The organism is Methanolobus sp. ZRKC2, from assembly GCF_045291185.1.
Taxonomy (GTDB): Archaea; Halobacteriota; Methanosarcinia; order Methanosarcinales; family Methanosarcinaceae; genus Methanolobus.
The window spans coordinates 173015-230685 of the sequence record NZ_CP146980.1 but is presented as its reverse complement, the minus strand read 5'-3'; the positions used below and the strand labels follow the sequence as shown (position 1 = coordinate 230685).

At 41.2% G+C, this 57671-nt stretch carries 39 protein-coding genes and 2 tRNA genes (2 of these 41 running past the window's edge); 22 read left to right on the top strand and 19 right to left on the bottom strand.

From position 1 onward, the window contains the following. The 18 genes from V7O62_RS01005 to cobN form a co-directional block, all read left to right on the top strand. A protein-coding gene (locus tag V7O62_RS01005) for a type II/IV secretion system ATPase subunit (protein ID WP_406657155.1) crosses the window boundary here: on the top strand, positions 1 to 721 show its end. 977 nt of this gene lie to the left of the window's left edge; the window shows 721 of its 1698 coding nt (coding positions 978-1698); the start codon falls outside the window, past its left edge; its stop codon occupies positions 719 to 721. A gap of 10 nt (positions 722 to 731) precedes the next feature. Then, positions 732 to 2678: a type II secretion system F family protein gene (locus V7O62_RS01000; RefSeq protein ID WP_406657154.1), complete on the top strand. Its 1947-nt coding sequence runs from the start codon at positions 732 to 734 to the stop codon at positions 2676 to 2678. 10 nt (positions 2679 to 2688) lie between these two features. Then, complete coding sequence (locus tag V7O62_RS00995) at positions 2689 to 3807, top strand: LamG-like jellyroll fold domain-containing protein (RefSeq protein WP_406657153.1); 1119 nt, start codon at positions 2689 to 2691, stop codon at positions 3805 to 3807. 11 nt (positions 3808 to 3818) lie between these two features. After that, the gene (locus tag V7O62_RS00990; RefSeq protein ID WP_406657152.1) at positions 3819 to 4715 is read left to right on the top strand and encodes a hypothetical protein; all 897 of its coding nucleotides are present in this window, start codon (positions 3819 to 3821) and stop codon (positions 4713 to 4715) included. Between the two features lie 81 nt (positions 4716 to 4796). Next, complete coding sequence (amrS, locus tag V7O62_RS00985; RefSeq protein WP_406657151.1) at positions 4797 to 5810, top strand: AmmeMemoRadiSam system radical SAM enzyme; 1014 nt, start codon at positions 4797 to 4799, stop codon at positions 5808 to 5810. A 235-nt stretch (positions 5811 to 6045) separates the two neighbouring features. Beyond that, a tRNA-Asn gene (locus V7O62_RS00980) sits at positions 6046 to 6118 on the top strand. 22 nt (positions 6119 to 6140) lie between these two features. Continuing rightward, positions 6141 to 6215: transfer RNA gene (locus tag V7O62_RS00975), tRNA-Ile, on the top strand. 845 nt (positions 6216 to 7060) lie between these two features. Continuing rightward, on the top strand, positions 7061 to 7474 hold the full coding sequence (locus tag V7O62_RS00970; protein ID WP_406657150.1) for a VOC family protein: 414 nt from the start codon (positions 7061 to 7063) through the stop codon (positions 7472 to 7474). A gap of 626 nt (positions 7475 to 8100) precedes the next feature. Further along, the gene (locus tag V7O62_RS00965; protein ID WP_406657149.1) at positions 8101 to 9291 is read left to right on the top strand and encodes an adenosylcobinamide amidohydrolase; all 1191 of its coding nucleotides are present in this window, start codon (positions 8101 to 8103) and stop codon (positions 9289 to 9291) included. Then, on the top strand, positions 9288 to 10319 hold the full coding sequence (locus tag V7O62_RS00960; protein WP_406657148.1) for an ATP-binding protein: 1032 nt from the start codon (positions 9288 to 9290) through the stop codon (positions 10317 to 10319). Before V7O62_RS00965 ends, V7O62_RS00960 begins: the two co-directional genes overlap by 4 nt. Continuing rightward, positions 10301 to 12265, top strand: coding sequence for a VWA domain-containing protein (locus tag V7O62_RS00955; RefSeq protein WP_406657147.1), 1965 nt, complete (start codon positions 10301 to 10303; stop codon positions 12263 to 12265). The genes V7O62_RS00960 and V7O62_RS00955 overlap by 19 nt, the downstream gene beginning before the upstream one ends. Before the next feature lie 2 nt (positions 12266 to 12267). Next, the gene (locus tag V7O62_RS00950; protein WP_406657146.1) at positions 12268 to 13467 is read left to right on the top strand and encodes an ABC transporter substrate-binding protein; all 1200 of its coding nucleotides are present in this window, start codon (positions 12268 to 12270) and stop codon (positions 13465 to 13467) included. Further along, complete coding sequence (locus V7O62_RS00945) at positions 13464 to 14543, top strand: iron chelate uptake ABC transporter family permease subunit (RefSeq protein ID WP_406657145.1); 1080 nt, start codon at positions 13464 to 13466, stop codon at positions 14541 to 14543. Before V7O62_RS00950 ends, V7O62_RS00945 begins: the two co-directional genes overlap by 4 nt. Beyond that, complete coding sequence (locus V7O62_RS00940; protein ID WP_406657144.1) at positions 14540 to 15646, top strand: ABC transporter ATP-binding protein; 1107 nt, start codon at positions 14540 to 14542, stop codon at positions 15644 to 15646. The genes V7O62_RS00945 and V7O62_RS00940 overlap by 4 nt, the downstream gene beginning before the upstream one ends. 67 nt (positions 15647 to 15713) lie before the next feature. Beyond that, a complete protein-coding gene (locus V7O62_RS00935; protein WP_406657143.1) occupies positions 15714 to 17933 on the top strand; it encodes a nitrogenase component 1 in 2220 nt (739 codons plus the stop codon). Continuing rightward, positions 17930 to 19210 (top strand): nitrogenase component 1, encoded by a 1281-nt coding sequence (locus V7O62_RS00930; RefSeq protein WP_406657142.1) that lies wholly within the window; start codon positions 17930 to 17932, stop codon positions 19208 to 19210. The genes V7O62_RS00935 and V7O62_RS00930 overlap by 4 nt, the downstream gene beginning before the upstream one ends. Before the next feature lie 59 nt (positions 19211 to 19269). Further along, positions 19270 to 20118 carry a sirohydrochlorin cobaltochelatase gene (locus V7O62_RS00925; RefSeq protein ID WP_406657141.1) on the top strand — a complete coding sequence of 283 codons (849 nt, stop codon included), beginning with the start codon at positions 19270 to 19272 and terminating at the stop codon, positions 20116 to 20118. 181 nt (positions 20119 to 20299) lie between these two features. Then, positions 20300 to 24067, top strand: a complete 3768-nt coding sequence (gene cobN / locus V7O62_RS00920) for a cobaltochelatase subunit CobN (RefSeq protein WP_406657140.1) — start codon at positions 20300 to 20302, stop codon at positions 24065 to 24067. 63 nt (positions 24068 to 24130) lie between these two features. Here cobN and V7O62_RS00915 read toward each other — a convergent pair whose 3' ends face one another. Then, the gene (locus V7O62_RS00915) at positions 24131 to 24604 is read right to left on the bottom strand and encodes a DUF4430 domain-containing protein (protein WP_406657139.1); all 474 of its coding nucleotides are present in this window, start codon (positions 24602 to 24604) and stop codon (positions 24131 to 24133) included. 1152 nt (positions 24605 to 25756) lie between these two features. Here V7O62_RS00915 and V7O62_RS00910 point away from each other — a divergent pair. The 4 genes from V7O62_RS00910 (at position 25757) to V7O62_RS00895 (ending at position 36156) form a co-directional block, all read left to right on the top strand. After that, positions 25757 to 30826: a PQQ-binding-like beta-propeller repeat protein gene (locus tag V7O62_RS00910; RefSeq protein WP_406657138.1), complete on the top strand. Its 5070-nt coding sequence runs from the start codon at positions 25757 to 25759 to the stop codon at positions 30824 to 30826. Between the two features lie 231 nt (positions 30827 to 31057). Next, on the top strand, positions 31058 to 32809 hold the full coding sequence (locus tag V7O62_RS00905) for a PQQ-binding-like beta-propeller repeat protein (RefSeq protein ID WP_406657137.1): 1752 nt from the start codon (positions 31058 to 31060) through the stop codon (positions 32807 to 32809). A gap of 433 nt (positions 32810 to 33242) precedes the next feature. Continuing rightward, positions 33243 to 35423 carry a hypothetical protein gene (locus tag V7O62_RS00900; RefSeq protein WP_406657136.1) on the top strand — a complete coding sequence of 727 codons (2181 nt, stop codon included), beginning with the start codon at positions 33243 to 33245 and terminating at the stop codon, positions 35421 to 35423. A gap of 226 nt (positions 35424 to 35649) precedes the next feature. Beyond that, positions 35650 to 36156, top strand: coding sequence for a hypothetical protein (locus V7O62_RS00895; protein ID WP_406657135.1), 507 nt, complete (start codon positions 35650 to 35652; stop codon positions 36154 to 36156). 22 nt (positions 36157 to 36178) lie between these two features. Here the strand turns inward: V7O62_RS00895 and V7O62_RS00890 are convergent, their stop codons facing one another. The 18 genes from V7O62_RS00890 to V7O62_RS00805 form a co-directional block, all read right to left on the bottom strand. After that, complete coding sequence (locus V7O62_RS00890; protein ID WP_406657134.1) at positions 36179 to 36517, bottom strand: winged helix-turn-helix domain-containing protein; 339 nt, start codon at positions 36515 to 36517, stop codon at positions 36179 to 36181. 195 nt (positions 36518 to 36712) lie between these two features. Beyond that, a complete protein-coding gene (locus V7O62_RS00885) occupies positions 36713 to 37858 on the bottom strand; it encodes a hypothetical protein (protein WP_406657133.1) in 1146 nt (381 codons plus the stop codon). Between the two features lie 38 nt (positions 37859 to 37896). Then, positions 37897 to 38301: a type IV pilin N-terminal domain-containing protein gene (locus V7O62_RS00880; protein WP_406657132.1), complete on the bottom strand. Its 405-nt coding sequence runs from the start codon at positions 38299 to 38301 to the stop codon at positions 37897 to 37899. An 8-nt stretch (positions 38302 to 38309) separates the two neighbouring features. Beyond that, a complete protein-coding gene (locus tag V7O62_RS00875; protein WP_406657131.1) occupies positions 38310 to 40142 on the bottom strand; it encodes a type II secretion system F family protein in 1833 nt (610 codons plus the stop codon). Further along, positions 40123 to 41817 (bottom strand): type II/IV secretion system ATPase subunit, encoded by a 1695-nt coding sequence (locus tag V7O62_RS00870; RefSeq protein WP_406657130.1) that lies wholly within the window; start codon positions 41815 to 41817, stop codon positions 40123 to 40125. Before V7O62_RS00870 ends, V7O62_RS00875 begins: the two co-directional genes overlap by 20 nt. A gap of 322 nt (positions 41818 to 42139) precedes the next feature. Continuing rightward, entirely contained in the window at positions 42140 to 42622 is a 483-nt protein-coding gene (locus V7O62_RS00865) for a hypothetical protein (RefSeq protein WP_406657129.1), read from the bottom strand. 196 nt (positions 42623 to 42818) lie between these two features. Beyond that, positions 42819 to 43388 (bottom strand): type IV pilin, encoded by a 570-nt coding sequence (locus V7O62_RS00860; RefSeq protein WP_406657128.1) that lies wholly within the window; start codon positions 43386 to 43388, stop codon positions 42819 to 42821. Then, complete coding sequence (locus V7O62_RS00855) at positions 43388 to 44059, bottom strand: type IV pilin N-terminal domain-containing protein (RefSeq protein WP_406657127.1); 672 nt, start codon at positions 44057 to 44059, stop codon at positions 43388 to 43390. Before V7O62_RS00855 ends, V7O62_RS00860 begins: the two co-directional genes overlap by 1 nt. Positions 44060 to 44072: 13 nt before the next feature. Next, positions 44073 to 44570 (bottom strand): type IV pilin, encoded by a 498-nt coding sequence (locus V7O62_RS00850; protein ID WP_406657126.1) that lies wholly within the window; start codon positions 44568 to 44570, stop codon positions 44073 to 44075. Next, positions 44571 to 45200 carry a type IV pilin N-terminal domain-containing protein gene (locus V7O62_RS00845; RefSeq protein WP_406657125.1) on the bottom strand — a complete coding sequence of 210 codons (630 nt, stop codon included), beginning with the start codon at positions 45198 to 45200 and terminating at the stop codon, positions 44571 to 44573. Between the two features lie 184 nt (positions 45201 to 45384). After that, complete coding sequence (locus V7O62_RS00840) at positions 45385 to 46485, bottom strand: PKD domain-containing protein (RefSeq protein ID WP_406657124.1); 1101 nt, start codon at positions 46483 to 46485, stop codon at positions 45385 to 45387. A 45-nt stretch (positions 46486 to 46530) separates the two neighbouring features. Then, positions 46531 to 46740, bottom strand: coding sequence for a hypothetical protein (locus V7O62_RS00835; RefSeq protein WP_406657123.1), 210 nt, complete (start codon positions 46738 to 46740; stop codon positions 46531 to 46533). 4 nt (positions 46741 to 46744) lie between these two features. Beyond that, positions 46745 to 49522 (bottom strand): PQQ-binding-like beta-propeller repeat protein, encoded by a 2778-nt coding sequence (locus V7O62_RS00830; RefSeq protein ID WP_406657122.1) that lies wholly within the window; start codon positions 49520 to 49522, stop codon positions 46745 to 46747. A gap of 14 nt (positions 49523 to 49536) precedes the next feature. Beyond that, complete coding sequence (locus V7O62_RS00825) at positions 49537 to 51021, bottom strand: PQQ-binding-like beta-propeller repeat protein (protein ID WP_406657121.1); 1485 nt, start codon at positions 51019 to 51021, stop codon at positions 49537 to 49539. Positions 51022 to 51148: 127 nt separating this feature from the next. Beyond that, positions 51149 to 52915 (bottom strand): hypothetical protein, encoded by a 1767-nt coding sequence (locus tag V7O62_RS00820; RefSeq protein WP_406657120.1) that lies wholly within the window; start codon positions 52913 to 52915, stop codon positions 51149 to 51151. A 469-nt stretch (positions 52916 to 53384) separates the two neighbouring features. After that, positions 53385 to 55076 (bottom strand): PQQ-binding-like beta-propeller repeat protein, encoded by a 1692-nt coding sequence (locus V7O62_RS00815; protein WP_406657119.1) that lies wholly within the window; start codon positions 55074 to 55076, stop codon positions 53385 to 53387. 90 nt (positions 55077 to 55166) lie between these two features. Then, on the bottom strand, positions 55167 to 56600 hold the full coding sequence (locus tag V7O62_RS00810; RefSeq protein ID WP_406657118.1) for a PQQ-binding-like beta-propeller repeat protein: 1434 nt from the start codon (positions 56598 to 56600) through the stop codon (positions 55167 to 55169). A 512-nt stretch (positions 56601 to 57112) separates the two neighbouring features. Continuing rightward, on the bottom strand, positions 57113 to 57671 hold the final stretch of the coding sequence (locus V7O62_RS00805; RefSeq protein WP_406657117.1) for a PQQ-binding-like beta-propeller repeat protein. Its footprint extends 1160 nt past the window's final position; only the last 559 of its 1719 coding nucleotides appear in the window; the start codon falls outside the window, past its right edge; it ends in the stop codon at positions 57113 to 57115.

Genomic DNA, 57671 nt, shown 5'->3' with positions numbered 1-57671 from the left:
TCCACCATTATCAAAAGTCGTGTCAATAGAGGACACGCGTGAACTTACCCTGCATCATGATAACTGGATAGCAGGCGTAACCAGGAAATCTCTTAGTTCAGGTGGTACCGGTGAGGTCACTATGTACGACCTGCTGCGTTCGGCACTCAGGCAACGTCCTGAATACATCCTGGTAGGAGAAATCCGTGGTGAGGAAGCCCTGACACTTTTCCAGGCGATCTCAACCGGCCATGCTACATATTCTACTATGCACGCAGGAGATGTACAGACCGTAGTGAACAGGCTGGATAGTCCACCGCTGAATGTGCCCCATGTGATGCTTCAGTCACTGGACATATTGAGTATACAGACACAGACATTTGTCGGGGACAAGCGGGTAAGGCGTACACAAAGCATCGTGGAATTTACAGGAATAGATGCGAAAACAGGATACATTCGTATCAATGAACTGTACTGCTGGAACCCTCTTACTGATAGTTTCAAATGCAATGGAGATTCCTTTGCCATAAACAAAATCATGCAGGCACGCGGTTGGGACCGGGAAAAACTTAACCTGGAACTAAAAACCAGGGAACGTATTCTTGAATACATGCGTGAGAATGGAATGAGAGATTATGTCAGCATATCCCTTGTAGTTCAGGCATATGCAGCTAATCCCGAACTGGTACTGAAGGCAATCGATAACGATACCCTTGAAGAGATGATAGCACAGGAATTCTGAGGGTGTATACGTGAATAGCATTGATTCTGTCGCTCATCTGGTATTCGGGAAATATATCCGGGAACATATCGATGAATACCAGAGCACGAGAAATATCCTGCGAAAAGCAAACATAGGTATGCTCGTGGATCAATACGTCTCACAGGCATGTTTGCTGTCCTTGCTGACTGGTTTTCTTGCAGCACTCATCGGTGCATTCATGGGTCTGTATTTTTTCAGTGAAATAGCGCTACACGGCATAGGTTCATGGACCGCACCTGCATGGATGAGTTCTAATTTCGCAAATCTTTTCGCATTGTTGTTATCCACTACATTTTTTACAGTTGCAGCATCGCTTACCTACTATGTTTTCATGTCAATACCTGAATTGCAGGCAAATGTCAGGAGTTCACTTATAAACCAGTCTCTCCCCCATACCACGGCCTATCTTTACGCCCTGAGTAGGGGAGGAGGACTGAACCTGCTGGACATAATGAGATCGATCACTGAAAACCACCACATATACGGTGTCGCTGCAGAAGAGATCGGCTATATTGTTAAGGATATGGACTGTTACGGAACAGACCTACTGACAGCTCTTGAAAAAGCCAGTCAGAGAACACCATCCCAGAAATTCAAGGATTTTATAGAAGGACTAAATTCGATAGTCGCCAGCGGGGGAGATATAACAGCTTACCTCAAAGCGAAAAACGACCAATATAGGCTTACTGCTACAAAAGAACAGAAGATATTCTTTGAAACTCTTGGAGTACTGGCCGAAGTTTACATCTCTGCTTTTGTTGCCGGCCCTTTGTTCCTTATCACTATACTTGTTGTGCTGGGGCTCGTGAATTCCGGATCAGTAGCCATACTCAATTTTATCATATATCTTGTAATACCTATCAGCACCGTTGTTTTTGTACTGCTGCTAGGTTCAATAACGGGAGAGAATGTAAGCCCCCAAAAAATCTATATCAGTGAGAAGAAACTTGACGTATTCTCACATGTAAAAATCAGGGCCGGACCTGCAAATGAAGACGAATTGAGAAGAAAGATGAGATTTCACGAAAAACTCGTCAAAATACGCAGTACGATTTTCCATCCTTTCCGTTTCTTAAAGAGCAGTCCTTCATATGTATTTGTGATTAGCCTGCCACTAGCCATACTATACCTGGTAATTATGGTCAAGGATTACCTGAGTAGTATAAATATTACAGCTTTCAGGAACATAAATGCAAGTACACTTTCAATCGTCGACGACCATATTTTTATGGCATTGCTGATACTGTTTGTCCCCTTTGTCATTTTTGACGAGATTAAAAATCACAGGGTAAAGCAGATTGAGTCACATATCCCTGAATTCCTGAAAAACCTTGCAAGCATAAATGAAGCCGGGATCATGCTTGTAGATGCCATTGAAATGAGCACTAAATTGAAGATAGGAGTGCTGCATGCCGAAGTCAGGAGACTTGTGAACGACCTGTCATGGGGAGCAAAGATAGATGATGCTCTGAAGAAATTCGAGTATCGTATAAGAACAGAAATGACAAGGCGCATAATTACCCTGATCATAAAGGCTAACGAGGCTACCAGTGATATTAAAAGTGTCCTGACGATTGCAGCCCATGATGCTGAAGTCCAGAAGCAGCTCAAGAAAGAACGTAATGCAGAGATGTTTGTGTATGTGTTTATAATTTACATCGCATTCATGGTATTCCTCTTCATAGTGTACATACTTGCAGCCTATTTCCTGCCGGCAATGCCTTCTGGAACCGATAATATACAGGCAGGTATGCCGCTTATTTCGGAGTTTGATCTCCAGGCTTACACGATGCTTTTCTTCCATGCTGCAATGATACAGGGATTCTGCTCAGGTATCGTTGCAGGAAAAATGGGAAGTGGAAACATCCATTCCGGACTTAAGCATTCTTTGTTGATGATGTCCCTGGCTTATCTTGTATTTACACTACTAATCTGAGAGGTCCCATATGAACAAACAAAAAGAAATATTCATAAGTGACACAAGGGCCGTTTCTGAAGTAATAGGAGAAGTCCTTATGACAGCAATCGCAGTACTTGCTTTTTCAGTTATTGCTGTTGCTGTGTTTTCATATGCAGGACCACAGGAAAAAATACACGCAGACATACAGGGCTGGGTCGATGCAGATTCCAACACGATCAATTTTAGGCATATAGGCGGCGAGACTATCCGAATAGCCGATACAGGCATTATAGTTGATATCAACGGCACCAGAAGGGAGATATCTCCTGAGCAGCTACAGTCAATCAAAGGCAGCGACACTTGGCGTCTGGGAGAACAAATCAGCATCAACACTTCAAGCATCTGGGGAGATAGTCTCAACGAAACTGCTTCTGTCGCTACAACCCTGTTGCACACAAAATCCCAGTTAGTAATCAAAAGCGGGACTTTGTTTGTAGTCGATAGTAGCGCATCTGAAGACAGTGGTAATGGTACACCTCCACAACCGTCTGCTCCAACAGACTATATTGCCTGGTGGAGCCTGAATGAGAATACCGGGAATGTTGCATCCGACCCCGTAGGTAACCACGACGGAAGTATAAGCGGAGCAAGCTGGACTACTGGCATTAACAGCAGCGCCCTTGATTTTAACAGAAACGATGAAGATTATGTACAGATCAATGAGAGAATAGTTTCGGATTATCCATTTACCATTAGTGTCTGGCTAAAGAGCACTAGTTCCTCAGATCAAGCTGTTGTGAATCTTGCAGACTCTAGTGTGCGGAATTCCTACTATGGACTATACCTCCGTAATGGAAGGGCCAGAATCATGGCCAGTAACACGGATAGGAGATCTAGAACAGGAATACGGATCGATGACGGCCAATGGCATCATGTTGTAGGTGTGTTCGCTGCACGTGACAACAGGACACTTTATGTTGACGGCGTTTTTAATATTAACGATAGCAGAAGTGTTACTTTCAACACCAACGCGGACAGGTGGACCTTCGGTAGATGGGGAGACAGTAGAGAAAGAAATTATTTTGACGGCACTATTGACGAAGTCAAACTCTGGAACAGGTCATTGAACAGCACGGAAGTTGAACTGCTTTACCTTAATCCTTGAGGAGAAATGATATGCCAGAAAAAGAATTCATCAAGTCTGAATCCGCAGTTTCATCAGTAGTAGCTGCAGTGCTGCTTCTTGGCATTATTGTCTCGGTTATCACAGTTATAAACGTAAGTTACATACCTGAATGGAAAACGAGTGCAGAACAGTCACATATGGATAATGTTTTCTATGATATATCAAACCTGAAATCTCATATTGATATTCTCTCTGCTACTGTTGATAATCAGTCTTCCGGTTCGATATCCGTTAATGTTCCGATTAGAGCAGGAGGAGCAAGTATTCCTGTCATAAGTCCGGCCAAATCAAGCGGAGTCCTGAGCATCAACATTAACGAATTTTCCATGAGAACAACTGCCAATAATTCTACCCGAACTTACGACAGCAGGACATTTCTGGAAAATCTCGGGTCGATCAGCTATCACTCAGATAACAGCAATTTTGTCGACCAGACATATGAATATGAGAACGGGGCGCTGATACTTGCTCAGGATGAACTGGCCCTGATGAGACAGTCACCATCCTTTGCGATCAGAAAAACAGATGATAATACCAATATTACCCTTGATATTACATCGATCCAGATACTGGGGCCAGTAAGGAGCATAAGCAGCAATTCAATCGAGGAAGTGTATATCAGGCACAATTCTTCATCCGTACTTTATGAAAGTGAGAATCTTTTCACGGAATTTACCCTTACAATCGAAACAAAGTACCCATCTGCATGGGAGGGATTCCTTGAGTCGGTAGCCTCTGATGCGGGACTTGGAATTACGGAATATTCAGTTACCTCATCAAACTCCTCAGCTGTTGTCCTGACACTTACAGGAGCTCCCGGAGAAGATATAAAGGCAAACATACGAAAGGATGTCTTCGACGCACGAATTAATGTTTTTGAATACTGAGCTTTTGTGTGCCTGGTACTTGTAACTGTCTTCCAATATCCCCATATATGATATGGTCAGTATTCTGTATGGGGAAACATTGTGATAAAAGAAGTAATGCTCTATGACAAGCTTGAGGACAAAAAAGTCCGATGTGGGATATGCAGCCATAGATGTACGATCTCACCGGGAAAAAGAGGATTCTGCATGGTGAGGGAGAACAGGGATGGCACACTCTATGCCCTAAATTACAGTGTAGTCTCAAGCGAGGCACTTGACCCTATCGAGAAAAAACCTCTCTATCATTTCTATCCCGGTTCTTCCGTGTATTCCCTGGGAAGCATTGGTTGCAATTTCAAGTGCAAACATTGTCAGAACTGGACCATATCCCAGGTAGATATAGACACGGAAAACGCTCTTGAGCTCAGCCCGGAAATGGCCGTATCAAGGGCTACACAGATGAAGGCACGGTCCATCGCCTGGACCTACAATGAACCCGGCATCTGGTTCGAATATACATATGACTGCGCAAAGCTTGCAAAAGAAGCCGGACTTGCAACCATATATGTCACAAACGGATACCTGACACCTGAGGCACTGAAGAAGATATCACCTTACCTGGATGCTTACAGGATTGATATCAAGGCATTCAGTGATGAGTTCTACAGAAAGATAGCAAGTGCAAAGCTCCAGCCCGTACTCGAGTCCACTGCGCTGGCCAAGGAACTGGGTATGCATGTTGAAGTAGTAACTCTTATTATACCTACTTTGAATGACGATCCCCAAGAAATAAGAGATATGGTCAAATGGATACATGAGAAACTCGGCATAGATACGCCTATCCATTTCACGCGTTTCCACCCGTACTACCAGTTAACAAATATACCACCAACACCCCTCCAGACCCTTGAAAAAGCATACGATATCGCCAGGGAAGAGGGTATGCGGTACGTGTACATAGGAAATGTCATGGGAACTGAAAAAGAGAATACATTCTGCCCCACTTGCGGAGAATTGATAATAAAAAGAGGAGCTTTTGACACACTCTCATGCAATATTGAGGACAATATGAAGTGTCCTGGCTGTGGGGAATATATTCATGTGATCAATGACTGATATGTCAAACAATATAATTAAATACTGAGTGTAACATGTGTTAATTACACATAACAATTTAAATTTAAATTTACCCCCATATTTCCACTGGAACATATATTTTTAAAGATATATGATGCTCATCATTATGATGGATTCCAGTCAAAGTTAAAGACAGGACAAAGAAGAAAGACAATCAAAAGGTTTAAAAGCAATAAGTGCATTAAGAGGATTCGCGCGTTGGCGCCATGATAGAGCCGCAATAACTCAGTTGGTAGAGTGTCTGGCTGTTAACCAGAATGTCACAGGTTCGAGCCCTGTTTGCGGCGCTCAAAATTTCCTTTTCTTAATGGGCCTGTAGCTTAGCCAGGTTAGAGCGCTCGGCTCATAACCGAGCGGCCACCGGTTCGAATCCGGTTAGGCCCATTTAATAACTTTAGATAGTCTTTATAATTTAGATTTTGAAACTATATTAATATTTAATAACTCCTTCTAGAGAATTATGCAAAATGCAATTGAGGATTTCACATGAATGCACAGTTAGCTAAGAAAATATATCGCTTTTTTGGATTAGTAGCTATAATAATTGCATTCTATAATGCTTATCTAGCATGGTTCGAAGACAATTTCAGTTCGACACTATTAATTCTGACATTAGTATTCATCTTTCTTTCAGTTATTGTACAGACATCCGCAAAAGCACATGAATAAGGATAGGAGAAATGTCCACATCCCAAAAAATGACCCCTGATGGGAATGTGAACACTGGTTCGTCTGACTATTTGTATACCCTCTAAATTATTCACCCAAACGACATACATTTTTATGTTGTTGCTGAAAGTATTTAGACATATTGATCATATCTACTACTTGAGAGCTTACTCTATCTCTTTTTTCTTCTCAACCTCAACTAATATCTCAAGGATGCATTAAATGACCTCTCCTCATCACATACTTGAATCCAACAGTATGACCAAGTTCATGCTACCTCCAGAGTTACCAATTGTCAAGACAACAAATAACAATCTCCTTTTTCGGTTTCGGACATAAAACAAGAGCCAGACAGACAAGACGATTGAGACATAGACAAAATGAAATATGAAATAAAAAAAGTTGGCTCATTGTCACCTCACAACTACCTAGTCACAATATCGGAAAGGCTGTTGATATGCAACATCTGATGGATGAGACGATTGAGACAAAGTTGTTAAAAATCTATAACGGTACTATTAAATGATTGCAAATCAAAACATGGTTGGAGAGTAATTAAAATGCCAACAGTTGTTTATTTCAATATTTCAGCAGATGATATGGAGCGTGCAAAGGATTTCTATACCGAGCTTTTTGATTGGAAGATTGAAAAGGTTTCAGAGCCTTTACAACAAAAGCAAGCTGAAGAATGGGGTGTGGATAGTTTAGAATACTACTCTATTGAAACAACAACTCTAAGCGGTAAAGAAAGTCTCAGTGGCGGGATAACATCAAGGGAACATCCTGATCAGAAAATTCTCACCTTTATTGGAGTTCCATCAGTGGATGAATGTATTGGTAAAGTTAAAAAACTCGGAGGTAAAGTGCTGGAGCTTAACACAGACGCAGACGGGGTGGGATACCTTGCAATTTTTACGGATACTGAAAATAATGCCTTTGGCCTTTATAAGGAAGAAGATGAAAATGAAAAATAGAGGATAAGTGACCAATTTTCTACTACCTTTGTTCTGAAATTGAATTTGCTGCCACATTGGATCCTATCTTTCATTCGCTTTAGAATGCTTCTATGCTTGATTTCAAATTCTTTTATTTCTTTTGGAGTTAGGGCCAGCATATTATCTAAAAAGATAATAAACATTGCCATATAAGTTAAATATAAATACTAAAAGAGAGTAAATAAGATTAACTTGTCTTAACAAAAACGTTTTACCTCCAATCCAACCTCAGCAATACATTTTTTTAATTTTTTTCCAACTACTAGACAATGAAATTTGTTTTAGTTCATTTGTTTATTCAATAAATTATTTATTGCTCAACTGGAATATTTTAATCTTCATATAGATAATATAAAAGCATTATCCTTACCATAAAAGATAATACCTGTTAGGGAAAAAAGCCTCTATAAATACACCTTTTTTCAGATGCTATGCGGTAATAGTTAACGATAATTTACAAGTCTGGATTTTCAGTTGACAAAACAAAAACCCCTACTCAAGCAATTGCTGGACTTGCATTCCTGAAATCACGCTTTAAACCAGGGTACCTTAGCACATGAATAATCACGGAATTGGAACGGAAACACGGGGAAGAGTGATCAAAAATGAGCCAAAAAACTGAAATAAGCACTTCTTTGCAGTCCGATGAAACCGGATTTCAGCTAATTAATGAAAACGATAAAAACTTTTTGTGGGAAACTTCTGCAGGTGAGCGTGTTTTTCGCTATGATAATTCCATAATAGTTGAATTGCCACCGGGAAGAAGTACGCTTACAACTTCATGGTTAAATGGTGGCTACAGGGAGGATCTCCGATACATTTACAATCATCAGGCAATCCATGAATGTGACGATTCCCATGAAGCCACGTCTCTGGAAGGAGGATGTATAGAAGCATATACTTCCATAATCGCCGAAAAACTGGGATTGGAACCTTCATGTTCTACAGGACTGTTGACCGCAGCCAATATGCGGAATGTAGCAATATCCACGCACAGTTTCCGGGATGTAGAAATAACAGCTGTCATCACAGGAGGAATCGAGGTTAATGGAGGAAGGGCCGGGGATCCTGCTTCTTACTATCAGGAAGAAGGACAGTTCAAGATGATACCCGGTACGATAAATACTATTTTGCTCATCGGTGCCAATGTTCCGCACTACGCCATGGTAAATGCATCCGTTACCGCAACCGAGGCCAAGACCGTTGCAATCCAACAACTTATGGCACCAAGCCAGTATTCAGAAGGCATTGCAACAGGATCAGGAACCGACATGATAGCTGTTGTAGCTGATACAACAAGTCCGATACATCTCAATGATGCCGGAAAGCACTCAAAACTCGGGGAACTAATTGGAAAATGTGTGATCGAAGCCACACAAAAAGCCCTTGCACAACAATCGGAACTCACCCCTCATTCCCAGTGTAATATGCTTGTTCGTCTTGAGAGATTCGGTGTTGATGAAGGCAGATACTGGAAAGTTGCCTCAGCGATAGAGGGAGAGAACCGCAAGGCACGCTTTTACAGCCATCTAAGAAACCTGGCAAAGAATCCTACCCTGGTTGGTGCTACTTCATCAGTATTGCATATTGTTGACGAAATTTCATGGGGATTGATACCGGAAAAAGCAGGGAAAAGAGCTGCATTTTCAATAATAAAGGGACTGCCAGAATCATTATTGGCAGAGGAGTATCCACCATTTGACAGGCTTCTGGATGAAAAGGACACTATAATTGAAAACTGGGTACGTGTAACCGCATGGATTGCCAAAAACGGTATGAGTGGTGCATCTGAATGAAAGAAGGAAAGACAATTTACCCTTTCACGTCCATCGTCGGACAGGAAGCCATGAAGGAAGCCCTAATACTTAACGTGATATCACCTGGAATCGGTGGTGTGCTGGTACGTGGAGAAAAGGGAACTGCCAAATCAACTGCCGTAAGAGCACTGGCAGATCTGCTTCCTGCAAGAGAAGTTGTTCATGGATGTCCTTTTGGATGCAACTTTGGCGATGAAGATAAACTCTGTACGCTCTGCAGGGAAGAACTGAAAAAAGGAGAAAAGCTCATAGAAGTTTCCGTTCCAATGCGGGTTGTCGAACTTCCCTTAAGTGCCACTGAAGACAGGGTGGCAGGAACACTTGATCTGGAACATGCTATTTCAAAAGGAAAAAAGAGGTTCGAACCCGGTGTTCTTGCAAGAGCGAACGGTAATATTCTTTATGTGGATGAAGTGAACCTGCTGGATGACCACCTCGTGGACCTATTACTGGATGCTGCTGCAATGGGTGTCAATTTCGTAGAAAGGGAAGGCGTCTCTTTTTCACACCCATCCCGTTTTGTACTGGTCGGGACGATGAATCCTGAAGAAGGGGACCTCAGGCCTCAGCTTCTGGACAGGTTCGGGCTGGCAGTGGATGTAGTAGGAGAACAGGACCTTAAGCAGAGAAAAGAGATCATCAAAAGAAGACTTGCTTTTGAAAGCGATCCGGACGTATTTATTGCAGATTCACTGGACGAGCAGGCAAAGCTGACAAACAGGATACTTGAAGCACGACAGAAACTTCCCGGGATTGTCCCTGACGAGGAAACACTGGGAATGGCAGTGGATATTGCCCTTCACCTGGGAGTTGACGGACACAGGGCTGATCTTACTCTTGTAAAGACTGCCGTAGCTGTTGCTGCCTTTGATGGAAAAGAACAGGTTGGCAAAGAACACATTATCCGGGCAGCTCGCCTCGCCCTTCCGCATCGAATGCGTCGCCGTCCGTTTGAAGAAGGATACCTTGATATGAAGGAGCTGGAGAGTTGGATTCAGGAGATGTGAAATCCTTACGTTCTGGCATGTTACCGTTTACGGCGATCGCAGGCCAGGAAACTGCAAAAAAAGCATTGATGTGTGCCCTTGTCTGTCCTGATATTAACGGAGTACTGCTCTCCGGAAAAACAGCCTGTGCCAAATCGACGCTGGCACGTTCACTAGAGGGGCTGTCAGGCAGTAAAAGGATTATCAATCTGCCACTAAATGCCACCTATGAGCGTATTGTAGGAACACTGGATATTGAAAAAGCGGTTATGCACGGACAAAGGAAGCATCATCCGGGAGTCCTGCACGAGGCTCACAGCAATATTCTGTTTTTGGATAATATCAATCTTTTTGATGACAGCATAGTAGAAACCGTGCTTAATGCTTCTGAAAAGCGTTCCTATATGCTGGAGAGGGAGGGACTCTCATTGGAACAGGATTCTGATTTCATACTGGTCTCAACAATGAATCCATCTGAAGGAGAAATTTCTTCCCATCTGATAGATCGTTTCGACATCTTTGTAATGATGGAGGATACGAGAGATCGGGAAACACGTATTCAGATTACCCGGAAATGCCTGGAGTATGAAAGGAATCCAGCTGCTGTCAGAAAACAGTTCCTGAAAGAAATGCAGGAGCTGGAAAAAAAGATCAGTGCTGCAAGAGAGCGACTGCAATATGTGATCCTTCCGGAAGGTCATCTCGATTTAATATCCAGTTTGGTGCTTGAAGTTGGCGGAGAGGGTCACAGGGGTGATATTGCACTTTCCAGGGTATCAAGGGCCTTGGCAGCACTTGATGGCAGGGATCAGGTTAATCTGGAAGACATACAGGAAGCTGCTCTGCTAACACTTGAGCACCGCAGAAAAGACCAGATACAGCCGGAAAATCAGAATCAAGCCGATCAGAAATCTTCCGAGGAGAACAGTCAGGCTGATTCTCCTGAGAACAATCAGGACATGGATTTGCCCGGTGAAATGTCCCATATGCCACCTTCTGTGCAAAACAATGCAGAAGATAAGAAAGATACTGAAATGCCACATAACCGGATGCCTGATAATTCGGCTGCGGAGCAGGTCTTTGCAATCGGAGATACATTCAAGGTTGTAGATTATCTCACTTCGGAAAAGAGAATGAAGTTCAAACGCCAGGCTGGCAGGGGCAAAAGAAGCCATATGCTATCTTCCGAAAATTCAGGAAGATACGTCTCATTCAGGAATCCGAGAGGAAAAGTACGTGACATTGCCCTTGACGCCACATTAAGAGTTGCTGCACCCTACCAGCTATCAAGGGATAAGAAGGGGCTTGCGGTTGCTGTTGAAAAAAGCGATCTGCGTGAGAAGGTCAGACTCAGGAAAAAAGGGACTACAATTCTTTTTCTGGTAGATGCGAGCGGGTCCATGAATGCCCGTAAAAGAATGATAGCTGTAAAAGGAGCCATTCTCTCCCTGCTGAAAGACGCTTACCAGAAGCGTGATGATGTGGGAATGATGGCTTTTTATTCGGATTCTGCAGAACTCCTGCTGCCACCCACAAGAAGTGTGTATCTGGCTTATCGTAAACTCGAGGAATTGCCTACCGGCGGGAAAACTCCCCTGGCTCTCGGATTATCCCGTTCCCTTGAACTCATGATGAACATGGATCTTCGATCACATGGAAATGATCTTGTTATTGTACTGATATCGGACTGCAGAGCCAATGTTCCACTTGAAGGGAATAATGCTCTGGATGATGCTTTAAAAATTGCAGAACGCTCCCTGGACCTGCCAATTCGTTTTGTTGTTGTTGATACGGAAACCGGTTTTCCCAGGTTCGGGCTTGCTGAAAAAATGTCTGTCGCCCTTGCAGGGAGCTATTTCAGACTCGAAGAACTTGATGCCGAAAAACTGGCCACATCCGTACATGCAACGGTACATGCTGACATAAGCAGCAACCCCTGCAGGGGAGCTCTTATTGGAGGATATTAAAAATGAAAAGAAATCTTATTCTGGTTTTCCTGCTTGTAACATCATGCATCCTTATGTCAGGATGCACGGAAAGTACAGGCCCTGAAGTCACACTAATAGACGAGAATTATGATGCCCAAAAGGACTATTTTACCCATAAGGTCGATGTTGAATACGCAAAGGGGTTCACTGTAGAATATTTTAACAACTACAAACTGGTCACAGTTGCAGAACCCCAGTCAGATGTTGAATATTCCTATATCCTGGTACAGAAAGGTACCCCGGTTCCTGAACACGATAGTGATTCTATTGTAATTGAAGTTCCTGTCGACAGTGTTGCTGCACTTTCCACAACACAGCTCCCGGCTCTTGAGATCATAGAAGAGCTTGATAAACTCAAAGCCGTCAGCGCATTTACCTACATCAACTCAGCCCCGGTAAGAGAAATGATAGATGAGGGAAGCGTAGAGGAAGTAGGCACTGGCAGCTATATGAACACGGAGTCAATGGTCAGAATAAATCCTGAGCTTGTACTGACTCTCACCACAGGCATACCCTATGATGATGAACATATAAACACCCTTATAGACCTGGGCTTAAAGCCTGTCGTGATCAACGAATACAAGGAAGAAACACCTCTCGGTCAGGCAGAATGGCTAAAATTCATATCTCTTTTCTTCAACGGAGAGGAGCAGGCAAACGACTACTTCACCCAGGTCTCAGAAGATTACATGGAACTTGCTGAAAAGACCAGCTCCATTGAAGAAAGGCCAACCGTCATGAGTGGTATGGCATGGCAGGGAATGTGGTACGTCCCTGGTGGAAAAAGCTTCATAGCCCAATACATAGATGATGCCGGTGCATCCTATTTCTGGCAGGAGGATGATCACACAGCCAGTGTTCCTCTTGATTTTGAAGCCGTGTTTGACAAGGGCAAGGAAGCAGACTACTGGGTCACTTCATCAATGTGGAACAGCATTGATGATGCCGAAAGTGAAGACGCTCTCTATCTTGAATTTAAATCCCTGACCAATGAAAATGTATTTACCAGCTATGCGAAGGTCAATGAAAATGGCGGGAACGACTACTATGAATCAGGTACAGTCAGGCCAGACCTGGTACTTGCTGATTTTGTAAAAATGTTCCATCCGGAAATGGTCCCGGATCATGAATTTGTTTACCACAAGCAGGTAGAAGCAAGTTCCGGAGGCAGTGAAGAGTGATTAGCGAGGTGCGATCAGGGAATGATTCCGGCAGGACATTTCTGCTGATGGTATGTTTCCTGATTGCATTCTGTATCTTTTTCCTGCTTGACCTGGTATTGGGATCGGTGAGCATACCCCTGCAAGATACCTTTGCAGTACTGACGGGCAATGTTCATGCAGATGAATCTTGGCGGACCATAATCATGGAGCTAAGGCTTCCAAGGGTTTTTGCAGCAACCTTTGGCGGTGCTGCACTGGCTGTTGCTGGCCTGCTCATGCAGACCCTTTTCAGGAACCCCCTTGCAGGGCCTTTTATCCTGGGAATCAGTTCCGGTGCAAGCCTGGGTGTTGCCCTGATAATCCTCCTTATAGGAGGAGTGACAGCAGCAACGCTTCCCCAGCTCTTAAGAAGCCTGGGCCTATTTGGAAGTGCTGCGATTGCTGTGGCAGCATTTCTGGGATCTTCAGCCGTACTCATGATAGTCCTTTTTGTTTCACGCAAGATTGAAAGCAGTGTGACTATACTCATACTTGGCCTGATGTTCGGTTACATCACCAGTTCTCTGGTCACGGTCCTGGTGCACTTCAGTGATCCCGAAAAAGTAAAAGCATTTTCAGAATGGACCTTCGGGACATTTGATATCAGGTGGGCAGAGGTTGGCATACTTGTTCCCACCATAGTAATTGCCCTGATCCTGTCGTTTTTGCTCACAAAACCCCTTAATGCATTGCTGCTTGGTGAAAACTACGCTGCAAGCATGGGCATGAACTTCAAAGCCACAAGGACATATCTTATAATAATCACAGCACTGCTCGCAGGAGTTGTCACTGCCTTCTGCGGCCCTATCGCTTTTCTGGGTGTCGCAGTTCCTCACCTTTGCAGGGGAATATTCGTAACTGCAGATCACAGGATACTCGTACCCGGATGCATCATTCTTGGTGCAGGGCTGGCATTGTTTGCAGATATGGTCGCACATCTTCCGGGGAGTAACCTGACACTACCCCTGAGTGCTGTAACATCCATGCTTGGTGCGCCTGTAATCATATGGGTAATCCTTCGCGGAAGTAAAACAGGAAGAGGGGTCACGGTATGACATTAGTCCCACTGCTTTCTGCAAACGATCTTTCTATTGGCTATACCCACCGGAAAAAATCCTCCACAGTTGTCTCGGAGAAACTCAATATTGACCTGATGCCGGGAGAGATGGTTTGTCTTATAGGTCCCAACGGAGCTGGTAAGTCCACTTTGATAAGGACAATCATAGGTATGCAGCCATCCCTTACAGGAGATATTATACTGGGTGGCAGATCCCTCAAGGAATTCACAGCTATCGAAAAAGCAAGATTCCTGAGTGTCGTGCTGACATCCCAGACAAACATCTCACATTTCAGGGCATTTGATGTTGTAGCCTTGGGACGCTATCCTTATACAGGCTGGTCAGGTGGATTATCAGATGAGGACAGGAAGATAGTATCATCCTCACTGGATGCAGTAGGTGCTGCCAAACTTTCCTCCCGCTATATGTCCGAGCTAAGTGACGGTGAAAAACAAAAGATAATGATTGCAAGGGGGCTTGCCCAGGACCCTTCGGTACTCGTGCTCGACGAGCCCACTGCATACCTTGACCTCCCCCATAAGATAGAGATCATGCGAATACTGAAATTACTCTCAAGGCATCCCGGAAGAGCAGTACTGTTATCGATACATGATCTTGATATCGCCATGCGTACAGCCGACAGAATATGGTTATTCAATAAGGACGGAGAGTTCTTTTCCGGTGCTCCTGAAGACCTGGTGCTGCAAGGTGCTTTTGGTTCTGCTTTTGAAATGGGCGGGGTTCATTTTGACAGGGAAAAAGGAATGTTCATCATTCCTCCTGAAAAAAGAGGAGAGATCGCTCTAACGGGAAATAGTGGAGTAGAGCGAATCTGGACAACGCATGCACTTGAGCGTGCAGGATACAGCGTATCCAAAAATGGCAATGCTGGGATGACAATAGAAATTGGGAATTATACGGACATTGCCTGCTGGAAATTTGCAAACAACGGGGATAGGCATGAATTCTCTACCATTGCAGAGATGATCAAGTTTCTCAAATGTCTCCACAACAATGGGGAACAGAAGAAACATTCACCTGTCGAAAGCATGGATCAGGAATTTGATAAAGCCGTACTTAACGAGGTCTGCTTCTCATGAAAATCACTTTTGACATAATCATACTGATAAATCTCTTTTCAAAAACAAAAGGAGGAATCGGATACCGATGATCCAGATTGCACTTTACGGAAAAGGTGGTATAGGGAAATCCACAGTTTCGGCTAACCTTTCGGCTGCACTGGGGGAGCGTGGAAATCGCGTCCTGCAGGTTGGCTGTGATCCAAAACACGATTCCACCAGGCTTCTTCTGGGCGGTGCATCGATACCTACCGTACTGGATTACATACGCGAAAAACTTCCCGAAGAGAGAATTCTGGAAGACATTCTGTTCGAAGGGTATGCAGGTGTTGCCTGCGTTGAAGCAGGTGGACCGGAACCCGGGGTTGGCTGTGCGGGACGTGGTATACTGACTACCTTCGAAGTTCTTGAGAATCTCGGGATACAGGAGATACCTTTCGATATAACGATCTATGATGTGCTGGGTGATGTGGTATGCGGCGGCTTTGCAGTTCCCATCAGGAGGGAATATGCCAACGCTGTTTTTCTTGTAACTTCAGGCGAGTATATGGCACTATATGCCGCTAACAATATTCTTCGGGGAATCAAGAATTTTGATGAGGCATCTCCCCGTGTGGCAGGTATAATCCATAATAGCAGGGGACTTGAACATGAAGATGAAAAAGTAAAGGCTTTTGCAAAAGCAGTCAAGTTGCCGATAGTTGTCTCAATTCCCAGAAGTGAATACTTTGCTGAAGCTGAAAAACAGGGAAAAACGGTTGTCAGTATGTATCCCGAGTCAAGCCCGTCTGTACTGCTCAAACAGCTTGCTGACCATGTGAAAAAAATATCAAAAGGAAGCGCGCAACTATTTTCTGCCAGCCCTCTTACAAACAGTGAAATGGAAGCACTGGTGCTTGGCAGAACCCGGGAAACCGGACAAAAACACTATCATTTAAAACCGGATGTTTCTGCCAAAAAAGCAGATGGTAATTCTCTTTCCTCTGGCAAAAGAATGAATTTCTTCACGAAAAGTGTGAAGAATAAGCAGCCACTGCAAGGCTGCTCATTTGCAGGTGCGGTAAGCGCCACCTCCCAGATAAAGGATGCACTGACTATTGCTCACGGTCCGGGAAGCTGCTCCCATATCGTTTCCCACTTTCTCAGTACCACATTGCTGAACGCAAATACAAGATACGGAACAGCCATATCCGAACACGGGGAAAAGTCCCTCGTTTCAACAGACATGGATGAAAAAGCATTCATTTTCGGAGGGGGTGAAGAGCTCAATTCCTGTCTTGAAAATGCAGCTTCAAACGGATGGGACAATATTTTTGTGGTAACTACCTGTCCTTCAGGCCTGATAGGTGATGATATTGAACATACTATTTTAGCTGTTAAACGAAAGTTCCCCGATAAAAAAATAATTCCCGTGCCTGTTGATGGAAACCTTGCAGGCGACTTTGCACAGGGCCTTGTAGAAGGTAGCCGGGTAGTCGCTGACATGATCGATCCTGACGTTGAGAAGGAAAAGGGATTGGTCAACATTATCGGAGAAAAAACACTTTCAGATAATCTTAATTCGAATTTTGAAACCATTAAAGAACTTCTGGGAAAACTGGATGTAAAAGTGAATTGTCGTTTTCTTGCAAACACAGGCATTGAAAACATAAAGAACTTCAAAAAAGCGGAACTGAACATTCTGGCACACCGGGAATTGGCATATAACGGTGAATCGGGTGGAGTCATGGCAGAAATGCTCACTTCAAAGCTTGGAATCAATTTCTTTGACCTTCCTTTCCCGATAGGTTTCAGGGAAAGCTCGCAGTGGGTTGAATTGCTTGGTGAGACATTCAACAGGGAATCCAAAGCAAGAAGCCTGATACTGAAGGAAAAAATGCTTTATGACGGGGAAATCTCAGGACTTCGCCAGTTTTTGAAAGGAAAACGTGTCCTGATCAGTGCTTACAATCCCAATCTGGACTGGATAATCGATACTATACTGGACCTTGGTATGATAATAGTAAGGGTCGGCCTTGTGACAGCAGTAAGTCCCATAGATTTCAGGAGCCAGCATATAGGCATTTTACCTGTGGAATATGAGTATAATGCCGAAAAAAGGGAAAAGGATATCGAGACATTGAGTCCTGACCTTGTACTGTCGAATTATCCGCCTTTGATCTCCAGAGAAGGCGTTCACCACGATGCCATTCCATTTTCACCGGATGTAGGATTCAGGAGCGGCCTCAACCTGGCCCGGCGATGGAGCAGGCTTATGAGACTGCCTGTCGTGGAAGGATGGAAGCTTGACGGAGGAGATGCATCATGACGCTGACAGCAGATGCTTTTACGGGTTCCCTGCTGGCAGTGGAAGGTATAAAAGATGCTATCGTCGTGCTCAATGGTCCCACAGGATGTAAATTCTACCATTCCCACATATCCGACTGCCAGTATCCAAGGGCTTCTTCCTTTGATCCCCTCGGGTATATAGAAGAATTCTATTTCGGACAACCACGTGTTCCATGTACCTATCTGGAAGGTGATGATTACGTTGCAGGTTCAACCGACAAACTCCAGAGGATTCTTCCTGCAATTGCTTCGAAAAATGCCGATCTGATAGTTGTTGTTAATTCCCCTGGTGCTTCATTGATAGGAGATGACCTTAAACGCTTCATGGAAGATGCAGGGCTTTCCCGGAGATGTCTTGCAATTGAAAATGCTGGATATTCTTCCGCAATTTGTGAAGGATTCGAACATACTGTAATTGAAATTCTTAAATGGATGAAACTAGGCAGGTCTCAAAATTGTTCCGGGAAAGTGAATCTTATCGGGATGTCACTTTACCACAGTAACTGGGATAGTTCGGTAGATGAATTGAAAAGACTGCTTTCTTACCTGGATGTTGAAGTTGAAACCGTCATATGTGCCGGAACAAGCACGTATGAAATTCGCAGGTCTGCATCAGCTGCATATAACCTGGTAGTTTTTCCGGAATATGGCCTGAAGATCGCACAATGGTATGAGAAAAAACTCGGTATCCCTTACGTAGTATCTCCTAAAGGAGCACCTGTCGGTTATGATGCAACCGGACAGTGGCTCAAATCCGTAGCATCAGCGATGTCTCTTGATCCCTCGCCAGGGATTGAGAAGCTTACAAAAGAGCGCAAAAAGCATTACCATAAGATTGCCCGCTTCCATTCCCTCACAGGACTGCCCAAAGGTGCCACGTTTGCGATTAATGCGGACAGCTCTGTCGTTCTACCAGTAATGAAGTGGTTGTACGAGTACCTGGGAATGGTACCTGCCGGAGTGAAAACCCTTCCGGGAGGAGATCCGGAAATTGAAGCCCGGATTAAGGATTTTCTTGATGAGAAAGGCTTCGGTGATAACTGGAATGTTTTCAGTGAATGCCTTCCGGTAGATGTAGTACTTGCAGACGGTCACAGTGTCAAAATGATGCGGGAAGAGAGGCTTTGCAGGACCGGCGTGGAGATAGCACTTCCCTCATCAGGATACCTGAATTTCCTTCCAAGGACTTACATGGGAATCCACGGCTCACTGTTCCTGCTGGAAGAGATATTCAACGGACTCAGGGTGATGCCCTGAGGCATTTTTACTTTTTATGACTCTTCAAGGGTTGTAACAAAATCAGGAGGAAAGAACAAATGGAGAATTTAAGTACAGGACATGAAATAAAAAAAAACCCAAAGACAGCTATCCTGCTGGTAACCACCGGCACTACCGGGGATGGAGCAAAACAGATACTCGATAATTGCGTTGGTGCGTTTAAAAACGCATATCCCGGTGCAGTGATGCGCTATGCCATTGCATCAGAACTTGTCAGGCAGATAATGGCTGAGGATGGGATAATAGAGAGAAGTCCGCTTGGAGCATTAGCAGACCTTCTGGATGAAGGTTTCTCAAAAATAATAGTACAGCCTCTGTATATTACACCAGGAGACGGATTGCACTCACTATATACCGTAGTCAGCAGCCTTAACAATTTCTCAGGTAAACATGGCTCACTTGGTATCGACGGCATACTGATAGGCAAGCCACTCCTGATGGATACAAAGGATTACGTTTCAGCAGCAGAAGCTTTGTCTTCATATTTCGGAAATCCGGGGGACAATGAAGCATTAGTTCTGGTTTCATCCATGGATGAAGGCGGCGCTGATCCTTCCCTTTGTCAGCTTCAGCTTGTCATGGACGACATTACAGGTGGCAAAATCATTGTCGGCAGCTCTTACGGGTATCCGGGAGCTGACTGGGTAATGAAACGCCTTGAACACATTAATGCCAAAAAGGTCACACTTGCCCCCCTCGCATTGATACCTGGAAAGCATGCCCATTATGAGCTGAGCGGTGAAAATGCGAACTCATGGAAAAATAAGCTAGAAGCTGCCGGATATTCAGTTTCCATAAGTGAGAAGGTTCTTGCCGAATCTGCCGAAATAGCAGGTTTGCTTATTGAATCTCTTGCCGAAACCGGAAAAAGTCACGGTTTTCTTTAAAATGTAAATGCTAAAAGGATTTGTCTGCGATTGCCACACAAAGTTTGACAGATCCGGCATTTGGGAAAACAAAGAGAAGACAACGACTAAAATTAATCAGACACAAAGTCAATGTCTTCTCATTTTTATTTTTGTTATTTGATTTAGTCTGCCCCACAAAAATCAACAGAAAAGGGATAATATGAGAATAGTGGATATTGGAGCCGGTACGGGAGCAAACCAGTCATTTCTGAAAGCGGAAAAAGCACTGCAATCATCAGGATACGATGTAGAAGTATTTTCTTTCAGTTCTGAAAACCTTGACTCTGATGAAAGGATGTTTCAGGAATGCCTGGGCCTGATTAAATCGGCAGACTTTATTGTTTTGAGGTTGCATGGAGGAACGGCTTACTTTAAGAAATTCCCGCGGATGAAAGAAATCCTGCTAAGTCTGGATGCACCCATATTCATTCAGAGTGAAATTCAGGAAGAAATGCACGAACTTAAATACCTGTTCAAATTAGCTGACAGTAACTTCAATATCGTAAATACCTATATCCAGCTCGCCGGAGAAGAGAACTCAAAAGCTCTTTTCCTGTGGGCTCTCAAGTATCTTGCCAATCTTGATATTTCCGTACCCGAACCAATATATCCTAAAATAGATGGTGTTTACCACCCGGATTTTGAAAAGGACATTTCACTTGAAGATTATATAGGGAAACTGGATTCATGCAGACCTACTGTCGGAATCATGTTCTGGCAGGGTCAGTGGCTTACAGGTGACCTGAAAGCTGTTGATGCGTTGATCCGTTCACTGGAAATCGAAGGCATGAGCGTACTACCTGTTTTCTGCCAGTCAGCTCCGAATACTGTCACCGGTTCCCTTGGTGTGCGGAAAGTTGTGGAACAATATTTTATAAAAGACAATCAGACAATAATAGATGTACTGATATTGAATATGGGATTCTCTCAGCTCTCCCTTTCATCTCCGGGTGACGGAAAGACAAAGGAGGCGATCTTTAATTTCTTTAATCTGCTTGATGTGCCTGTTTTGCAGGCAATGACAACTTATTATTCTTATGATGAATGGAATGAAAGCATCCAAGGTCTCGGAGCCATGGAGATTTCTTCAAATATTGTATGGCCTGAGTATGACGGGCAGATCATAACAGTTCCGATAGCCTCCATAGAAAGTGGTGAAGGGCACGGTACAAGGGAAGCTGTCCCCATAATGCCAAGGATATCCAAAGTTGCAAGACTTGCAAAGAAATGGGCACAGCTACGGAAAACTCCTGTAAGTGAAAGAAAACTTGCAATTATTTTGCACCAGAATCCTCCCCGCAGTGATGGCATCGGAGGTGCCTTCGGACTTGATGCACCCCAGAGCGTTGTGGAAATGCTTGGCAGTCTCAGGAAAGCAGGTTACAATGTGGAAAACATTCCTGAGAACGGAAATGAAGTCGTAGAAGAAATTCTTGCCGGAGTGAGCAATGATTGTGAATGGCTCTCTCCCGAAGACATGAAAACAAGAGCTTCTGCTTTGATTCCTGAATCACAATACAGGGAATGGTTTGAGACTATCCCACAACTTCCTGCCAGTCAGATCTGCAGGGACTGGGGAGAGCCACCAGGTGACTTTTTTGTATGTGATAAATCCCTTGTAATACCGGGTGTGAAGAACGGCAATATTTTCATTGGACTGCAACCTCCAAGAGGTTTTCTGGAACAGGTTGAGACCATGTATCATAATACAGATCTAGTCATGCCACACCATTATCTGGCATACTACAGATGGCTGAAGGAAGAGTTCGGAGTCCATGCAATAATTCATCTGGGTACGCACGGAACTCTTGAATGGCTTCCTGGAAAGGCAGTGGGAATGTCTGACAATTGTTTCCCTGATATCGTACTGGACGATATACCCAATCTGTATCCATATATAATGGACAACCCCGGAGAGGGAATACAGGCCAAAAGACGTAGCTGGGCCGTTATACTGGATCACCTTATACCTGCAATGGCAAGAGCGGACGGCTACGATGCGATACTTGATCTTGAAATTAAACTTCAGGACTACTTCAGGGCCAAAAGCGGTATTGAGAATGTCAAGACCGAACAGCTTCTAGAGGACATATATCATGATATCATTGAACTTGAGCTGCTGAACGACCTCCATCTCAAAAATGATATCACTCCCGAAGAGATCGAAACTGAGCTTGAAAGACTCTATGATTACCTCTGTGATGTCAAAGACAATATCATAAAGGACGGGCTTCACATCTTTGGCAGGGCTCCTTCCGGGAAACGCTTCGAGGAAATGGTTTACAGTCTTACAAGGATTAAGAACGGACAGGTACCTTCCCTGCGTGAAAGTATTGCGAGAAATATGGGACTTGAACTCAGGGATCTGCAGGATAATCCTGCAGAGCTGCATCTCGGAAAAGGGAATCTGAAAGGAATTTTACTTGAAGAGGTTGACGAGCTTGCCAAGGAACTCATCGATAAGATGGGTGAGAGGAATTATGATTCCAAACAGTGTTTCACAATTTGCGATGCACATTTCCCGAATCATAATGAGAAAATCAGGCAGGTTGTTTCCCACATTTGTGCTTCTATCGCTCCGAATTTAAGAAAAAGTACAGAGGAAATGCTGAACTGTATGAGAGGACTTGACGGAGCTTATGTGCCCCCTGGCCTCTCGGGATCTCCTACACGTGGAAATTCCCACCTTATTCCGACCGGAAAGAATTTCTATTCCATTGATCCTGCGGTAATCCCGACCCCGGCATCCTGGGAAGTCGGAAAAGGACTTGCAGAACAGATGATTGAGAAGCATATCAATGAAGAGGGAACCTATCCTGAGAGTGTGGGTATTGTGGTCTTCGCAACCGATACCATGAAAACCGGTGGTGATGACATTGCCTATATACTCTGGCTCATGGGTTTGCGTCCCTTGTGGTCTGCAAGGGGTGGTGTCATAACAGGTCTTGAGGTTATACCCCTGGAAGAGCTGGGACGACCCAGGGTAGATGTCACACTGCGCATCAGTGGGCTTTTCCGTGACGCTTTCCCAAACCTTGTGGATTTGATCGATGAAGGTGTTGAAACAATTGCCATGCTGGACGAGTCTGATGATGAAAACTATCTCCGGAAGCACCTTCAACAGGACCTGATAGATTCGATAAAGGAGGGGTTGAGTAAGCAGGAAGCTCAGGAGAGGGCTCTGGTCAGGATATTTGGCTGTCCTCCGGGAACATACGGTGTTGGTGTCGGTGAACTTGTCGAATCATCCAAATGGTCAGAGAAAAAAGACCTTGCTGATACGTATGTTACATGGGGAGCACACGCTTACACGCGTAAGCTTAAAGGTGAAAAAATGCCGGATCTCTTCAAGCAGCGTCTTGCCCGCCTGGATGTAACCGTAAAGAACCATAATTCCAGAGAAATGGACATACTCGATAATGACGATGATTTCATGTATCATGGAGGAATGGTAGCAAGCGTTAATACTTATGGTAATAAAAACCCGGTTTCAGTTGTCGGTGATAGTTCAGACCCGGACCGCCTGAAGACAAGAACCATTGACGAGGAAGGACGCTTCGTATTCAGAAGCAGGATACTGAATCCTAAATGGCTTGAAGGCCTCAAACCACACGGTTATCGTGGAGCACAGGAACTGTCAGCAATGGTGGATTATGCATTCGGATGGGATGCCACTGCCGACATGATGGACGATTGGATGTATCAGGCTGTAAGTGAAAAGTTCCTTTTTGATGAAGAAACAAAACAGTGGATAGAGGAAAATAACCCTTATGCACTTCGTCAGATGGCAGGAAGATTGCTGGAAGCAGTACAAAGGGGGATGTGGGATGCCGATGATGAGACAGTTCAAAAGCTAACTGAAATATATCTGGAAACCGAGGATATACTTGAAGGAATGAACTTAATCTATAGGCCGCTGCTACGTTAAGCAAAAAAGTAAAAGAAATCCGGAACTCCGGATTTCACAAGATGTGAATTATTTCACACTGTATTAAATTATATTAAGGTCCATTTCGTGGTATTTGGTAGTAGTAATGGGTTCCCAAGTAGTTGTATTGTACTCATAGTACCTAAACTGTATAGTCTGATCTTCTTCGACATCATTAAGTCCAAGGCCATATGAGGTCTTTACATTGTCTATGTAAATGAACCATGCCTTATTGTTTGCATAGTCATCAGAAACCCCATTAATATCTACAAGATAGAAAGATCCATAGTCATCATACCAGTAATCAGTTGCATTAAAGGTCAGTATATTATCGTCCTCAGCTGCTTGAAGGGCGCCAAGATCTGTCATTCGATCAACTGTGTAACTGGCACTTGCATTGTTTGAAGGGATGAATGAAAATGTACCTACTTCTAGATCTATATCTTCTTCAATTTCCCATGCAAATGCTGGCACAGTGAGCAATGCTACTGCAAGAAGTGCGACAATTGCTATTTTTCCAATTAATTCGGTTTTCATCAATTATTTCTCCTTTAATTTAAGGATGAAGGTAATTGAAAAGTAAATCATAGCTGAATTATTTGATCAGTATTTTCACATTCCAATTACTTTACATCCATGATTAAAATATATTAGATATCTAGTATAAAAAAGTTATCGATACACTAATAAATATATGTTTTAATGATAATGTTTATAAGTCTTTGAAGCAACATGACGCTTGATGACGGCGATTTCAACTTCTATTCCAGCACAGTTGCACTTGTGAAGAACTATGTATAACAAGAATACACTCTTTGTTGTAGATGACAGTTCTAACCCTGAAACCCTCAAAACAAAAACTGTGGATTCGGGAAAATAATCCTTATTCACTTTTCCTGATGCTAAGAAACTTAAAGGAAGTATTATAGGGATCTATACAGGATGTTGATTATGAAAAGGGGCAAATCTTAATGAAGATATGTCTGGTGACATACTTTGAAGGAATAACAGCTCAATAAGCACAAATCACACGTTCTGAATGGAATAATACGGTGGAACCATGGGAAACCAGTATATTGGACGCATTTATTCATATTATAATTATACTTAACTAATTTTCTAAATTAAATTTCTGAAATTGATAATAAGCATTGTTTAACTTAATCATGTAATTTTCTTGATTAAAAGATTATATCGGTTTTTAGCTGCACATATTAGTTTAAATGCTAACAAATATTAACTTATTATTACTTCAAAAGATAATGTATCTTAGCTAAAAAATTATGCTTAAATCAAATAATGAGTTTCGAAATTATTGATAAGAAATGAAATATTCGTATGTAAATTTGCATGCGCATTTCATGCTTATTAAAAATTGATGTGGTAGAAATACAACAACAAATTCCAAAAAGTAATTAACTAAATGGAAAGCTCAAAGCAATAGCACTTCCATCGATGTTGTATAGAGCCTCATTATGTTAAGTAATCTATATCAGTTGGCATATATATCTCTAAGAGAAGTGTGGAAACAATGTCCTTAAGAAAGTACATGATTGGAGGGGCTAATATTAAAGTGTTGAGAATTTCAACATTTGTCTTTTTTATAGAAAGCTAATCACCTGCTCAACTATCGAAACACTGATTCTTCAAGTTTTCCCAACTGGTAACAAATAGATAAAGGAGATAAAAATGATAACAAAGGGAAAAAAAGGAAGTCTCACTTTTATTATGGGGATCTTGCTGATATTACTACTATTGCCATCAGCAGCATCTGCATCTGATTGGGAAACATTCCAGAAAGATAATTACAACAATGGAATAACATCTGACAAAGCACCGATTACCAACCCTGTTGGAAACGGCATCTCATGGGAAAATTCCTATACACTTGGTGGTTCTTGGTCGGGTTTCGATAACGTACCTTTAGTCATAGGCGATATTGTATACATGGTCGGTGACGACAATAAGCTGAGGGCAATCTACAAGGTTAACGGCACTGAAAAGTGGGCAACTTCCACAAGTGGTGGTCGCGTACTTGGAAACATGGCTGCAGGAAATGGCAGTATATTTGTTCCCACCAGTGATGGGAATATGTTCGCTATCGATATGTACACGGGTACTGTTCAGTGGTCTGCAACCGAAACAGGGCAGATCATAACACCTGTGATCTATGAAGACCACAGGATATATTTCGGTGACATGAATGCCCAAAAATACTTCTGCTACAACGATAACGGAACAAAAGTATGGGAACGTGCTACAACAACAGGTGGCACTTACTACTGGGCAGGTGCTGCACCTATAGGTGACTGTCTTATCTATGGAGATGATGCAGGTTACCTTGTTTCCGTGTACAAAGCTAATGGTACTCTTGTTGATTCTCTCGATGTATCCACCGAATTTGGTGTCACTGCAAATGAGATCAGGTCAGCAGTCAACTATGTTGAAGATCTGGATCGGATCTACTTCACTTCCAAAAGCGGATATGTATATGCTCTGGGTATGAATCCAGATGGAACTTTTGATACTACAGATAAGGCTCATGAAAACATAGGCTACAGTACTTCCACACCTGTGGTCTACAAAGGTAAGGTGTATGTGGGATGTAGCGGTGGATTACACTGTCTTTATGCAAACAACCTCACAAAGGACTGGCACTTCCCGGTAAGTGGACAGGTTCAGTCATCCCCTGTCATAAGTACGGCATACGATGACGGTGACGGTGAGATCTACATCTACTTTACCGAAAACTGGGGAGCAGATGGTGTATTCTGCATCAACGAGTCTGGAGTTGAGCAGTGGTCTTATGGAGATATAGCAAAGACAGAATACACACTTTGCGGTGTAGCGATCTCAGACGGCTGGATATTCTTCGGCACAGATGCTGATTATGCTTTCGGTTTTGCAACAGCCGATTCAATAGCTGAAGAACCTAATACAATCTATATTGACGACAACATGAATCTGCAGGATGTGATCTACGCTGCAGAGAATGGTGACACAATCATGATGGCACCAGGTACCTATTATTTCTCACTGCCTTGGTATAACGCAGGAGAGACGGCACTGTACATCAATAAAAGCGACCTGACTTTCATGGCTGATGGCGGAGAAGTTATCATTACTGATGATGCAAGCAGTACCTATTCCCTCATCATCAGTGGTAGGGAGAATGCCAGTGATACTTTAGGTTGTGATGCTTCAGGAACAGCTTTCTATGGAATCACTTTTGATGGAGTAGATAAAATAGGCAGATCTATTGAAGACTGGCTAGTAAATCAAGATGGAACCAGTCTAAGGTTTGAAGACTGTACAATCAACGGTAACTATGTGACCTTGACTCACAATTCAGTAATAAAGAGTTGTAGTTTAGATCTTGGTACTAAATATGTATATATTGAAGGTGATAATGTACTGTTTGAGGATAATGTAGGCAGCAATACAAAATTAAAAGGTGGATCCTACGCAAATAAACTTTCTATTTCAGCTGACTGCGTTAATGTAACTATCAGAAACAATAAACTGACGAATTCCTATATAAGCTACAAATATGGAGATTGCCTGTTTGAAAATAATGTCATTGATGGAAGTGGCTTTTATATCTATGGGAATGCATCCAATGTCATCAGGGACAATGAACTCAGTGGCGGCTCTATGAAATTGGAAGGCCAGGTTTACAATAATGATATGAGCTATACCGGAACTTCCACCAGTAAGTATGTTCAGTTCTATGAAGGTGGAACTTATTATCTTAACAATATTGAGGGCAATTTCGCAGCCCCTAGATTATATCCTGCAACATACAGTACACCTGCACCTGTAGTATACAACTATGCTGGTGCAAGCCATACAGGCCATCTCGGTAACTACTACTCAAATTATGCTGGCAATGATAACAATGGTAATGGTATTGGTGACGACAGCATGACAAGCAGCTATGGTGGTATCGAGGAATACCCACTTGTGGGTGCATGGGATGAAGCAACTGACACAATCGCAACTCCTGGCGGACTGATCTTCATCGACGAAAGCATGAACCTGCAGGATGTGATCTATGCTGCAGAGAATGGCGATACAATCATGATGGCACCCGGTACTTACAATAATTCAGGAGATCTGTATATAAACAAGAGCAGCCTGAGCTTCATAGCTAATGGAGGTGAAGTGATCATTACTCCTGATGCAGGCACTACTCCTGCCTACATTAAGCCAGGCAGGGAGAATTCAAGTGAGACCACAGGTTGTGATGGTTCAGGAATAACTTTCAATGGAATTACTATTGGTGATTTTGGACTTCGACCTGACGGTTCTGAGTACGAGCCAGACAACTTAATCCCAAATCAGATTATTAACAATTTGACATTTGAAGGTTGCACTTTCTTAGAAGGATACAATATATACGAGACGTATATCTGTCTTTATGATGATTCATCTGTACTTGATTGTACCTTCTCCGGTCTTCGTAGATTGAATGTTGAGGGTCACAACGTAAGAATTGAAGGCAACAGCGGTACAGGTCTTAATCTCTATGAAGGAGATTGGGATGTAGATGGCGTGGATATTGTAGGCCAGAATATGATTTTCCGAAATAATATATTGACTGCTGCTGATGATCTTTCTTGTTCTGCAACTTCTCTTGTCGAAAACAATGTTATTGATGGAGTGGACAAAGTCAAATTCAGAGATGGACTTGAAACCACTAACATCATTCGGAACAACACATTCCTGAATGTTACCGGTGATATGTTCTTCGACGGCACGATTTACCAGAATGAAGCAACTCTTATTGATTCAGGTGAGTATGTGTACTTTTACTACAACTCAACTGCATACCTAAACGACTTCACTTATGTTGGAGGTGTTGGAAGGGTGCAGATGCGTGAGGGCACAACTGCCTACCTGAATAATTTTAATGGAGCTTATGCATATAAACTCTATACAGGAATTAATTGTAGCACTCCTTATCCTGTAACCTACACCTACGGCGGTGTGAGTCATACCGGCTATCTCGGTAACTATTACTCAGAGTATGCAGGAATTGATACCAATGTCGATGGCGTTGGCGATGATAACATTACAAGCAGCTATGGCGGTGCTGAGGAATATCCACTCATGGGTGCATGGGACGCAGCAAGTCACAAGATAGCGATACCTCCGGAACCACCAGAAGCACCAGTTGTTTCGATTGGATCAGAAGGTGACAGGTATGTATATCTCGACTGGGATGAACCTGCAAGTGATGAGTCAATAAGCTCTTATAACATTTACAAAGGTACAAGTTCAGGAGCAGGATCACTATATGAGACCATTGCTGCAGATATCACCGGATTCATAGACCATGATGTAACCAACGGTCAAACCTACTACTATCAGGTCAGTGCGGTCAGCAGTCTTGGAGAAGGAGATCTTTCAACAGAAGTCACCGGTTCCCCGATTGCGGAAGTTGTTGATGATAGCTGGGAACACTTCATGGGTGATCTTCAGCATACCGGATACTCAAGTACACCCGGACCAAAGACCAACGCAACTCTCTGGGAATCAGCTGATATTGACGCAGAGGACGGAGCATCTATTACCATAGCTGAGGACCTTGGTCTTATGTTTGTGATCAGTGACTATAAGGAAAATTCATGGGCTACTGACGGCTATAACAACCTTTCTGCACTCGATATCAACGATGGTTCAGTTGTATGGAGTGTCACCTTTGGAAATGGCAGTAACTACAACTCCTATGATTCATGGGCCACACCGGCTTATCATAATGGTGTCGTATTTACAGCTGGAGACGGTGCAAGGTATGCTAACAACGGTACCCTCATATGGGGATCAATGCCAATGAACACCAACGGTGGTCCATTGGTTGCTGAAGGAAAGGTTATTGTTGGTAACTGGGATGGAGCGCAGTACTTCTGTCTTGATGAAGAGACCGGAGCTGAACTCTGGAACATCTCCGTAAATGGAAATGCACAGGGAACACCTGCTTACAACAACAGCTACCTGTTCCTGACATCATACGATGAGGTCAACTGTGTTGACATGGATGGAAATGTAGTATGGACAAGGGCAATTGACAATGTCATGGGCTCTGCAGCCGTAAAATACGGTCTTGTGTACATTACAACATATGATATGTCATGGGGTACCCAGTACGTCTATGCACTGGATGAGATCACTGGTGATGTTGTCTGGCAGTCAAGCATGGCTGGCCAGATGATAGGCACTGACTGTACACCAGCAGTGGCTTATGGCTATGTCTATGTCACTGCCGGTATGGCTATGATTGATCAACACACTTTCTGTTTCGATGCCTTCACAGGTGACGTTGTATGGACAAGTGACGAAGCTGGTTCATGGTTCACATCACCTGTAGTTTCTGACGGTGTTGTCTATGCAGGAGCTGAGTCTTACTTCACAGACAGTGGTGGAATGGGATCATTCACACGCACAGTTGCCTTGGATGCATTTGATGGAAGCTTGATCTGGGAATCAGATCTCGGTGGTTCAACACCTGCACTGCATAATGGTGTCCTTTACACAGTAGGATTCCAGAAGGTCTATGCCTTTGGTGAAGAAACAGGTGACTGGAACCCATGGAATGATCCGGGCTCTGACGACGGGGAACTCATTTCCTTTGCCGAGGTTATGGAAGCTTATAACTGTTTCGTGGATCAGACCGGCGCTCCGGGAACAGGCGCTGACATTGACTTTGCCACAGTGATGGTAATGTACAATGCATTCATCGATCAGGTACCAATGTGATATGAATGAAGGTGGGTGCTATCCCGCCTTTACTTTTCTTTTTAACAAAAAATTATAGAAATCTATACCTGTTTTACAGGGACAAAAGATAGTTGGCTTACCTGTTAGAGGTTAGAAGGCTTTTTCAAAGTCAAATTTTCATGAATGTTATAACAATCAATTCATACTGATTTTAACAATACGATCTTTAGTTAACACAATCTTGATGAAAATGAGTAAGGGGAAGAAACGATGAGAAATGACATAGCAGGAATGATAACCCTCACCATAATTATATCGCTGATACTATTGCTGGTGACATCAGCAGCATCGGCATCTGACTGGAAACAGTTCCAGAAAGACAAATACAATAATGGCGTTACAGTTGACAAAGCACCAAGAACCTATCCTGTTGAAAACGGAATCTCGTGGGCCGCACAACCAACAAGTCCCGGCCTAGGAGCTGGTTTTGATTCAGCTTTCATTGTAGTAGACAATATTCTTTATGTGGTGGGCCATGACCATGTTTTACGGGCACTATATATAGAAAACGGAACCCAAATATGGGAAACTTCCTCGTTTGGAGGAGGATTCCAGATAGGAAGTATTGCAGCAGGCAATGGTAGCATATTTGTTCCCACGACATCTGGTAAGTTTTTCTGTGTCAATATGAGTACAGGTGATGTGGAATGGATTGCAGATGAACGAATACCAAATCCAAGCAATCCCACAGCCTATGTAAACTATCAACTGAACACTCCCGTAGTCTATGAAGACCACAGGGTCTATTTTGGTGGTTGGGTGCCGGAGAGTTCAGGTATCGCAGATCTGTGCAAATATCACTGCTATTACGATAATGGAACAATGTGTTGGGAACGCAATACCACTACTGGAAGTGGTTACTACTGGGCAGGTGCCGCGCCTATAGGTGATTATCTGATTTATGGAGATGAAGCAGGTAAACTCGTATCAGTATACAAGTCCAATGGAACCCTCAGGGAAGAATTGGACGTATCCACAGAATTCAGTGTTTCTTCAGATCGCATCAGGTCTTCCATCTCCTATGCTGAAGAACTGAAACGCATCTACTTCACCTCAGAGGGGGGGTACATATACTCCCTTGGTCTAAATTCCAATGGAACTTTCAATACCACGGATAAGCAGCATGCATATATTTCTAAAAGTAAATCTACACCTGCCGTTTATAATGGTAGAGTATATGTAGGTTCAGGTTCTGTATGGGGTGATTCGGGAGCCGGGCTTTTCTGTCTCAATGCAACTAACCTTTCTGAGATATTCTGGGTCTATGATAATGCCACTGCTATCCAGTCATCACCAGTAGTCAGCACAGCTTATGATGACGGCGATGGTGAGGTATACATATACTTCACAACCAATGTTGAAAGCGGAACAGTATATTGTCTCAATGAATCTGGAATCGAGCAATGGACCTATACGGCACCTCCGGAAATGAACCAGTATACATTACAGGGAGTGACAATATCTGATGGCTGGCTTTTCTACGGTAATGACAGGTCATATGTTTTTGGTCTTGCGACACCTGAATCATTAGGTATCGATATTGTTGCTGACTTCTCAGCAAATGTTACCTATGGCTATGCGCCGATGACTGTGCAATTCACAGACCATTCCACAGGTGCTGAAAACTGGTTGTGGGACTTCGACAATGATGGTATTGTGGATTCCACTGAGCACAATCCACAATTTGATTATACAGTTGCAGGTACGTATAATGTGAGCTTAACTGTGACCAAAGGTCCATACAGTGATAGTGAGACAAAAAATCATTATATAACAATAAATGACTGGAACCCCTGGAATGATCCTGATTCAGATGACGGTGAAATGATCACCTTTGCCGAGGTCATGGAAGCGTATAATTGCTTTGTAGGCCAGACCGGTGCACCAAAGACAGGTGCTGACATTGACTTTGCCACTGTGATGGAAATGTACAATGCATTTGTGAGCCAGACACAAATGTAATCTTAGAGAGGGAACTACCCTTTCTTTTTCATTTATTGTGTCAGTTCTTTTATCGTTAGTTTGACATTCTAGTTGCAACAGTGTCAGCACTATTTCTAAACAGTCCTCCTTATATACACTATTAAAAAGCATTTATAAATCCTGCTTTGAACATTTGTTTAATTGCGATAATTAGTATCATTTTTCTTGAATCATTGTAGTTATGGAAACAGAATAGATATTGTCTCAAACTATCATCTATTGTTCCGTAGATCAAATACGGATATTTCAGAGGACGATGACGGGCTATTTGTATATCATTTTTTAAGATAACATGTCTTACCTATTATTATGCATTTAAATAGTAATTGTGCATAGCACGTCATTACACAAATATTAAGCGAATACATAATTATTATTTATAAATGCCAAAAGGATAGTTTGGGCGATAAAAATGAGTTCTTTATGCCGCTGGAATATTAATCTGATTGCATTACTGCTGATTCTAATCAGCTTTTGCAGTATACCTGCATCATGCACATCCTATGAGGAAATCAAAGCATCATGCTCTTACAAAGCAGTTGAAACTGAAAGAATGCAGGAGATAGTTCATTTTTGGATTAACAATATTCCACTCACATCGGAAGAATATGAAGTAGAACTCATAAAAGATTGTCATACATATTTTGGTAATGGAAGCTACATCACCTTCACCAAGACCCGTGGGGAGCCTATTGATACTAAAAACCTCATGATAGTCACGTTCAATCCTAATGCCCGTGGCAACCAGACAATGATTCTCATGCCAAATTGTAACAATACAAATTCCCTTTCATTTAAAGGCACTTCCCCTTTTTGGAATCGGGGTAATATCTTCCCGATAACGGGTCAGTTTTTTGGCGAGTACATCTGGCAACCCGGTATGACAGTTATTGCTGATGAATATTCAAATTATCAGGGTGCAATCTGGGTTCCTGAAAAGGGAGAATATCATATTGGGCCAAGTGGAAGAATGACCGGTATGCAGGCAATGTTTGCTGACTGGGGAGATGATCCAGCAGACCCTGCAGATGATTCACTACACGCCGGTGACGTGGTTTCAGTAATGCTTGTTGATTCTTCAAAGAATGAGATTCTTTTTGAAAAGGAAGTCATGGTTTCTGATTATCCAACATACCCAATTCGTTTAGCTAACGGTACTGCCAATTTTAAAATGGGATCCTCTGTCGTGGATGGGGAGATTACACTGGAATACTTTGGTGGGAACACAGTATATCCAGAAAACGTTGCAATCGAAATATCTCACGGTTTACCTACTATGAATGGTTATCTTCCTGGGGATGTAATCTCATATCCTCCAAATTCACCACTTTTGCCTAGGGATTTTATCAATATTTCATTTGAAAACAATTGCTTTTCTTATACTGACCCTTTTGATGGCACAACAAAAACCACCTGTAATCCACTACTTGCTGAACAGATAATTTGTGAAGGCGAAGTATTCAGGCTATCTTTAATAGATACACGTTTTAACGACGTTCTGGATTCTGGACTTCTTATAATGGGAGGAGAAGAAATCCCACAGCTAGTCGAAAAAGAACCTATTACCTTCACAGAATTACAAAAATGGATTCATTGCTGGGTCAATGGTTTGCCTGAGCCTCTCAGAGGACCATCTGCTGATTTCCATGTTGAGCTGCATAAGGATATCTCAACAGCATATGGAAACATGAGTTATCTGAGTATTCAACAAACAGCAGGCGATACGATCCATACAAAGGATTTGAAGATCATAACTACCAATCCAAATGCTAGAGGAGACTTTAAGACAAGGGAAATTTTACCCGGCATTAATAATACAAAAACTTTTTCATTTGAAGGAACATCACCTTTCTGGAATCAGGGTAATTTCCCGACAACGGGTCAATCCTTCGGAGATTTTGTGTTAGTTCCGGGAATTATAATGATAGCTTATGATTCTTCTAATAATCAGGACGTAATCTGGGATCCTGATGTAGGCGATTATGTACTAAGTCCAAGTGGAAGTATAACCGGAATGCAGGCTATGTTTGCTGATTGGGGAGATAATCCTGCGGACCCTGCAGATGATACACTACACACAGGAGACAACGTATCATTAAAGATCATCCATATACCATCTAATGAAGTTCTCTTCGACGAAGCAGTAACAATTAATGAAGACAGTGAAACAGATTATCCTTTTGATATTGCGACTTTCACTGGCAATGCTTCTATTTCAGGAGAAAATATTACTCTGAACTACTCCGGAGGATCGTCCTTGTACAGAGAACATTTTAAGGTAATATTATCTACAACAGGTATACTCCCACAAACAGTATTCCTGTCTGAAGAGAGTTTTGCATTCTATCCATCCAATGAGATTACCAGAAATGTTGCAATGGATTTGCAGCCTTTGACCGCATCTGAGCAGATCAAGATAAGCTTTGAAACTGAATCTCACACTTACAATCATTTTACAGAAGAAACAGGACCAATAGAGTGTGCAATAATTGGAGATTCAATAGTTTACGAAGGAACTGAATTTAGTTTATTTATCGTCGATACAGGCAGTGGTCAGATAATCAATGTTCAGGAACTGACCATGGGACCATAGTACTATAGCCATTATTATTCTGGCACAAGTATCACATATTTCAAGAAAAGCTGCCCATTTTGATCCTCTCAGCTTTTGATTATGAATATTGTTCTGATATAGTATCAGATCTTAGTCAAAACACTTAACAAATTAAGTTTTAAGTAACATGTTTAATTCATGGGAATAACTTTAATATTGGTTAACACTTACATATTCCTTACACAACAAAATCTGGTTTAGAAGAATGATGAAAAAGTGTTTTTTATTTCTGATCATCTGTATTAGCTTTATATCAACCGTAGAAGCTATCGGTGTAGGCGTATCTCCGGCAAACCTGACTTTTGATGCTCATGTTGGAATTGGGAATGAACAGACTCTTTTTGTAAAAAATGATGGTTCAGGAACTTCAAATTACCGCGTTTATGTCGATGATGAGTACATAAATTGGTTTGATATATCGCCAAACAACTTCAGCCTAGTATCAGGAGAACATAAAGAAGTGACAATCGCAGTGAAACCCCCTATTACTGCAAACGGTGAATATGACATGAAAACTTATGTAATTGCTACTTCTTCAACATCAGATTTTGAAGTCGGAAGTGGAATCAAAATTCCAGTACATATTGAAGTCTCAAACAAAGGGTTGTTTGCAGGATTGGCAATTTTATTATTGTTTGGATTTACAATTACTGTCCGGTCAAAAAGAAATAAGCCAGGAGTATTAGATCATACAGAAAGAGAACAATTCTAGAATAAGTTATAACAATCAAATTTTAAGCTTTTTTGGGGTCTGATTGTGTAATGCTTTTGAGGGATTCGATTGTTTCGAGAATTTTGTGATAATCACTGTTTAAAGGTACATTCTTTTTTTCTTCAGTTTTACATATCTTTTTGTTTTTAATGGAAAGAACATGTGTTTTTCCAAATACTTTTCTTTTTATAAGGTTCGCATCTTCAAGTACACATGCATGCTTTGAAGCAACAGGAATAGAAATCTTCAATTCCCTGGCAACATTTGATATATGCATATCTTTGTCGTTGAGGTGCATAAACATTTTTAAACGTGTTTCGTTGCTAAGTGCATTTATCATTTTGAAGTCATCAGTACCCATGCCATATTGGATGATTAACACTCATATAAATATTTCCATTAATTATTATCTAATAGTCATTATGATGATAATTGTTTCTATTTTATTTATTAGCTTAATTTAATAAAAAATAAATATTAGCTTTTTTGCCAATATATTAATGCATTTTACAATATGCAAATAAGACCAATTCATAACAAACATTCAATTTCATTCCTATGGAATGATAAATTTTATGTCAGAAGTGCTGATCTTCACGCTTTTATTGTAGAAAGATGCCGTAACCATTTCACCATTTGAAATCGTTGAATTCTCAATACCTGCTAGATATCTTTCCCACGCCTCGCAATATTCAGACCTGATTTCTACAGTGGTATTCTCGACATAAGGGTATATTTGTTCTTCATATTTCTCAACCTGAACATTTATTGTGGTAATTCCATTTCCACTCATACTGTCTTCAACTCCAACCACATTGAATATATGCATGTTTAAAAGTTTACCATTTTCATCCAATGTGATGAAAGGTTTTGACCTGACCAGTGATTCTTCACTGGTGGATTGTTGTAATATCACAGCCCCGTTCTCAAAAATGAACTCCTGATCTATCCAGAAATTATTCGATGACCTGTATTTGAAGCAGCCTGTACTTATGTTGAGATACTTATCGGAAGTGTAGAGTCTTTCATCGTATTCATAAGGTGGTAGTTTTTCGTATTCTACATAGAATAAACCACTCTGAAAGTTAAGATTAAATGGTTTTTGAACATTCGTTAAGACCTCAGAAAAGCCATAAACAGGATTTAAGAGATCAAATGCATAATATTCATCGGTACCTTCCAATGGTGTTGCAACACTGCGATGGAATACTGTTTCATTATTTCTGCGAGTTTTTACTCTTAAAGTGCTCGATGTATCCCATTCAGCAGATATCCAATTGTCAGAATCAATATTGATTTCATATTTATTTGTAGATGTATCTGGCAACTTCACAGCATATAAGCTAGAAACAGATAATAGATTGACTACAAAAGGAGGATTATTAGTTTCATCATAAAATTCCTTGCGTGGTTCAGTCACATCTTCCATGGAAATATTAATCCAGCTGCTATCCTCCTCCACAGTTAGCGTTCCGCTTGAGGAAACCGAAGGTCCAAAAAGCATTTGTTCACTTCCTAGTGGAATTTGAACTTTTTCATTTGAACTTCCTGAAGCAGCCAACGAGGCAAGTTCTACAAAGCCATTTCTCACGTTCTGCATGTGATCAATCTCATTCTCAGCAGCAAGTGACGGTATATAGTAAGCGTTGATAGCAGTGATGAATGTTGTGAGAACTGCAAGTATGAGTATGGCAGCAACCACGGTGGATACTGCTTCACGGTCTGCAAAAATGCATTTGATCATACTTTTTTGACCTCTCCAATAGCTAGTATTGCCCGTTGATGAATTACCGAAATCTTAACTTCACTCGTGTTGTTACTCAAGAATGTACTGGTATCAAGGTGCAGGGTCTGGGGGAATATCCAGAAGTTCTCACTTGTAAGATCGGTTAGTTCAAAGTATTGTTTGTCAAAAATGTCGGTTGTATTGGATAACTCGATCTTTACATCCTTGGTTCTGATGGGGTCTCCTCCAACATGAGTGATTTCAATGATTTGTGGATTACTCTGGTTGAAACTCATCTCAATCTCGAGATGGGGAGCTCTTTCTTCTGGCAGAAGAGTATAAATGCCTATAGATAATACAGCTACCAGACTCACTGTTATTGCAAGTTTCAGTACCTCTCCAACCATTTCAGAAGCCATTTTTTCACCTAGTAATTCATAAGCGTTGTAAAGGAAGCAAACGTCAACACAAGGAATATAACAGAATGCTTGAATCCTGAAAAAATATTACCATGTGCCATCTCACCGAGTATAAGACCCGAAAAGAAACCCAGTATGCCACATGCATTAAACATTGTGGAGGTTATCTGCTCAATATTGAGAAGACCATCTCCCCCAAGATTTGACATGGATGGTATAAATTGGGTTGAGAAAGAATAACAAACGTACATAAATGTTCCAAAAGCTATGTAAACAGTCGCCAGGTAGACAAAACCTGTCTGAAATCTGTCGTCTCTTAGCTTTATCATATTCTCTGAATCCTCAGCAGCTATCAAAAGTACATCTCTCGTATCATCACTGACTTCAGTGGCCTTTACGAGAAGTGTAACCGCTCTTCTTATTGCAGGTGTACCGATCCTATTCTCAAAACGTGATAGTGCATCTTTCATTTCACCACCCCATTCCATATCAAGCCATACTCTTTTTATCTCACCTGATAGTAAACCTACATCAGATCTTAAGAGAAGGCTGATAGCATGGTTTATAGGAATTCCCATTTCATTAACCTCGGCAAGCCTTCTTAGAAAATCAGGTACTGCTTTATCCAGTTTTGCTAGTCTTCTTACTTTATATTCATGAGCAAGTGAGACAGGCAGGATGCCAATAATTACAGACAGGACAATTTGTTTATTCAAATCATCTGCCATCAGTAAAAATGGCATGGCCATTAAAGGTACACTGAAAGCAAATGCATATATGGGCTTTTGAAGGACCGGTGCAAGTGGGTTCTTTAATTTACCTATAATTTTTCTCTTCAATTTTTTATTGTTATACTTTTTAAGGTTTGATTCATAATTCTCTTCATCGATCTCTTCCTCTTCAGTTGAATGAGACTTTCTCAGAACATCTCTGTTTACGTAATGAATCCCAAGTTCCTCTTTCGGAGATATAGAATCAATCAATACAATCAATGCTATGGAACCTAATGGAAGCCCCAGATACAGAGCATGGAAAAGGTAAGATGTCTGACTTAGATTGAGAAGCCCAATGGTCACAAGAGTAATTAGTAAAAAGATAGGGACAGCCACAAAAGCAACAACATAGACTTCAGAGATTATTTCCAGCGTTTTGATAAACATTTCCTGAGTCTTTTTTGCATGCAGGAAGTATTGTTCTGTTTTAACTGCAAAATACTGGTGTATATCACTTCCTCCCTGTATCATGGGAACAAGGTTCTCGAGGAAATCATGAAAGGTTTTAGATGGTGTGGTATGTGCAGTATTCTTTACAGCTTTAACAAGATCATCACCCAGTAATTCAACATCTCGCACAATGCAAAGCGCCTCGGTTGCAATCTCACCGTAAATGTGCGGATTTTCCGCAAGCTCTTTGATTGTTTCATATATAGGTGTGCCTCCTTTTGTCATTCCATAGCAAAAAGAGGAGGCATGAGGAAGCAACACATCTATTTTAGTGGCACGTGAGTAGGCAATAAAGCGTGGATATTGTAGGTAGGACCAGTAAACAATATAAGCTGAAATTATCGGTAGGATAAAATATGTAATGCTTGAAAAAAATATGTGCTCATATGTCCTGAGTATTTCGAAAATAGGCATATCCTTTAAAAAATTCATCAGGAACAAAGACATCAGTACAAGTGCATATGTCTGGACGGAATATATGAATCCCTGCTCAATATATGTGGAATAGTGGACATCCATTCTTGCAGCTCTGAGGTTGTTTATCAGATAATCATACCTATCTGAGCGCTTTTTGGCATATTGCCTGACAAAACCGAAGCTAATTACTGGATTTTGCATTTTCAACTATTTCTCCGTTGTATTGCTCACCTGAAATCAGAAGCTCAATTATTTTTTCAGGGTCCTTGTTGTAGGCATTTATTGATTCAATAAATTGATAGTAATCTCTTATCCCATTTTCAAGCATCAGATCAAGAAACACGGCTCTTCGCTTGAGTTCTTCATATATTTTATCCTCTGAAATACCAATTTTATTCACAATGTCCTGAAGTACTTTTGAATCTAAAAACTCAAATGTATCCGTAAGAGAATCCCATAGAAATGTGTCTTGCAACTCAATTGTATTTGTTACTCCAATAACTTCAGCGATATGTGAAGCTTTTCTTTTTTCGATTCCTCCTTCATATATATTGGATTGCATCGAAATAATATCCAGAGCACTGAACATAGCAGGAGGAACATTTATTGGGGGATTAGTAAATCTGTTTATAACTTCTCTGGGAGATCCCGCATGGAACGTAGAGCATGTTGCATGCCCTGCATTCATTGCCTGGAAAAGTGTCTGTGACTCACGGCCCCTGACCTCACCTACAAGTAAGTATTCAGGCCTTTGCCTTAAGGATGCACGCAGCAGAGCTTCAAGGTCTATGGTGCCCATTTTGTTCATTGATATTCCATCCCTTGTTACTGTTGATATCCAGTTTTTGTGAGGAAGGTTAATCTCCGGAGTATCTTCTAAAGTAACAATTCTTATTTTCATAGGAATGAAGAGACAAATAGCATTCAATGATGAAGTTTTGCCGCTAGCAGTGCCACCGCAGAACAATATGCTTTTTCCATGCTCCATACAGAACCAGAAATAAGCCATCATCTGTGACGAAAAAGTACCCCACGCAATAAGATCAAGTGGTGTCAGTGGTGCCTCCTTTTGTCTGCGTATACTGAAAGAACTGCCTTTTGGACTTATATCGTGTCCATATGTAATATTTATACGAGATCCATCACGCATGACAGTATCAATTATAGGAGTCGATCTCGAAAGATGGCGGCCATTTTGCTGTGCAATAAGAGTAACAAAGTGATCAAGATCTTCATCATTTGAAAATACTATATTTGTCTTGATATTACCATAAGCTTTGTGATATACAAATAGAGAAACATTTACCCCATTACACCATATATCTTCGATTTTTGGATCTTTCATTATTGAGCTTATAGGACCAAAATCAATGAAATCACGCTTCAGATAATAGTAAATTTTCTCAAATGTCCGATTCTGTAGATCAAAGTATTTCGTCAAGGTCTGTTTGGTATTTTCCTTTAGCAACTTGTACCTGTCAATTGAATCGAAGTCTTCTTCATCCTGAGGATTAGAAATAGTAAGCTGATCACCCAGTACATTATTAAAATCTTCTAATAGTGTTTTTTCAAATTTGTTTAGTTTCGGTTCAACAACATAATAATTGGTTGTTTTTTTCTGTGTATCATATAAGATGGAGATAAAACAATATGGTTCATCAACCCAATATCTCTCTACTTCCTCCATATGTGCCGGTGGATGGAATGAGACAAGATCATCAGTTGGCTCAGGTATTTCAAGCAGTTGTGAGTCACCATTCCCAGAAAAATGACTAAAGATGTTTTTCAATAAACCTGGTTTTTCAGGCATGCTTACTGATGACACTACCTGCAGCACTGAACTGTTAAACTTGTTAATGATTGTTCTTATGCTCAAAACCCCCATGTTTCTTCGTTTTTAGTTCAGTAGTGTAAATAGTATTTTCAGCAACGTGAAATGCGAAGCTATTTACTGTGCTATCTGTGTATACGTCGTTGAGTTCCGAAAACATTTCATCCGTTTTTGCAGTTTGTTACACAAAAACCAATTGTAGTTGTTGTATAAACAGAATTCAAACAGTAATTTATTGTCGGTTGAGTTATGTAAAAAAAGAAGTATATAAAGACTTGATTTTGGATTAGATATGTTACCTTTTTAGCTAAACCAAGGATTAATAATTCCCTGCATGCATATCAACCCTAAATAAAACATTATATTTTCAAAGATAATTCACGAAATATCGGGAAAATGATGTGATGAATGAAGCATCAGAGATCTTTTCATTTGCACCAGCAAGAACAGTTACAGGTATCCTTATACCTGCACCAATTCCAAGTTTATCAGCTGTTGGTTTTGTAACGATGTTCAGTTTGAACGTAGTATTGCCTATCAAATCTTCTGTTGGAGTATAGCACACAGTAACATCTTGAGTTATACCAGGAGAAAGCACAAATTCCGAAGGAGAAATGCTAACCCACTCAGAATAGTCGCTGCCTGCATATACTTTATAATTCATCACATCATTTCCATTGTTGATGATAGTGATGTTCTTCTGAATCAATCCTCTTTCCATGTCGAATTGAAGACTATGAGGAGAAACACCAAGTGATACTGCTGAAGTAGTTTGTACTAATATGAAGATAGTAAAGACTGTTAATGCTAATCTTGAAGTAAAAATACTTAAATTGACTTTAACGCGCACACAGATAATATATTTTTAGTAAATATAAATCTTGTGTGATGTAGTAGTAACTATATGAATAAGAAATGTTCACATGAAACTCTGCAGAATTTCTATCCTTAAAATCAATAAAGATGTACAATAAAAAAATGATTTTTGATAGCTTCAACTAATCAGAATATCTATAAAATAAAAAGAAGAAGAGAAGAAGGAACCTTTAAGGTTTCATTACCACATCAGTGGAAAAAATAGTATTCTCTGAAGCCACATCAATAATGGAAACATGGAAAGTTTCACCTATCACAACTACCTGATCATCTAACACAGGATGATACATTGTTTCATTTTTGCCATTAAAAGGATCAGTATAGGTAACATATTGTTGACTGAAAGAATATGTTGCCATTTGTCCGGGTTGCAATGCAATCTTGTCCATTCCAGCATCCCTTTTCACAGTCCCATTTTCATCTGGTTGCTCTGCGGGATAGAACGTGAGGTTCTCATTTGAAAGATAACCGGTCATCTTAGGCAGCCCATGAGATATCTCAATCTTGGTATCTTCTTTATAGATACTATCTCCCCCAAGGTGTTTAATAATAATCAGGCCATCGGAAGCAGAACATTCAACCTCAAAAATCGCCTGTGTGGGATCATCTTTTTTTCCCATACCGTTTGCAAAAGAACTGACCGCCGCTGCGAGAATAACAGTCACAACTATCATCAACATCACACCGATAACAGGGCTCACAGCATTTTCAGAAAGCATTATTTTCTGATTCGCCTTCATTATGACATCACCACATCTTTTTTGAAAATTACCTTATTAGTTGGCGTATGAACGATCTTTATCGTAACAACATCACCCCGATTGATGGTATCATCCATGGAGTCTGCAGGATTGTCTCCCCAATCTGCAAACATAGCCTGCATGCCAGTCATTTTTCCATTCGGCCCACGGATATATTTACCTGTGTCAGAATGCCAAGATGCGCCATCATAATTGGCATATTCATCTGCAACCATGGTCATCCCCGGTTCCAAAAGGAATTCTCCAAAGAACTGGCCTGTTGTAGGGAAATTACCCAGATTCCAGAAAGGAGAAGTGCCTTCGAATGACCTAGAGTTTGTGTTATTTGCATTCGGCAGGATTTCCATTGTTTTGTAGTCTCCTCTTGCATTAGGATTTACAGTTATGATCTTCAGATCCCTCGTATGTATTTTATCGCCAGTTACCATTGTAATGGCAATATAACTCATGTTGCCATGAAAAGTATTGATATCCTTCCTCATCTCAACATCAAATGCCGCACTGGGAACAGATTGTGATCCCGGAAGTACATTCGTACTGTATGAACTGACAGCAGCTGCCAGAATAACAGTCACAACTACCATTAGCATTACACCTATTACAGGCGACGCAGCAGATGAACTCTTAATGAATAAATTTTGTTGCTTCATTTTTTAACCTCGTTCAGGGTGACAACGTAATTCTGGCGGAGTAAATAGTCTGCCCGGAGTTTGAGTCAATTATCATTAATCTAAAAGGTTCACCAAGTTCTACCTGCTGTTTAATTTCTGATCCATCAAATGTTATGAAGATGTCAGAGCCAGAATGTGTGAAATTGACCCTTGCTTCATCACCGGGGTTTAGGTAGTTATCGTTTGGGACAAATGACACTTTGTCATTATCTACGAAACCTGTCTGTGAAGGATAACCTGATTCAATACCTACCTGTACATCCCTCTTGGCAATAGTATCACCACCCATATGCTCAATATGGACGTAGCCATCCTGAATTGATGCCTTTGCCTGTAAAATAAGCTGAGGTGCCGTATCCTGAGTTTTCATGCTGTTAGCATATGAGCTGACTGCACCTGCCAGGATAACTGTGACGACGATCATCAGCATCACTCCGATTACAGGGGAGACCGCCTCTTTTTCAGAAAAGAAACTACATCGTTTTTTCAATTACATAACCTCCACTTCGGAATTAAATATGGGTTTGCCACTGGGTATATGCACAAATGTAACCGTTATGAAATCGCCGGATGTGACATTTTTCCAGTCAGATATCATTGCCTCCATGCCGGTCCTATCTGACTTTGGCACATCATTTTCGTTTGATTCGGCAACCATCACAACTCCGGGCTTGAGAACATAGTTTCCGAAGTTAACAGCTTCATGGGTTCCGAATACACCTTTGGCAGGATTGTTCCAGTAAGGGGAAACACTATTTATAGTTGGAGATCCACCATTAATCCTATCAGTGTTTTCCTGATTAGGATACACTTCTGTAACGGAAAAATTATTGTCAGAGTTGATACATGTAGTTATAATCTTGAGATCCTTAGTATCAATAGAATCTCCGGTGACCTCTTTTATTTTCATAAAAGACATATTGTCACCTCCTATATCCACACCTTTTTTGATCTGGACCTCAAAGACTGCAGATGGTGCAGTTTTTGTACTTCCACCAATACTTCCACTGTAAGAGCTAACAGCCGCCGCCAGGATCACTGTCACCACCACCATCAACATTACACCAATGACAGGCGATGCGGCTTTATTATTATTTAGAAACATGTTTTGTAGCTTCATATGTAACTCCACCTTCAAATATCTATGAAAAAGCGAAAAGCTATTCGTTGTTAAAGAAAATTCATTACTACAGGTATATAATATAGAGATTTTAGATTAGAGGTATTATCTTAAAAGATTATATTAGATTATTTTTGCAATTAAAATGTAAAAAGAGGAATAAACCTCCCTTTTAAACATATTATCAGCCGATCTCTGCCCAAAAAACAAGTTTGCCTTCCATGGAACCTATTCCAATGTAATCGGAAGGTACATGCAAACATAACTGTGTGGTTTCTGTGGTTCCGGAATCGACCATTTTATAGTAGTCACCCCAGACATCAGAATCAAGCCTCAACCCTTCCTCATACAATCCTCTTGCAACATCGGTTACTTCTGCCGTTACAGTAGCATCAACAGCACCCTTGTTTTTGATATTCAAATTATGCTCATCACTTTTTCCTCCGGCTGAAAGTGCGCCAAAATTTATTGCACCGGGGGTTACTTCAATTGAAATCGCAGGGATGATTGTTGCACTGAGAGAAACACTTGAGGCCTCAAGTGAATTATAGTTTCCTTCTTCAGTAACTTTAATGTAGCTGTTTTTCGTTTTTGTATCAGCTCCACCTTCACCGGAAACCGTCAGTTTTACTGTGTAGGCACCTGTTTCATTGTAAGTGTGAACCGGATTCTGTTTCGTAGAATCTACTACACCGTCGTTGTCAAAATCCCATTCCCATGAAGTTGCAGCAGTAGACATGTCAGTGAATTGAACAGTTAAAGGTGCATAACCGGATGTATCATTTGCACTGAAGTCTGCAGTTATCGTTGTTGGATTTCCACCTCCAGAATTTACTGTCACCTGGCTATCTCCTCCGGTGACAACACTAATGTTATGGCCAGTCAGATTACGACCAGTCAGTTCTCCGTTGATCGCATATGTTCCATCACCAGTCCATGTGGGAACCGTTATGTCATAAACAATAGTCTTTGAATCTCCATCTGAAAGCTTATTAATCACTACCCATGAACTCGTTAATGGATTAAATGTCATATCATCATTATCTTTTTCAATAATTTCCCATCCATTTGGTAGATTTTCTGTGATCATTGGTCCCCATATCTGTTGATGTACATTCATCTCAATGGTAACTGTTATAGTATCACCAGGCATGACAGAGGAATCTGAAATTGATCTGGTACCAGACATCTCACCTGAAGCCAATGCAGGAGATATCAAAAACACAAATGAAAAAATAACAATCATGCCTAATTTGGCAGATTTTTTAATCATTTTCGACAGCATATATTTAAAACTCCTTTTTTCTTAAAATTTTTAATGATAATTGAATTACAACTTTTCTGTTTCTATTTCAGTATTGATGCAACCAGTAGTGTACAAGAGCCGGCATCTCTGGGGTTGTGATCTCTGCATTGGCATGCGGAGCGTGTCCACCAGCCTGTCAGCAGTAGATGGCATACTGGAATGCAGAGCTAGTGATGATTGCACCAGAATCGAAATTCGAATCACCTGGGCCTTCTTTCTAAATTGTTCAACCATCTGCTTACTCCACACCATTCGGCATGTCTGCCTGCTCGAGCCAGTAATACACAAGAGCCTGCATCCTTGCATTTATGATTATTTCATCAGTATACGGGGCATGTTCACCAGTCTGCCAGCAATAGATAGCATGCTGAAGTTCAGAGTTAGTGATGATTGCACCAGAATCAGAGTCTGGATCATTCCAAGGGTTCCATTCACCTACAGTGATATATTCAACCTTTGTCTCGATATCACTACCTATAGCATTGCTGACATTCAGGGTAACTGCATAGACACCAGGAACTGTATAGGTATACTGTGGATTCTGATCTGTGGAATCAAGCACTCCATCACTTTCAAAGTCCCATTTCCATGATGTTGCGTTTATAGAAGTATCAACAAAAGCCACAGTAAGAGGAGCTTGTCCATATGTTACATTTGATTCAAAATTTGCAACCGGGAGAATAACATCTGTTAAATTGCCGAAAGCATAGACCTTCCCATCAATTCCTATGGTATAAAGAATTCCATCCGAAATTGCTGGTGCAGAGCCCCCTCCCTGATATTTCCAGATCGTTTTGCCCGTGAATGCATCCAGACAGAATGTTCCTTTGTATCCATATGCATCATCCGGGTAACCGATGTACACTTTTCCATCGGCAACTACCGGAGAATTTGTCCAGCCACCTATACCTGCCCAACCATCTGGTGTTTCCCAGACAAGTTCTCCTGTGATTGCGTTGAAACAATATGTCTGAATCTTGCTCCATCCGAAACACCCACCACTTACATACACATTTCCATAAGCTACAGCAGGACATGAATTTGTCCTCATAATATCATTTTGCCAGATGATAGTTCCATCATTCTTATCAATAGCATATATTTCCCCATCTCCATCCCAGTTATAGGTAGTAGCATAAATTATATCATTGTAGATGCTTGGCGTTCCAGTTGCATCGTCCCTTGTAGAGATCCTCCAGATTTCTTCGCTTGTCTCAGCATCAATACAATATACGTACCCACCTGAATTATAGCCTGAACTTGTCAGACTTGTTAGGTAAACCCTTCCATCGGAGTAAGCAGGTGTTGACATGGCTTTCCCTTCAACAGGGAAAGACCAGATTTCAGTTCCATTTGATTCATAGTAGCAGTGATAATGATATCCATCAAAATCACCAACATACACTTTCCCGTTAACTATCATGTTTCCGCCGATGACAGAATCAGGTCGTGCACATGAAACATTTCCTTCATAAAAACATGGTGATGCCCATGAACCATAAAAGGTACTACCCGGGCCGTAAGAGCCAGCAAATTCGCCTGTATACATATCAAGGGCTACTATCTGTGATTCCTCCCCTCCACCAGTAGGATCATCCGGGTTGCCAATTCCTGTGTTAACAAATACCTTGCCATCTGCAACTACAGGAGAAGAATCATGGACCGCATCAATACTATCGCTAATCCATAGGATTTCGCTTGTTGAGGGAGCTTGCCCCGGATAAAATCCGGTATGTTGAACATCTTTGTGGAACTGATGCCAATTTTCATCTATTGAAACACTATCAACTGCAACAGTCTTGGAAATTTCATTATTATTCTCATTGGATTCATTAACCACATTTTCAGAATCGACCCTTACAGTTAAGCTATGGTAGCCTTCTGTCGGCAGTAAAGTATACGCTACTACTGATGTGTTCCCAGGCTCAATTGAAGATAGGATTTGAGAGTCAATTACATTGTTTTCGTCCAAAAGTAGTACCTTGCAATAACCGGAGGATAAGTCACCTGCATTTTTTATTGTTACTTTTACTATGTTTGGTTGTTGTGCAGTCAAGGAGGAGGATGTCTGAAAATCTACAGGAAGAAGATCTACAAATGATCCGTTCTGGACAATATAATTCTCAAATTCCAAAAGCAATGGTTGTTGATCCACGCCCAGACTTGAAGATAACTCATAAGGCGAATCCAATATTCCATTGTTATCATTGTCACCGCAATCATAGTCATCCCAATAATTGCCAAGGTAAGAGCTGAATTGATTCTCATCATGCATATAAGAAATCTGTTCATCTGAAGTCCAATAAACAGTAGATGATACTTCAGTTTCTTTCACATCATCAGTATTACCTATAAAATTATTGAGATATATCCGGTTACCTGCTCCCGGACCCCATAAGTGCAGACCATGTTTGTTGTTTATGAAATTATTGTTACTAACAATGTTGTTTTCGCTATTTATGTAAAGTGACAGTGCAGCACAATCGTTGTTTATAAAAAGATTGTTTTTGTATGTACCTCCATTCCACAGTCCATAGACTGCGAAAAATTTCCCGGTGGCATTTGTAACAACATTGTTTTCAAAGAGAAGATTGTTCCCTTTTACGTAAATTCCAGTACTGTGGGTGAGTCCTTCGAACACACATCCTCTGATCTCACAGTTATCTGCTTCAATTTCCACTCCTTTAGGACTGTTAATTACAGTAACATCCTGAAGGACACATCCTTCAGCCTTCAGTTCTATATTGTCACCATCGTTATCGAAAATTACTTTATCAGCACTTTTCCCAATTATTTTTATACCAGACTTACTTACAGTGATGCTGCTATAATTTCCGGCTTCTAAGTACATCTGATCTCCATTCTGAGCTTTTCCAAGCGCTTCGACAAGTTCAGAACTGTTTGTAACTTCAAAAATTGCAGCATTTGCAGGTATTGCTGTCAAAAATAACGCCGAGAATACAAGTAATACTACAAGGATCATACCTGATCTTCTTTCTTTTTGTTTTTCTGACATAGTTTAGTTCCTCTCTATGGGTTTAGCCAATAATAAACAATTTTTTCTAGTCTTTCACGCGTTACTTTTTCCTTACTGATCGAAGAATCCAGATTATTACCCCACAAATATATTGTCTCCTGCAATTCAGTATTTGATATTGTCTTACCTTCATCAGAGTCAGGATCGTTCCATTGATTCCATTCCTTTAGTCCAAAAATATAGCCTGCATCATTCGCAAAATATAGCCAGCCATCCGATATCGCAACTCCCTGCAATGTATACTCCTTTTTGTCCTCAGGTTGCTCATAGGTCCACTGCAGAATAGGTTCTGCATTTCCCGCATAATCCTTAAGGCAGAATACCTTTCCATCATGCGTATTGCCTATAAAATAAATGTACACCTCCCCATCTCCATCATCAAAAGCAGTCGATATAACAGGAGAAGCCTGGATGGGACCGCTTGCGGTGAAATTCCAGATCTTTTCAAGAGAATCAGAATCCAGACAATAAAGTGTTTTCAATTTGCTGGCCTCAAGCACGGTACCTGTTCCAACATAAACTCTTCCATTGTATACAGCAGGAGTGGATGAGCTTCTGCCTATTTGTTCAGAGGCGCTTTCTGCCAGGTTAAAGGTGCCGTTTTCTTTATCAAAGCCAACCCAGAAGCAATAACCTGCTTCAGATGAAGCATAGATCCTGCCCGTATTTTCCTGATAATTGATAGAAGACCTCATTCTGCGTACATGACTGTCAAATTCAAAGAAATCATGTGCAGCAAATTCATCAATTGTTTCTCCCGTATCTTTATTTACAGAAGTTAGACAACCATCCTCATCTGCAAAGACAAGACTCTTGCCAATAACTGTAGCTCCACACCAGTAATATCCCCCGGTATTCATGGATTTGCGTGTCCAGCATACAGTACCGTCCTCATTGTAACAATAATATTTTGAAGTAAATGATGTCGGTCCCCATTCGCCAAAATATATTTTACCATCATAATAAGTAATAGGCGTTATGAGCTGATTAAAATGCCTTCCGCTGATGATAATTTCCGTGTCAACAGTGTCATTCCATAGCTCTACACCTGTATCAGCATCAAAAGCATAGATGCTTTTTTTGTTGGGAACAACAAAGATTTTTCCATTCCCATATGCAGGTGTTCCAAGAGGTGGAATGGATTCTTTGGTTGTTGTATTTGTCCATTTAACATCACCGCTGGTTTTGTTAATGGCCCAGACAGTGCCGTCTATTGAGATAGTATAGATGGTATCATCAACAATTATAGGTGCAACATCTATACCCCCACTACTGGATACGGAAGAAGTTCCACGATCCCAGATAATCCAGTCTTCAGGGGTATCCGTAGGTGCACGATCCCCTGTTACTCCAGTATTGAAGAGATCCTTTTGAAAAAGAGGCCAGTCATCAGCAGATGCCGGCAAAACTAAAAACGTAAAAATAATGATAGCGATAAGAATAAAGGAGAAAAATGGTTTTCCTGTTATTTTGTTCATACCAGACACCAATGTACTTTTGAAATGATCAGGCATTATTGCAAGTATTACAAGTATTGAAATTATTATAAAAAGTTAAAAGAGGAATATACTCAAAGTATATTCCTAAGTCTGTTTAACCATCTAGTTACTCTACACCATCCGGCATGTCAGTTTGCTCAAGCCAGAAGTGCACAAGAGCCTGCATCCTTGAGTTTGAGATTACTTCATCGGTGTATGGGGCTTTTTCACCAGTCTGCCAGCAGTAGATAGCATGCTGAAGTTCAGAGTTAGTGATGATTGCACCAGAGTCAGAATCCGGATCATTCCATGGATTCCAGTCTCCGCCCTCAGCAATGTAAAACTCATCGTCTCCGATTACTGCACACTGAGCTGTTTGGTAAGCGTCCACATATGCTCCCTCAGTAGCATAAGCAGGATAGGCGAATGTTTTGCCTGTTGCAAAATTATCCAGGTCTACACTAATTGTGTATGATATCTGCTTTGTGTCGCCTGCCTTGAAGTCATCAATCCACAACACATCAAACTTATTGTTGTCGGGGGCGCCGGTGTATTCATGTGTTTTAAGAGATCCTCCATCGAGACTTCCTACGACCACTTCAGCATCTGAAAATTCAAGAGGCAGGAACTCAGTAAGAGTAAGACCACGCACATTCTCATTAACAGTAATGTCAACTATTACAGTCATAGTTGTAGCATTCTCTGCGTCAACAACTGCAGTTGCCGGGTATATAGTATCATAAGGGATTGTCCTGACGACACTAACTGGATATGAAGCAGTCATATTAACTACTGCAATTGGATTAGCAAGATCAGGTGTAAAGGTCGCTGGATCAAAGTTGACCATTAGGATCTGCACAAAATCACCATGAGAAATTGTGTCATAAATACCTACATCTGATGCTTCACCGTTGACACGGATATTCCAGCCTTCATAGATACCAAGTGTAGAATTCCAAACAGGGGAATAACCTTCGACACTGTTGAGCCAACCACCTGTTTCACTATAGGTAAGACCGGTGTCGTCGAGAGCATCAACGATGGTGCCACCTTCTGGTGTAACGGTGTCATCAAAGAGGACATCTGTGCCTTCACGGACATTGATTGTTACGGTTGCAATTGGGTTTGTAAGATCAGGCGTGTACGCTGAATCAAGGTAGTGGACATAGTAGTACTCAAGCGTATCGCCTTCTGTAACATTGTTTGATCCAGAAGCATCTGCAAGTGCTCCATTGAGCAGGATAGCCCATCCACTGTCGGTAGTAGGATCACCTGTGGTATAATCACTTGCAATTCCACTTATTTCACTAACAAAGCCGGGACTGCTCCATGAAAGTCCGGTTGCAGTAAGTGCATCTTCATCATTTGATCCAGGTGCAACGTAAACGTCACCGTTGAAAAGCTCATTTACTATAAAAACAACGTTTACCTGATCGGTGTCTTCTACCCTTGAACCAAGGTTTCCTCCAGAGGTACCGTAATAACGAGTATCCTCCCAGAAAGTCAGGACATCATAGGTATTTTCAACTTCAGGATTTGCAACAGTTACAGTGTAGTTGAAGTAATAAGTGCCAACCATTACTCCGCCAGATCCAGCAAAAGATTTGAAATCATCTCCGTCAACATAGTCAGGGAAGGTTGTATCATCCCACTCAATGTTGCTTATTGTCCATCCACTCATCACAGGATCTGGAAGTTCAACCCTTAGGGATCCCTGTGCTTCGAAGGTATCTGTTACAACTTTGGTTGAAACGTCAAAAGTTCCTCCAGCACTGCTAACATCTATCGGTGTAACAGTTTGTTCAACTGTTGGAGCTGCTGCTGCTGCACCAACCAATAAGGCAAGTGATATCAGCATAACTGCAAGTAACAATCCTCTTTTCAAGATTTTCATTTTTAACTCTCCACTATTTTCATTTCATGCATTTTTTGAAAAACCTCACTATAAGGTGATTCATACCTATGAAAAAGAAGAAGAAGAACGAGTAATACTAGTTTATTAGTGAACTGTAAACAAAATCCACTTTTCGTATAAACTTGTGTAATAATCAATATCCACAAATGCAATACTGTTCAGGTGGGCTATAATGGATTTCTGTTTATGCTCTACTTCTTTTTTTTCATATAGTCAAAAGGCTAGCTGCTTGAATGCGTACCACCTTTTCAGTAAATTATATGAGAAAAGTATTCATATATAAATAAAGCAAAAATAGAAAGATACATTATCTTCTTAGATAATAACCATGTGGAGAAAATTTCATAGATGACAACAACCATAATCATTTACTCTGTATATACAAAATATTCCTTCTAACTATAAACAATGAGCAAATAAAAAAAGGGATTTGACAGCTGGTAACCGATTACATCGGCGTCTGGCTGACAAATGCATTGTACATCACCATCACAGTTGCAAAATCAATATCTACACCGGTCTTTGGTGCTCCAGTCTGATTAACGAAGCAGTTGTAAGCCTCCATAACCTCGGCAAAAGTGATCATTTCATCGCCGTCAGATTCAGGATCATTCCATGGATTCCAGTCATCATCGACGAAAATATATGAGCTCTTTACTTCGGAACCATTCCCATAAATATTCCCTACTTTGAGAGAAACATTATACGCACCTGTTGAGGCATAGAAATGAATTGGATTCTGTTCAGTTGAATCGACAAAACCATCGCCATCAAAATCCCATTCCCATGATGTTGCGACTGTTGACATATCGGTAAAGGAAACTGCTAATGTATCATAACCATAGGTCACATTTGCTGTGAAATCAGCAACCGGGATTGTTGGCGCCATTTCCTGAAAAGCATAGATATTTCCTGCACCCGTACCAAAGTAAACTTTTCCATCAGAAATAGAAGCTCCCTGCAATATATATGATGTATCCGCGGGTGGATTGTATTCCCATGCAAGAGTTCCGTCACCTTTTACACAATAAAATGCTCCGTCAGGTATTGCCTCTGTGAAATATATGTAAATGTCATCTCCCTGTAAGCATACCGCAGGTGAGGACTTTACTCCACCATCAACGGGATATGCCCAGAGTTCTGCTCCATCCGAAGCATTGAGACATAGCATTTCACCAGTGTAACCGTGTTCCCCCTGGCCAACATAAACTTTACCTTCATATATTACAGGTGTTGAAGTGCTGAAATCCCTAAACACATTCCATCCATCGTCGATGAATTTTCCATTAAGAGAATCAAAACCTATTCTCCAGATAAAACCCGATGTGTAAGTGGTTTCAGATGTTGTGTAGATGTATCCATCATGATAAGCAACTGAAGCACGTATGCGTCCAAGATCAGATCTTGCAAAAGATACATCCTTTGTAAGGTCCACTTCATCAAAAAAAGTTCCGTTTTCCCTGCATAAACATACAATTTTTCCTTCATGTGTTGGATATACTATATAGTCCCCAATTACCGAAGCCCCATTCCACAGAAAACCAGCTGTGCTAGCAGTTGGATAGCTCCACAGGAATGTGCCATCATCCTGATAGCAATAATAATTTTTAGTTTTGACCCCACCTTTAAGCCCTTCACCAATGTATAACCTATGATCATAATATGTCAAAGGACATGCAAAATTGCCGCTGGTTACCGAAACATTCCATAATTCCTTTCCTGTTGTGCCATTGAAAGCAAACAGATAACCACTATTAGTTTCGTCATTTATAGCTACAAACAATTTTCCATCACCATAGGCTGGTATGGATGTCTGCATAAGTCCATCCTTTGTTGTAGCTGACCAAACCAGTTCTCCAGTGTGTCTATTTAAAGCGTAGACATTTCCATGGGAAGAGAGACCATAAGCCATATCCTCATGAATAATAGGCATTACATTAAATCCATATTCTGACTCGAACTCCCATACCAACTCAGGAAATAAAAATGGAGCAGAGCAGTTGATTAGTCCTGTCTGTGTCCAGTCTTTCTGGAATTGACACCATTCAGTATCATCTGATGCAGAAACAGCAGAGGTGCAGAATATGGTAATGATGAACAGAATCAGTATACTAAAAAAACAATGATTAGTTTTTTCCATGGAATCACCCGAATTGAGGATAATCAATTTCAAAAAATGTACAGATGTAAAGACTACATCCGTACAAATACTTAACTTGTTTTAAGCTCTTCACATCGGAGTCTGGCTCACAAATGCATTGTACATTTCCATCACAGTGGCAAAGTCAATGTCAGCACCTGTCTTTGGTGCACCGGTCTGGCCTACAAAGCAATTGTACGCTTCCATGACCTCGGCGAATGTAATGTACTCATCACTATCCGAATCAGCGTCATTCCAAGGGTTCCAGTCAGAAGGAGTTTCCCCGAAAGCATACAGATATGACATTCCATCTTCAGCATCCGCACCTATGGAATAAACCATATCCTCTGATATAGCTGCGGTACCACCGGCATAATCCGAGTGCCACACCTCAGCACCTGTTGACGCATCAAGGGCATAGAGTCCTCTCTGGCCTATATAGGAATCATCTGCCTTTCCTGCAAAAACCTTTCCATCTGCTACAGAAACAGATATAGTCCAATCTCCTATTCCATTCCATTCTTTAGTAGTACTCCAAACCAAAGTACCATCAAGGGCATCAAAACAGGAAACCTGACTCTCAGAAACTAATGGATTGCTACAACCCCCACATACATATAAATAACCATTTGCTATCGAAGGGGTTGAATCGGTCCTCTGAATAGTTGCATTCCAGACTTCATTTCCATCATTGAGGTCAAGTGCAAACAATGCAGGATTATCGTCACTATAGAAGTCGTATGTTGTCACATAGAAAATATCCCCGGAAATTGAAGGAGAACCGCAAAGATTTCCAGTTGGCGAAGGACATGGTTTTGTCCACAATAGACTTCCATCCATATCAAGGCAATAGATGTCATTCCAACTTGTCAGGATTATTTTTCCATTTTGGACTGCAGGTGTAGACTGTGCCTTTTCGCTGACTTCGAAACTCCACAATTCAATGCCTGTAGATTTATTCAGACAGTAATAATGATAACCTTCCCAATCACTACACAATACTTTATCGTCTACAACAATAGGCCCACCATTACAGGATGCGGAACCTGTTGGATTTGTAAAGATCCATTTAATTGCACCAGTAGCTGCATTAACACAGATGGTATCCTGCCCCATAGATGTGAACACATATCCGTCATCGTATACTGGTGAAGACCAGGAACCCCATTCAGGAACATCTATTGTAGTGTTCCAAACCTTTTCACCAGTATACATGTTGAAAGCCACCAATTCTCCTACAGTTTCATCACCAGGATTACCATATTGATCAAGATCACCAGCCACAGCATTTGCAAATGCTTTACCCTGTCCTAAAGCAACCGAAGAAGACGGTACTAATGAAAAATTAGCACATAGTTTTTCACTTACCCACAATATATTGTTAGTATCTGGAGCACCGGAAGTACTATATCCTGTATTTTGTGAATCTTTCATGAACTGATGCCATGTATCAAATGCTGATGCTGGCATGGCTGTCATACAGAGCATGATACAAATAGTTAAAGCTAGTATTTTTTTGTTCATTATTTACCTCCGTTTGGGTTTAATTGGCAGTTTTTCATAGATTATTGGTATAAGCATGCTTGGCAACTCATCATTACCAGAACAATATTCGCTACATGGCATACTGTCTGAATTAAAACCTAGTCCACTTAAGTTCAATTTTAATATCTTGCGTTTATAATCCTGATTGTAGAGATTTCCAAGCTAAGCAATAGGTAGTGATTGTGAATGATACATTTTTTTAAACTATGATGCTGCACAAATCCATACACTACGGAGATATTTTCATGTAGTATTTAAACACAAGATAATCACTAATGTGTGTTAGCTTAAAAAGAAACAAAACACTGACCATCAATAGATATTTTCTAGTCTCTAGGAATATATGAGAAATAGCATCAAATGAAAGCCATTTAAAGCTTTGTCTGACACTAATAGATAATCCTGATATACCATGCATGCAAAGCTATGTTTCAAGAAATTGCCGGCAAAAAGAAAATGCAGGCAATAAGCCTGCAAGAAATAATACTTATTTACATGGATGTCTGACTAACAAATGCATTGTACATTACCATCACAGTAGCAAAGTCAATATCCTCACCAGTACCTGGAGCACCAGACTGACTGACGAAACTGTTGTACGCTTCCATAACCTCGGCAAAGGTGATCATTTCTCCACTGTCAGAATCAGGGTCGTTCCATGGATTCCAGTCATCGGCAACATAGATATAATCCTCAACAGTTATAGCATCAGTTTTATCTGCTGTTGCCACAGATAATGAAACCGTGTACTTTCCAACAGTTGTATACTGATGAGATGGATTTTGGATTGTGTAATCAACCATACCATCACCATCAATGTCCCATTCCCACGACGTTGCACCCTTTGTCATATCAGTGAACTGTACATTTAAAGGTGCCATTCCTGAAGTTACATTGGAAGTAAAGTCAATTATATGCAGGCTTTCATCCGTAGCAAATCCAAACACGTACATTTCATCAGTTCCATAGAATATCCTGCCATCCGAGATCGCAACGCCACACAACATGTATGCGGTTTTTGCAGAATCTCCCCATGACCACTGAAGTACA

Coding starts and splice junctions, on each gene's coding strand:
- V7O62_RS00895 (WP_406657135.1), top strand. CDS start 35,650: ATGATGAAAAAGTGTTTTTTATTTCTGATCATCTGTATTAGCTTTATA.
- V7O62_RS00900 (WP_406657136.1), top strand. CDS start 33,243: ATGAGTTCTTTATGCCGCTGGAATATTAATCTGATTGCATTACTGCTG.
- V7O62_RS00940 (WP_406657144.1), top strand. CDS start 14,540: ATGACATTAGTCCCACTGCTTTCTGCAAACGATCTTTCTATTGGCTAT.
- V7O62_RS00845 (WP_406657125.1), bottom strand. CDS start 45,200: ATGAAGCTACAAAACATGTTTCTAAATAATAATAAAGCCGCATCGCCT.
- V7O62_RS00880 (WP_406657132.1), bottom strand. CDS start 38,301: ATGGCTTCTGAAATGGTTGGAGAGGTACTGAAACTTGCAATAACAGTG.
- V7O62_RS00930 (WP_406657142.1), top strand. CDS start 17,930: ATGACGCTGACAGCAGATGCTTTTACGGGTTCCCTGCTGGCAGTGGAA.
- V7O62_RS00815 (WP_406657119.1), bottom strand. CDS start 55,076: ATGGAAAAAACTAATCATTGTTTTTTTAGTATACTGATTCTGTTCATC.
- V7O62_RS00840 (WP_406657124.1), bottom strand. CDS start 46,485: ATGCTGTCGAAAATGATTAAAAAATCTGCCAAATTAGGCATGATTGTT.
- cobN (WP_406657140.1), top strand. CDS start 20,300: ATGAGAATAGTGGATATTGGAGCCGGTACGGGAGCAAACCAGTCATTT.
- V7O62_RS00935 (WP_406657143.1), top strand. CDS start 15,714: ATGATCCAGATTGCACTTTACGGAAAAGGTGGTATAGGGAAATCCACA.
- V7O62_RS00820 (WP_406657120.1), bottom strand. CDS start 52,915: ATGAAAATCTTGAAAAGAGGATTGTTACTTGCAGTTATGCTGATATCA.
- V7O62_RS00860 (WP_406657128.1), bottom strand. CDS start 43,388: ATGAAGGCGAATCAGAAAATAATGCTTTCTGAAAATGCTGTGAGCCCT.
- V7O62_RS00890 (WP_406657134.1), bottom strand. CDS start 36,517: ATGGGTACTGATGACTTCAAAATGATAAATGCACTTAGCAACGAAACA.
- V7O62_RS00810 (WP_406657118.1), bottom strand. CDS start 56,600: ATGAACAAAAAAATACTAGCTTTAACTATTTGTATCATGCTCTGTATG.
- V7O62_RS00825 (WP_406657121.1), bottom strand. CDS start 51,021: ATGAACAAAATAACAGGAAAACCATTTTTCTCCTTTATTCTTATCGCT.
- V7O62_RS00990 (WP_406657152.1), top strand. CDS start 3,819: ATGCCAGAAAAAGAATTCATCAAGTCTGAATCCGCAGTTTCATCAGTA.
- V7O62_RS00875 (WP_406657131.1), bottom strand. CDS start 40,142: ATGCAAAATCCAGTAATTAGCTTCGGTTTTGTCAGGCAATATGCCAAA.
- V7O62_RS00950 (WP_406657146.1), top strand. CDS start 12,268: ATGAAAAGAAATCTTATTCTGGTTTTCCTGCTTGTAACATCATGCATC.
- V7O62_RS00965 (WP_406657149.1), top strand. CDS start 8,101: ATGAGCCAAAAAACTGAAATAAGCACTTCTTTGCAGTCCGATGAAACC.
- V7O62_RS00910 (WP_406657138.1), top strand. CDS start 25,757: ATGATAACAAAGGGAAAAAAAGGAAGTCTCACTTTTATTATGGGGATC.
- V7O62_RS00855 (WP_406657127.1), bottom strand. CDS start 44,059: ATGAAGCAACAAAATTTATTCATTAAGAGTTCATCTGCTGCGTCGCCT.
- V7O62_RS00960 (WP_406657148.1), top strand. CDS start 9,288: ATGAAAGAAGGAAAGACAATTTACCCTTTCACGTCCATCGTCGGACAG.
- V7O62_RS00970 (WP_406657150.1), top strand. CDS start 7,061: ATGCCAACAGTTGTTTATTTCAATATTTCAGCAGATGATATGGAGCGT.
- V7O62_RS00835 (WP_406657123.1), bottom strand. CDS start 46,740: ATGGTTGAACAATTTAGAAAGAAGGCCCAGGTGATTCGAATTTCGATT.
- V7O62_RS00830 (WP_406657122.1), bottom strand. CDS start 49,522: ATGTCAGAAAAACAAAAAGAAAGAAGATCAGGTATGATCCTTGTAGTA.
- V7O62_RS00905 (WP_406657137.1), top strand. CDS start 31,058: ATGAGAAATGACATAGCAGGAATGATAACCCTCACCATAATTATATCG.
- V7O62_RS00925 (WP_406657141.1), top strand. CDS start 19,270: ATGGAGAATTTAAGTACAGGACATGAAATAAAAAAAAACCCAAAGACA.
- V7O62_RS00995 (WP_406657153.1), top strand. CDS start 2,689: ATGAACAAACAAAAAGAAATATTCATAAGTGACACAAGGGCCGTTTCT.
- V7O62_RS00915 (WP_406657139.1), bottom strand. CDS start 24,604: ATGAAAACCGAATTAATTGGAAAAATAGCAATTGTCGCACTTCTTGCA.